The organism is Pseudoxanthomonas sp., assembly GCF_027498035.1.
Taxonomy (GTDB): Bacteria; Pseudomonadota; Gammaproteobacteria; order Xanthomonadales; family Xanthomonadaceae; genus Pseudoxanthomonas_A.
On record NZ_CP114978.1, the window covers coordinates 3,452,251 to 3,509,921 of the forward strand.

Annotated in this window: 47 protein-coding genes and 2 pseudogenes (2 of these 49 only partly in view); 29 read left to right on the forward strand and 20 right to left on the reverse strand. The window is 66.8% G+C overall.

What is annotated here, in order from left to right; translation table 11 throughout:
* The 5 genes from O8I58_RS15095 to O8I58_RS15115 form a co-directional block, all read right to left on the reverse strand.
* A protein-coding gene (locus O8I58_RS15095) for a hypothetical protein (protein ID WP_298317789.1) crosses the window boundary here: on the reverse strand, positions 1-443 show its start. 1,858 nt of this gene lie to the left of the window's left edge; 443 of the gene's 2,301 nt are visible here — the first part of the coding sequence; it begins with the start codon at positions 441-443; its stop codon lies off the left edge, out of view.
* A 191-nt stretch (positions 444-634) separates the two neighbouring features.
* Entirely contained in the window at positions 635-1,588 is a 954-nt protein-coding gene (locus O8I58_RS15100; protein ID WP_298317792.1) for a glycosyltransferase family 2 protein, read from the reverse strand.
* A gap of 47 nt (positions 1,589-1,635) precedes the next feature.
* Positions 1,636-2,574 (reverse strand): hypothetical protein, encoded by a 939-nt coding sequence (locus tag O8I58_RS15105; protein WP_298317795.1) that lies wholly within the window; start codon positions 2,572-2,574, stop codon positions 1,636-1,638.
* Between the two features lie 58 nt (positions 2,575-2,632).
* Entirely contained in the window at positions 2,633-3,574 is a 942-nt protein-coding gene (locus tag O8I58_RS15110) for an electron transfer flavoprotein subunit alpha/FixB family protein (RefSeq protein ID WP_298317797.1), read from the reverse strand.
* Positions 3,574-4,320, reverse strand: coding sequence for an electron transfer flavoprotein subunit beta/FixA family protein (locus O8I58_RS15115; protein WP_298317799.1), 747 nt, complete (start codon positions 4,318-4,320; stop codon positions 3,574-3,576). Before O8I58_RS15115 ends, O8I58_RS15110 begins: the two co-directional genes overlap by 1 nt.
* Positions 4,321-4,626: 306 nt before the next feature.
* Between O8I58_RS15115 and O8I58_RS15120 the strand changes: the two genes are divergently transcribed.
* On the forward strand, positions 4,627-5,793 hold the full coding sequence (locus O8I58_RS15120) for a nucleotide sugar dehydrogenase (protein WP_298317802.1): 1,167 nt from the start codon (positions 4,627-4,629) through the stop codon (positions 5,791-5,793).
* A gap of 75 nt (positions 5,794-5,868) precedes the next feature.
* Here the strand turns inward: O8I58_RS15120 and O8I58_RS15125 are convergent, their stop codons facing one another.
* A complete protein-coding gene (locus O8I58_RS15125) occupies positions 5,869-7,215 on the reverse strand; it encodes a phosphohexomutase domain-containing protein (RefSeq protein WP_298317804.1) in 1,347 nt (448 codons plus the stop codon).
* Between the two features lie 150 nt (positions 7,216-7,365).
* On the opposite strand from O8I58_RS15125, the gene O8I58_RS15130 reads away from it, so the two are divergent.
* The 3 genes from O8I58_RS15130 (at position 7,366) to O8I58_RS15140 (ending at position 9,468) form a co-directional block, all read left to right on the forward strand.
* A complete protein-coding gene (locus O8I58_RS15130) occupies positions 7,366-8,100 on the forward strand; it encodes a CoA transferase subunit A (RefSeq protein ID WP_298317807.1) in 735 nt (244 codons plus the stop codon).
* 139 nt (positions 8,101-8,239) lie between these two features.
* Positions 8,240-8,869, forward strand: a complete 630-nt coding sequence (locus O8I58_RS15135) for a CoA transferase subunit B (protein ID WP_298317809.1) — start codon at positions 8,240-8,242, stop codon at positions 8,867-8,869.
* Between the two features lie 8 nt (positions 8,870-8,877).
* The gene (locus tag O8I58_RS15140) at positions 8,878-9,468 is read left to right on the forward strand and encodes an alpha-ketoglutarate-dependent dioxygenase AlkB family protein (RefSeq protein WP_298317814.1); all 591 of its coding nucleotides are present in this window, start codon (positions 8,878-8,880) and stop codon (positions 9,466-9,468) included.
* Between the two features lie 62 nt (positions 9,469-9,530).
* Here O8I58_RS15140 and O8I58_RS15145 read toward each other — a convergent pair whose 3' ends face one another.
* Genes O8I58_RS15145 through O8I58_RS15165 form a run of 5 tightly spaced genes read right to left on the reverse strand, consistent with a single transcriptional unit; the run spans position 9,531 to position 13,931 of the window.
* Positions 9,531-10,169: an ABC-type transport auxiliary lipoprotein family protein gene (locus O8I58_RS15145; protein WP_298317817.1), complete on the reverse strand. Its 639-nt coding sequence runs from the start codon at positions 10,167-10,169 to the stop codon at positions 9,531-9,533.
* Complete coding sequence (locus O8I58_RS15150; RefSeq protein ID WP_298317820.1) at positions 10,166-11,092, reverse strand: MlaD family protein; 927 nt, start codon at positions 11,090-11,092, stop codon at positions 10,166-10,168. The genes O8I58_RS15145 and O8I58_RS15150 overlap by 4 nt, the downstream gene beginning before the upstream one ends.
* Before the next feature lie 17 nt (positions 11,093-11,109).
* The gene (locus O8I58_RS15155; protein WP_298317822.1) at positions 11,110-11,892 is read right to left on the reverse strand and encodes an ABC transporter ATP-binding protein; all 783 of its coding nucleotides are present in this window, start codon (positions 11,890-11,892) and stop codon (positions 11,110-11,112) included.
* A 33-nt stretch (positions 11,893-11,925) separates the two neighbouring features.
* Positions 11,926-13,041, reverse strand: coding sequence for an ABC transporter permease (locus tag O8I58_RS15160; RefSeq protein WP_298317825.1), 1,116 nt, complete (start codon positions 13,039-13,041; stop codon positions 11,926-11,928).
* Complete coding sequence (locus O8I58_RS15165; protein ID WP_298317827.1) at positions 13,038-13,931, reverse strand: DMT family transporter; 894 nt, start codon at positions 13,929-13,931, stop codon at positions 13,038-13,040. The genes O8I58_RS15160 and O8I58_RS15165 overlap by 4 nt, the downstream gene beginning before the upstream one ends.
* A gap of 115 nt (positions 13,932-14,046) precedes the next feature.
* Here O8I58_RS15165 and O8I58_RS15170 point away from each other — a divergent pair, with 115 nt between their 5' ends.
* Positions 14,047-15,288, forward strand: a complete 1,242-nt coding sequence (locus O8I58_RS15170; RefSeq protein ID WP_298317829.1) for a threonine/serine exporter family protein — start codon at positions 14,047-14,049, stop codon at positions 15,286-15,288.
* Between the two features lie 96 nt (positions 15,289-15,384).
* Here the strand turns inward: O8I58_RS15170 and O8I58_RS15175 are convergent, their stop codons facing one another.
* The 3 genes from O8I58_RS15175 to O8I58_RS15185 form a co-directional block, all read right to left on the reverse strand.
* Positions 15,385-15,771, reverse strand: a complete 387-nt coding sequence (locus O8I58_RS15175; RefSeq protein WP_345781313.1) for an H-NS histone family protein — start codon at positions 15,769-15,771, stop codon at positions 15,385-15,387.
* Positions 15,772-15,929: 158 nt separating this feature from the next.
* On the reverse strand, positions 15,930-17,624 hold the full coding sequence (locus tag O8I58_RS15180; RefSeq protein ID WP_298317832.1) for a proline--tRNA ligase: 1,695 nt from the start codon (positions 17,622-17,624) through the stop codon (positions 15,930-15,932).
* A gap of 159 nt (positions 17,625-17,783) precedes the next feature.
* The gene (locus O8I58_RS15185) at positions 17,784-18,185 is read right to left on the reverse strand and encodes a DUF4124 domain-containing protein (RefSeq protein WP_298317835.1); all 402 of its coding nucleotides are present in this window, start codon (positions 18,183-18,185) and stop codon (positions 17,784-17,786) included.
* A 145-nt stretch (positions 18,186-18,330) separates the two neighbouring features.
* Between O8I58_RS15185 and pssA the strand changes: the two genes are divergently transcribed.
* From pssA to rimI, 3 genes are read left to right on the forward strand one after another with little or no spacing between them, the layout of a single operon-like run.
* A complete protein-coding gene (pssA, locus tag O8I58_RS15190; protein WP_298317838.1) occupies positions 18,331-19,107 on the forward strand; it encodes a CDP-diacylglycerol--serine O-phosphatidyltransferase in 777 nt (258 codons plus the stop codon).
* Positions 19,104-19,550: an alanine acetyltransferase gene (locus O8I58_RS15195; protein ID WP_298317841.1), complete on the forward strand. Its 447-nt coding sequence runs from the start codon at positions 19,104-19,106 to the stop codon at positions 19,548-19,550. Before pssA ends, O8I58_RS15195 begins: the two co-directional genes overlap by 4 nt.
* Complete coding sequence (gene rimI / locus O8I58_RS15200; RefSeq protein WP_298317844.1) at positions 19,547-20,050, forward strand: ribosomal protein S18-alanine N-acetyltransferase; 504 nt, start codon at positions 19,547-19,549, stop codon at positions 20,048-20,050. Before O8I58_RS15195 ends, rimI begins: the two co-directional genes overlap by 4 nt.
* 64 nt (positions 20,051-20,114) lie before the next feature.
* Here rimI and O8I58_RS15205 read toward each other — a convergent pair whose 3' ends face one another.
* From O8I58_RS15205 to O8I58_RS15225, 5 genes are all read right to left on the reverse strand, one after another.
* Positions 20,115-20,942 carry an EamA family transporter gene (locus O8I58_RS15205; protein ID WP_298317847.1) on the reverse strand — a complete coding sequence of 276 codons (828 nt, stop codon included), beginning with the start codon at positions 20,940-20,942 and terminating at the stop codon, positions 20,115-20,117.
* 132 nt (positions 20,943-21,074) lie between these two features.
* Complete coding sequence (locus O8I58_RS15210) at positions 21,075-23,903, reverse strand: valine--tRNA ligase (RefSeq protein ID WP_298317850.1); 2,829 nt, start codon at positions 23,901-23,903, stop codon at positions 21,075-21,077.
* A gap of 42 nt (positions 23,904-23,945) precedes the next feature.
* Positions 23,946-24,143 (reverse strand): YqaE/Pmp3 family membrane protein, encoded by a 198-nt coding sequence (locus O8I58_RS15215; protein WP_298317853.1) that lies wholly within the window; start codon positions 24,141-24,143, stop codon positions 23,946-23,948.
* A gap of 33 nt (positions 24,144-24,176) precedes the next feature.
* Entirely contained in the window at positions 24,177-24,605 is a 429-nt protein-coding gene (locus O8I58_RS15220; RefSeq protein ID WP_298317857.1) for a DNA polymerase III subunit chi, read from the reverse strand.
* Positions 24,606-24,762: 157 nt separating this feature from the next.
* Complete coding sequence (locus O8I58_RS15225; RefSeq protein WP_298317860.1) at positions 24,763-26,241, reverse strand: leucyl aminopeptidase; 1,479 nt, start codon at positions 26,239-26,241, stop codon at positions 24,763-24,765.
* 143 nt (positions 26,242-26,384) lie between these two features.
* On the opposite strand from O8I58_RS15225, the gene lptF reads away from it, so the two are divergent.
* Genes lptF through O8I58_RS15240 form a run of 3 tightly spaced genes read left to right on the forward strand, consistent with a single transcriptional unit; the run spans position 26,385 to position 28,875 of the window.
* Positions 26,385-27,467, forward strand: a complete 1,083-nt coding sequence (lptF, locus tag O8I58_RS15230; RefSeq protein WP_298317863.1) for an LPS export ABC transporter permease LptF — start codon at positions 26,385-26,387, stop codon at positions 27,465-27,467.
* Entirely contained in the window at positions 27,464-28,567 is a 1,104-nt protein-coding gene (lptG, locus tag O8I58_RS15235) for an LPS export ABC transporter permease LptG (RefSeq protein WP_298317866.1), read from the forward strand. Before lptF ends, lptG begins: the two co-directional genes overlap by 4 nt.
* 5 nt (positions 28,568-28,572) lie before the next feature.
* The gene (locus tag O8I58_RS15240; RefSeq protein WP_298323042.1) at positions 28,573-28,875 is read left to right on the forward strand and encodes an antibiotic biosynthesis monooxygenase family protein; all 303 of its coding nucleotides are present in this window, start codon (positions 28,573-28,575) and stop codon (positions 28,873-28,875) included.
* Between the two features lie 61 nt (positions 28,876-28,936).
* Here the strand turns inward: O8I58_RS15240 and O8I58_RS15245 are convergent, their stop codons facing one another.
* Complete coding sequence (locus O8I58_RS15245) at positions 28,937-29,437, reverse strand: RDD family protein (RefSeq protein WP_298317868.1); 501 nt, start codon at positions 29,435-29,437, stop codon at positions 28,937-28,939.
* Between the two features lie 60 nt (positions 29,438-29,497).
* On the opposite strand from O8I58_RS15245, the pseudogene xerD reads away from it, so the two are divergent.
* The 18 genes and pseudogenes from xerD to O8I58_RS15335 form a co-directional block, all read left to right on the forward strand.
* Positions 29,498-30,494, forward strand: a pseudogene (gene xerD, locus O8I58_RS15250) (site-specific tyrosine recombinase XerD).
* A gap of 588 nt (positions 30,495-31,082) precedes the next feature.
* Positions 31,083-35,921 (forward strand): phosphoribosylformylglycinamidine synthase, encoded by a 4,839-nt coding sequence (purL, locus tag O8I58_RS15255; protein WP_298317871.1) that lies wholly within the window; start codon positions 31,083-31,085, stop codon positions 35,919-35,921.
* Between the two features lie 394 nt (positions 35,922-36,315).
* A complete protein-coding gene (locus O8I58_RS15260; RefSeq protein WP_298317874.1) occupies positions 36,316-42,654 on the forward strand; it encodes an ESPR-type extended signal peptide-containing protein in 6,339 nt (2,112 codons plus the stop codon).
* 147 nt (positions 42,655-42,801) lie between these two features.
* Positions 42,802-44,742 (forward strand): S8 family serine peptidase, encoded by a 1,941-nt coding sequence (locus O8I58_RS15265; protein WP_298317877.1) that lies wholly within the window; start codon positions 42,802-42,804, stop codon positions 44,740-44,742.
* A gap of 116 nt (positions 44,743-44,858) precedes the next feature.
* A complete protein-coding gene (gene gspE, locus O8I58_RS15270; protein ID WP_298317880.1) occupies positions 44,859-46,595 on the forward strand; it encodes a type II secretion system ATPase GspE in 1,737 nt (578 codons plus the stop codon).
* A gap of 92 nt (positions 46,596-46,687) precedes the next feature.
* Positions 46,688-47,026: a GIY-YIG nuclease family protein gene (locus O8I58_RS15275; RefSeq protein ID WP_298317883.1), complete on the forward strand. Its 339-nt coding sequence runs from the start codon at positions 46,688-46,690 to the stop codon at positions 47,024-47,026.
* Between the two features lie 42 nt (positions 47,027-47,068).
* Positions 47,069-48,286, forward strand: a complete 1,218-nt coding sequence (locus O8I58_RS15280) for a type II secretion system protein XpsF (protein ID WP_298317886.1) — start codon at positions 47,069-47,071, stop codon at positions 48,284-48,286.
* Between the two features lie 49 nt (positions 48,287-48,335).
* Entirely contained in the window at positions 48,336-48,773 is a 438-nt protein-coding gene (gene gspG, locus O8I58_RS15285; RefSeq protein WP_298317888.1) for a type II secretion system major pseudopilin GspG, read from the forward strand.
* 8 nt (positions 48,774-48,781) lie between these two features.
* The gene (locus O8I58_RS15290) at positions 48,782-49,258 is read left to right on the forward strand and encodes a type II secretion system protein XpsH (protein ID WP_298317889.1); all 477 of its coding nucleotides are present in this window, start codon (positions 48,782-48,784) and stop codon (positions 49,256-49,258) included.
* Positions 49,255-49,683: a type II secretion system protein XpsI gene (locus O8I58_RS15295; protein ID WP_298317892.1), complete on the forward strand. Its 429-nt coding sequence runs from the start codon at positions 49,255-49,257 to the stop codon at positions 49,681-49,683. Before O8I58_RS15290 ends, O8I58_RS15295 begins: the two co-directional genes overlap by 4 nt.
* A complete protein-coding gene (locus O8I58_RS15300; RefSeq protein ID WP_298317895.1) occupies positions 49,680-50,321 on the forward strand; it encodes a prepilin-type N-terminal cleavage/methylation domain-containing protein in 642 nt (213 codons plus the stop codon). Before O8I58_RS15295 ends, O8I58_RS15300 begins: the two co-directional genes overlap by 4 nt.
* Positions 50,318-51,172 (forward strand): type II secretion system minor pseudopilin, encoded by an 855-nt coding sequence (locus tag O8I58_RS15305; protein ID WP_298317898.1) that lies wholly within the window; start codon positions 50,318-50,320, stop codon positions 51,170-51,172. The genes O8I58_RS15300 and O8I58_RS15305 overlap by 4 nt, the downstream gene beginning before the upstream one ends.
* Positions 51,169-52,314, forward strand: a complete 1,146-nt coding sequence (locus O8I58_RS15310) for a PilN domain-containing protein (RefSeq protein WP_298317900.1) — start codon at positions 51,169-51,171, stop codon at positions 52,312-52,314. The genes O8I58_RS15305 and O8I58_RS15310 overlap by 4 nt, the downstream gene beginning before the upstream one ends.
* A pseudogene (gene gspM / locus O8I58_RS15315) lies at positions 52,304-52,906 on the forward strand (type II secretion system protein GspM); the annotation flags it as partial. The gene O8I58_RS15310 and the pseudogene gspM, both read left to right, overlap by 11 nt.
* A 23-nt stretch (positions 52,907-52,929) precedes the next feature.
* Positions 52,930-53,739: a type II secretion system protein, XpsN-like gene (locus tag O8I58_RS15320; RefSeq protein WP_298317903.1), complete on the forward strand. Its 810-nt coding sequence runs from the start codon at positions 52,930-52,932 to the stop codon at positions 53,737-53,739.
* A 9-nt stretch (positions 53,740-53,748) separates the two neighbouring features.
* The gene (gene gspD, locus O8I58_RS15325) at positions 53,749-56,019 is read left to right on the forward strand and encodes a type II secretion system secretin GspD (RefSeq protein WP_298317907.1); all 2,271 of its coding nucleotides are present in this window, start codon (positions 53,749-53,751) and stop codon (positions 56,017-56,019) included.
* Entirely contained in the window at positions 56,016-56,861 is an 846-nt protein-coding gene (locus tag O8I58_RS15330; protein ID WP_298317910.1) for a glycosyltransferase family 2 protein, read from the forward strand. Before gspD ends, O8I58_RS15330 begins: the two co-directional genes overlap by 4 nt.
* Positions 56,845-57,671, forward strand: the 5' portion of a protein-coding gene (locus tag O8I58_RS15335; protein ID WP_298317912.1) for a glycosyltransferase family 2 protein. Its footprint extends 22 nt past the window's final position; only the first 827 of its 849 coding nucleotides appear in the window; its start codon is at positions 56,845-56,847; the stop codon falls past the right edge of the window. Before O8I58_RS15330 ends, O8I58_RS15335 begins: the two co-directional genes overlap by 17 nt.

A 57,671-nucleotide genomic window follows, 5' to 3' on the forward strand; every position in this document is an offset into this window, starting at 1 on the left:
CCAATGAGCGCCGTCCAAAATGGTGCCTCAAGCAGCTTTGCAAGTTTGTAGGCTCCCCACATCGCCAGCGCGAGCCAGAGGTCGATAATCAGCGTATAGGCATCCGCCGGGGAGAAACCGATGGATAGTAGTGCGGCAACCGGCCAGGCACCGGATAGTCCAAAGCTGATTGCCGCAGGCTGGGGGGCGCCGATGGAGGATGCAAAGATGGTCCATAATCCGTCATTTGCAAACGAGCGTGCAAAGCCATCGATCCAAAGGGCTTGGCCGAGTGTCGGGGTCGTGAAAAAGGGGATCGCGCCATGTACAAATATCGCCAGCGTGAACATGGCGATCATGCTTGTTGCGCGCAGGGCTGATGCTCCCTGTGGCCAGATCGATCTCGGAATTTCATGATTCTGATGAATTTCTGTTGTATTCATTGAGCTTTCTTTTGATCTCATGACGCCCTCTCGATGATAGTCACGGGCTGAGCACGTGCTCTCCATGAGCGTGAGATGGGGGGGGATGACGGAATCTTTTGCCCAGGGCTGCAGAATCCGCACACATCCCGTTGTGCCTGTGGTATCCCGCCTTGCGTGCTCTTCCGGCCGTCGTTGGAGCTCGCAAGTGAGGCCTAGCACATACGCAGAATTTACGATTTGAGCTGGTCGTTGATCTGCTGTTCGATGATCCTGAAGTGGATCTTCTCCATCAACTTTCGATTGACCGAGATAATTTCCGAGAGCACGCCGATCAGGGCGATAAGCGCAGCAATGATCAGCAACATTGAAGCGGCGATGAGTGACTGGACGTGTCCGTTCCCCGCGCCACTCAGGAAGAAGTAGGCAAAGCGCGCGCACAGGATAAGACCAGGTAAAGAAGTCAATCCGGCCAGTGAGAAGAATACAAACGTTGGGCGATATACGATGAACACGCGGAAGATGGTTACAAGTGAGCGTCTTACATAGCTGGAAATACTCTTTACCAGCCGAGATGGCCGCAAATCTTCGTTGGTACGGATCGGGACCGACTTGACGCGGAGGTTGCTCAGGCCCGCCTGGATGATGGTTTCAAGCGTGTACGTATAAGGATTGAAAACATTGAGCCTCATCGCTGTCGAGCGAGAGATTGCGCGAAACCCGCTTGGGGCGTCAGTCACGTCGGTTTTACTTGCCATCCTGACGGCCCAGCTTCCGAGATGTTGCAACTTCTTCTTGACCCAGGAGAAATGCTCTGTTTCGCTGATTGGCCTGCCGCCTATCACCATATCGGCCTCACCAGCGAGGATCGGCGAGGTGAGTTTTGGGATGTCGCGGGCGTCGTACTGATTGTCCGCGTCGGTATTGACGATCACGTCCGCGCCCAAGCGCAGGCAGGTGTCCAGGCCGGTCATGAATGCGGTCGCCAAACCGCGATTGACAGGATGGCGAACGACGTGGTCGACGCCCAGTTGCCTGGCCAGGTCGGCGGTGCTGTCAGTGGACCCATCATCGATGACTAGCCACTCGACTTTGTTGAACCCTTCGACCTGTCGCGGCAGCGCATTGACCGCGATGGCAAGCGTGCCGGCTTCGTTCAAGCAGGGGAGCTGGATGATCAATTTCATTGAGATAGCCTTTTGGCGGAGGAGTCGATGCAGGTTTCCTGCATTGACTAATGAGATGGCGCTTCGGAGGGGGCGGTCGATATGCGCTTTCGAAAATACGCACTCGACGCAGATCCAATGAGGAAAGCGAAGAAGTCGCCGATGAGCGTACTCAAGCGAAACAGGACGATCGACGTCAACAGTAGACCGTTAGCGGGACCACCAGAGGATGCCACGCTCAGGATCGCCTCGCGCATGCCTGCTCCGGCAGGGGCGCCCGGCAGGATGAAGCCAGCCAGCCAGGCTAGGCTGCTGCCGGAAATGATCCTGACCACGGGCTGTGCCTGCTCTGTCATGAAGGCCAGGATTCCCAGGAAAAGTCCGCCGAAAATCAGGAAAAATGCCAGGTAGCCGACCAGTGATGCCACCAGCTGCATGAGGCGATAATGGGGCAGCCATTGCATGAACCCAGGGCGGGGAGCCCATGCAATGATCGGGAATGCAAGCAACAATAACAATGCCAGCGCGCCAGGTATGGATGGAAGCGCCGGGAACATTTGCCGGACGAGCGACATGCCGAACAGTCCGATGATTAGGCTCGCCGCACAGACCTGCAGAAATGCTTCCAGCAGGATCGATGCCGCCAGATACTGGTGAGGAACCCCCAGCTGTCGGCCCACTGCATAGCGAGCGACGTACTGGAACACATTGCCTGGCAGGTATTTCGCGAACTGGGTGCGAAGATAGGTTCCAGCCAGCTGCACCCGCGCACGCCGATCTACGGCCACGCTTCTTGACGTGGCCAAGCCCGCCCACACGAATGCAATCAATCCCATGCCGAGCGCATAGATTCCGGCGCAAAGCAGCACGATCCCCGAGATTTTTAGAGCGGACTCGGCGGGAAGTGCCATGCCCTGTTGTAGCAGCTGGCGTATGAAGAACGCTGCGGCGATGAAGCTGATCGCCCATCCGCCGGCGCGGAGTGCGCCTTTAAGTGCCTGCTTCAAATTCGATTGCTCTCACGTCAAGGATGGGGCATCAAGCATGCGGATCGGAATCCGTCGATCATTCCAATGCCGATTCCAACGCCGGCAAAATCGCAAACAGATCCCCCACCAACCCGATGTCCGCGATCTCGAAGATCGGGGCGTCGGCGTCCTTGTTGATGGCCACGATGGTGCCGGCGTCCTTGATGCCGGTCAGGTGCTGGATGGCGCCTGAGATGCCAACGGCCACGTACAGCTCGGGGGCGATGATCTTGCCGGTCTGGCCGACCTGAAGTTCGTTGGGCACATAGCCGGCATCGACCGCGGCACGCGAGGCGCCGACGGCGGCGCCGAGCTTGTCGGCCAGTTTGTAGATGATGTCGAAGTTCTCCTTCGAACCCACGCCGCGGCCGCCGGAGACCACGCGCTTGGCGCTCTGCAGGTCGGGGCGGTCGGACTTGCCGGCGGCCAGGCTGACGAAGCGGGTGTGCGTCGGCAGGCTTGTCTCGACGTTCACGGCTTCGATCGGCGCGCTGCCGCCAGCGGCGGCTTCCGGCCAGGAGGCGGTACGCACGGTGGCGACCACGGTCTGGCTGGCGTCGGTTTCGACGGTGATGATCGCGTTGCCGGCGTAGATCGGGCGGGTGAAGGTGTGTTCGCCCTCAACGGTGATCAGGTCCGAGACCTGGGCCACGCCCAGCAGTGCGGCCACGCACGGCATGAGGTCCTTGCCGAAGGTGGTCGACGGGCCGAACACGTGGGTGTAACCAGCCGCCAGCGCAGCGATCTGCGGTGCCAGCACCTGGCCGATGGCGTGGGCGTTGGCCGGGTTGGACACGGTGAGCACCTTGTTGACGCCGGTGATCTTCGCAGCAGCTTCGGCCACGGCGCCCGGGTCGGCAGCCAGCACGGCGACGTCCAGGCTTTCCGGCTTCAGCGCGGCGGCGGCGCTGACGGTCTTGGCGGTGGACGCGTTGAGCGCGCCGTCCAGGTGTTCGGCGATGACGAGAACCTTGGCCATTACAGCAACCCCTTCTGCTTGAGTGCGGCCACCAGTTCGGCGGCGTCCTTGACCATCACGCCGCGGCTGCGCTTGGGTGGCGCGGCGTAGTGGGTGGTCTTGAGTTCGGCGCCGGCTTCCACGGCCAGATCAGCGAAAGGAATCGTCTCCAGCGGCTTGGACTTGGCCTTCATGATGTCGGGCAGCTTGATGAAGCGCGGTTCGTTCAGGCGCAGGTCGGTGGTGATCACCGCCGGCAGGTCCACTTCCAGCGTTTCCAGGCCGGCATCGACCTCACGGGTCACCGTGGCCTTGCCGTCGGCGATCTCGACCTTGGAAGCGAACGTCGCCTGCGGGCGGCCCCACAGCGTGGCCAGCATCTGGCCGGTCTGGCTGGCGTCATCGTCGATGGCCTGCTTGCCCAGGATCACGATGTCCGGCTGCTCTTTCTCGATCAGCTTGAGCAGGGTGCGGGCGGCGGTCAGCGGCGACACCGGGCCGTCGGCGACCACGTGCAGGGCGCGGTTGGCGCCCATGGCCAGGCCATTGCGCAGGTGCGCGGCGGCATCGGCCGGGGCGATCGTGGCCACGACCACTTCGGTGGCGATGCCCTTGTCGCGCAGGCGCAGGGCCTCTTCCAGCGCGATTTCATCAAACGGATTCGGCGAGAGCTTGACGCCCTCGGTGACCACGCCGGAGTTGTCCGGCTTGACCTGGATGCGCACGTTGTAATCCACCACGCGCTTGTAGGCGACGAGAATCTTCATCGGAATTGCATGTCCTTGGGGAACGTGTCCGGATGGCCCGGCCGCGGCGGCTGGCGCGGGGCAGAGCGTGGATTCTAACGGGCCGGGCGTCACCATGCGACACCGTATGGTGGTTTCGGGCACTCGCGCTGGCTTGATCTACGGATCCGGATGCTGCTGTGGTCCGAGCATCGGCCGTCATTGGGGGCTGTTGGCTCGTGGCGCAAGCGGAACACGCATTGCGCATTGCCTGCACCCCATCAAGAAGCCGTTGCATGACGATGTCGTATCGTAGTGCGGCTTCCATCCCCCATGAGGTTGCGACACATGAAGATTGCGGTGGCCGGTACCGGCTACGTAGGTCTGTCGAACGGCGTCCTGTTGGCCAAGCACCATGAGGTGGTGGCCGTGGATATCGTCGAGGCCAAGGTCAAGATGCTCAACGAGGGCCGTGCGCCCATCGTCGACAAGGAGCTGGAGGCCGCGCTGGCCGAAGGCGGGCTCAATTTCCGCGCGACGCTGGATCCGGTCGATGCCTATACCGGCGCCGAATTCGTGATCATCGCCACGCCGACCGATTACGACCCGGATACCAATTACTTCAACACCCGCTCGATCGAGTCGGTCATCGCCAAGGTGCTGGAGATCAACCCAGCCGCGACGATGGTGATCAAGTCGACCGTTCCGGTGGGTTACACGCAGAAGATCCGCGCGCAGTTCGGGAGTGACAACATCCTGTTCTCGCCCGAGTTCCTGCGCGAAGGCAAGGCGCTGTACGACAACCTGCACCCGTCGCGGATCATCGTCGGTGAGCGCTCCGAGCGGGCGAAGGTGTTTGCCGCGCTGCTGCAGGAAGGCGCGATCAAGCAGGACGTGCCGGTGCTATTCACCGAGCCGACCGAGGCCGAGGCGATCAAGCTGTTCGCCAACACCTACTTGGCCATGCGCGTGTCCTACTTCAACGAACTGGACACCTATGCGGTGACCAACGACCTGGACAGCCGCCAGATCATCGAAGGCATCTGCCTGGATCCGCGCATCGGCAGCCATTACAACAACCCGTCCTTTGGCTATGGCGGCTACTGCCTGCCCAAGGACACCAAGCAGCTGCTGGCCAACTACCAGAGCGTGCCGCAGAACATTATCCGGGCGATCGTCGATTCCAACACCACGCGCAAGGACTTCATCGCCGCCGACGTGTTGCGGCGCAAGCCCAAGATCGTCGGCATCTATCGCCTGATCATGAAGGCGGGCTCGGACAATTTCCGCGCCTCCAGCATCCAGGGCGTGATGAAGCGGCTCAAGGCCAAGGGCGTGGAAGTCATCGTCCACGAGCCCACGCTCGACGAGTCCGAGTTCTTCCGCTCACGGGTCGTCAACGACCTGGAAGCCTTCAAGCGCGAGTCGGACGTGATCATCAGCAACCGCATGGCGCCGCAGCTGGATGACGTTGCCGACAAGGTGTACACGCGCGATCTGTTTGGCGATAACTGAGTCGTCGTGGCGCATCCAGGCGCAAAAAAGGGAGCCGTGAGGCTCCCTTTTTCGTGACGATGTGCTGGCCTGGAATCAGCCCAGAAGCAGCGCCGAGATCTCGTCGGTCTTCTGCTTCAGCAGTGCCGCGTCGCCGCGGGTTTCCACGTTCAGGCGCAGCAGCGGCTCGGTATTGGAACTGCGGATGTTGACGCGCCACTGGCCGAAATCGGCGCTGACACCATCGGTGTAATCCAGCGCCGGATTCAGGTCGGCATAGGTGTCCATGACGCGCTTCACCGCGGCCTTGGCATCGCTGACCTTGAAGTTGATCTCGCCGCTGCACGGGAACTTGGCCACGCGGTCTTCGACCCAGTTGCCCAGCGAACGGCCGGAGGTCGACACCAGTTCGGCGATCAGCAGCCACGGGATCATGCCGGAGTCGGCGAAGGCGAATTCGCGGAAATAGTGATGGGCGCTCATCTCGCCGCCGTACACCGCGTTTTCCGAACGCATCTTCTCCTTGATGAAGGCGTGGCCGCTCTTGCACAGCACCGGCACGCCGCCGGCAGCTTCCACCATCTCGACGGTGTTCCAGGTCAGGCGCGGGTCGTGCACGACCTTGCCGCCCGGCTGCTTGGCAAGGATGGCCTGGGCCAGCAGGCCGACCAGGTAATAGCCCTCGATGAATTCGCCGTTCTCATCGAAGAAGAAGCAGCGGTCGAAGTCGCCATCCCAGGCGATGCCGAAATCGGCGCCATGCTGCTTGACCGCTTCGGCGGTCGCGGCGCGGTTTTCCGGCAGCAGCGGGTTGGGGATGCCGTTGGGGAAGTTGCCATCGGGCTCATGGAACACGCGGATGAATTCCAGCGGCAGGTGCGGCGCCAGTAGGTCGACGATGGCCCCGGCGCCGCCGTTGCCGGCATTCACCACCACTTTCAGCGGCTTCAGGCTCGCCGGCTTGATGTAGCTCAGCAGGTGCTGGATGTAGGCGGCCTTGTCCGGGCGGTGTTCTTCCTTCGCGGTCGGTTCGGTGGCTGGCGCCTTGTCGGCATCGGCCTGGTCGCGGATGTCGAACAGGCCGGTGTCCGAGCTGATCGGGCGGGCCTGTTCGCGCACCAGCTTCATGCCGTTGTAGTCCATCGGGTTATGGCTGGCGGTGACCATCACGCCGCCGGCCGCCTTGAGATGGTCGGTCTGGAAATAGACCTCCTCGGTGCCGCACAGGCCGATGTCGATGACCTCGCGGCCCTGGGCACGCAGCCCGGCCGAGAGTGCGTCCTGCAGGCCGCCGCTGGTCAGGCGCACGTCATGGCCCAGCACGACCGGGCCAGCGTCGAGCATGCCGGCCAGCGCCACGCCGATGCGGCGTGCCAGGTCCTCGTCCAGTTCATCGGGGACGCGGCCACGGATGTCGTAAGCCTTGAAGGCGGGAAGCGGCATGGAGGAAGTCCTTTGTGGGGGAAACGGGGCCAGCGAGTGTAGCCAAGCCGATGACAACCGGACGTTAGGGCGCAGACCAAAGTCCAACAGGCCCTCACCGGGCCCACCGCTAGAATGCGGATCGACGCTTGCAACAATGGAGACGACGCGATGACCCAGACAACGCCAGGCAGCACCTCGCGCGCCGGCAAGGTGTTTCCGGATGCCGCCGCGGCACTGGCCGATATCGCCGCTGACGGTCAGACCCTGGCGGTCGGTGGTTTCGGCCTGTGTGGCATTCCCGAGCAGCTGATCGGCGCGTTGCGCGACACCGGGGTCACGGATCTCACCGTGATTTCCAACAATGCCGGCGTGGACGGCTTCGGCCTGGGCCAGCTGCTGGAGACGCGCCAGATCAGGAAGATGATTTCGTCCTATGTAGGCGAGAACAAGGAGTTCGCGCGCCAGTTCCTGGCCGGTGAGCTGGAATTGGAATTCAATCCCCAGGGCACCCTGGCCGAGCGCCTGCGCGCGGGTGGTGCGGGCATCCCGGCGTTCTTCACCGCGACCGGCTACGGCACGGTGATCGCCGAGGGCAAGGAAACGCGCGAATTCGACGGCAAGCACTACATCCTGGAAACCGCGCTGCACGCCGACATTGCCCTGGTCAAAGCCTGGAAGGCCGACACCGCTGGCAACCTGGTGTTCCGCATGACCGCGCGTAACTTCAATCCGGCCTGCGCGATGGCTGGCAAGCTCTGCGTGGCCGAAGTGGAGGAGATCGTCGAGGTCGGCGCCATCGCTCCGGACCAGGTGCATCTGCCCGGCATCTATGTCGACCGCATCGTCCTGAACGCGCATCCGGAAAAGCGCATTGAACAGCGCACCGTGCGCGAGGGTGCGTAGGCGCGCTCAGCCAATGCCAGCCGGCATTGGCTGAGCCTGCGAACGACCGGCCATGGATGGCCGGGCCGGCGTTTGGCGAAACGACGATGCGTCGCCAAGGATGGCAGCTGGATATCCCAAACCTTAGAGAGAGATCAACATGGCCTGGACCCGCGAACAGATGGCCGCGCGCGCCGCGCAGGAGCTCAACGACGGTGCCTACGTGAACCTGGGCATCGGCCTGCCGACCCTGGTCGCCAATTACATTCCCGACGGCGTGGACGTATGGCTGCAGTCGGAAAACGGCCTGCTTGGCATCGGCCCGTTCCCGACCGAAGAAGAGATCGACGCCGACCTGATCAATGCCGGCAAGCAGACCGTCACCGCGCGCCAGGGCGCCAGCTTCTTCGGCAGCCATGATTCGTTCGCGATGATCCGCGGCGGCCATATCGACCTGGCGATCCTGGGCGCGATGCAGGTCAGCGAAAAGGGCGACCTGGCCAACTGGATGGTGCCCGGCAAGATGGTCAAGGGCATGGGCGGGGCCATGGACCTGGTCGCCGGGGTCAAGCGTGTGGTGGTCATCATGGAACACGTGGCCAAGGATGGCGGCCACAAGATCCTGCCCCGCTGCGACCTGCCGCTGACCGGCGTGGGCGTGGTGGACCGGATCATCACCGACTTGGGTGTGTTCGATATCACGCCGGAGGGATTGAAGCTGGTGGAGCTGGCCGAAGGTGTCGAGCCGTCGGACGTGATCGCGCAGACGGGCGTGAAGCTCGCGTCCTGATCGACGCCATGGGTGATGTCCTGCTGTCACCGGCGTGGCTGGATGCTGCGTGCCATGCCGAACAGTTCACCCGAGTGCATCAATCGATTGACTGGCACACCCACCGCATCCGCATGTTCGGGCGTTGGGTGGATTCGCCGCGGTTGAGTTGCTGGATCGGGGATCCGGGAGCGAGTTACCGGTATTCGGGGCGGACGTTCGCGCCGCATCCCTGGCCGGGGGCGCTGGTGCCGTTGCGGGAACGGCTGCGCGGGGAGCTGGGGGTCGATTTCAACAGCGTGCTGGCCAATCTGTACCGGGATGGGCGCGATGCGATGGGCTGGCACAGCGATGACGAGCCGGAACTGGGGCCTGAGCCGGTAATTGCATCGGTGAGCCTGGGCGCTGCGCGGCGGTTCGTGCTGCGCCGGCGCGACGATCACGCGGTGCGCCGGGAGCTTCTACTGGAGCCGGGTAGCCTGCTGGTGATGCGCGGCAGCAGCCAACGCGACTGGCAGCATGCGCTGGCGCGCACGGCAAAGCCCGTGGGGCCGCGGATCAACCTGACCTTCCGCAGGATCGTCGATCCGGAGGCCCCAAGCGCGGGCGACGGCGAGTAGGGCGGATCTTGACCCGCCGCTTCCGGAGCAACGGGCATGGCAATGGCGGGTCGAGACCCGCCCTACGGTCGCGCAGCCTGGGTTTCCGGCTGCGCCTGCGCGCTGGTTAGGGTCCAGCCGACGATCTGGGTGGTCAGCTGCGACAGGCCCTGGTTGAACGCCTGCACGACCTGCGCGGTTTCGGTGCCGCTGGCTGGTTGGGTCACGCTGAAGGTGCGCGAGGCGGCCACGCCCTGGTCGGCGTTGCGCAGCAGCTTGGCGTTGACTGCCAGGACGGCTGAAGGCGTCGTGCCACCGGCGTAGTCGGCTTCGAAGTGGCGCACGTCCATGACCAGCTTGTAGGTGCCGCGGATGCCCGAATCGGTGGTGCCGGTGCCGGTGGTCTTGCCCGAATCCTCCAGCGTGTTCACCACTGCGCCCTGCAGCATGTCGGTGGCGCTCTGCGCCCAGGCGGCACCACGATAGACCTGCAGTTCATCGGCGGTCGGCCGTACTGCGATGCGCGAGCTGTCCAGCACGCGCGCGGCGCTGGGCTTGGACACCACGATCGAGGCCGGCACCGACGGCCAGCCCGGATCGGCCGTGACCTGCACCTGCGGCGAATAGATCGAGGTCGGCTCGCGGCTGCCGCCCAGCAGCGAGGAGCAGCCAGCCAGGGCGAGCGATGCGCCCAGGGCCAGGAGGAGGACGGGCGTCTTCATTTCGGTTCGAACTCCTTGGGTGCGTCGCGGCCCAGCAGGTAGCGCGCGGGATTGCCTTCCAGCTGATCGCTGACCCGGCGCAGGTCGCGGATCAGGCCGCGCAGTTCATTCAGGGTCGGGCCGAGCTGGGCCAGGCCGTCGTTGGCGAAGCTGTTAATCGCCTGGCGGTTCTCGCCCATGATTGCGTCGGCATTACCGGCGGCCGAATCCAGCTTGGTCAGCGCCGCGTCCAGTTTGGCCAGGGTCTGCGGCAGCTGCTGGACGACGTTCTTGTCCAGGTCGGCCAGCGTGCCGTTGGCGGTGTTCAAGGTGACATCCAGGCTCTTGGCGGCATCGCGCGCGGACACCAGCAGTGCCTGGACGCCCTGTTCGCGGTTGGAGATGTCGCCGCTGATCTTCTGCAGGTTGTCCAGCGTGGCTGAAATGGCGGCCACGTTCTTGTCGCTCAACACCTGGTCCATCTTCTCGACGATGCGGTTGGCGGTGTCGGTGATGTTCTGCAGGGCCGAGGGGCTGGTGCGGATCACCGGCGCGTCGCGCTGGTCAACGTCAGTCAACTTCTGCGAAGACGGCGAGCCACCGCTGAGCTGGATGATCGACGGGCCGGTCAGGCTGGTGATGGCCAGCTTGGCGGTGGTGTCGGTCTTGACCGGGGTGTTGGAATCCAGGCGGATCTGCGCGATCACCTGGCTGGGGTCGTTCGGCGCCAGCGACAGCCGGGTGATCGAGCCGACCGCGATGCCGTTGTACTGCACCGGGCTGCCCACGCTCAGGCCGGTGACGGCCTCGCGGAACACCACCTGGTACTGCTGCCAGCTGCGTTCGGACGAGTACTTGGCCGCCCACAATCCGAACAGCAGCAGGCCGATGCCCACCACGATGGTGAAGGCGCCGATCAGGACGTAATTGGCCTTGGTTTCCAAATGCCGGTTCTCCGCAGTTAGCGCGCGTCGCGCGCGGCCCGGGCGCGCGGTCCGTGGAAATATTCCTGGACCCACGGGTGGTCCAGTTGCTCGATCTCGGGCAGCGGTGCGTTGGCGATGACTTTCTTGTCGGCCAGCACCGCCACCCGGTCGCAGATAGCGTACAGGGTGTCCAGATCGTGGGTGATCAGCAGCACGGTCAGGCCCAGCGCTTCCTGCAGGGTCTTGATCAGGCGGTCGAAGGCGGCCGCGCCGATCGGGTCCAGGCCGGCGGTGGGTTCGTCCAGGAACAGCAGCGGCGGGTCCAGTGCCAGCGCACGGGCCAGGCCGGCGCGCTTGCGCATGCCGCCGGACAGCTGCGAGGGCAGCTTGCTGACGGTGTCGGCCGGCAATCCCGCCAGCTTCACCTTCAACAGCGCCAGTTCGTAGCGGAAGGTGTCGGGCAGCTCGGGGTGGTTTTCCTTGAGCGGCAACTGCACGTTCTCGCCCACGGTCAGTGAGGAGAACAGCGCGCCGTCCTGGAACAGCACCCCGGTGTTGCGCTCGATGTGCTGGCGCGCGGCGCGGTCGCCCCTGCGGGCATCGGCGCCGAGGACTTCGATCTGGCCTGCTTCAGGAATCTGCAGGCCCAGGATGGTGCGCATCAGCACCGACTTGCCGGTGCCAGAACCGCCGACCACGCCGATGATCTCGCCCTTGCGCACGGTCAGGTCCAGGCCGTCGTGCACGGTCTGTTCGCCGAAGCGGTTGACCAGCCCGCGCACGCGGATCACCGCGTCGGGATCGTGCGCATCGTCCACGGCTTGCGGCGATGGCTGGTCCGACGGCGGCGTTCACCAGCCCACCTGCATGAACCACAGCGCGAACATCGCATCCAGGATGATGACCAGCGAAATGCACTGGACCACGCTGGAGGTGGTGCGCTCGCCCACCGACTGCGCGGTGCCCTCCACGCGCAGGCCTTCCAGGCAGCCGATCAGGCCGATCACCAGCGCGAAGACCGGCGCTTTCACCAGGCCGACCAGCATGTGCTTGAGCTGGATGGTGTCGTGCAGGCGCGAAATGTACTGCTGCGGCGGAATGCCAAGGTCGAAGGCACCGACGGTGATGCCGCCGGCCAGGCCGGACATCATCGCCACGAAGGTCAGCATCGGCAGGGTCACCAGCAATGCGATCAGGCGTGGGATCACCAGCAGGTCGATCGGGTCCAGGCCGAGGGTGCGGATGGCATCGACTTCTTCGCGGCTCTTCATCGCACCGATCTGCGCGGTGAAGGCGCTGGCAGTGCGGCCAGCCAGCACGATCGCGGTCAGCAGCACGCCGAATTCGCGCAGGAAGGCGATGGACACCAGTTCCACCACGTAAATCTCCGCGCCGAAGTCGCGCAGGATGGTCGAGCCCAGGAAGGCGATCACCGCGCCGACCAGGTACGACAGCAGCGCCACCAGCGGCAGCGCATCCAGGCCGACCTGCTCCATGTGGTGCACCGTGGAGGTCACCCGCAGGCGCCTGGGCTCGTGGATGATGCGCAGCAGCTTGACCAGGTTCTCGCCGGTGAAGCTGACCAGCGCCATGATTTCGCGGCCGTTGTCGTGCACCTGGTGGCCCAGGCGGCCAAGCGCGGCCAGGAAGCCGAGGTCGCGCTTTTTCCTGGGGCGGTCGTCGACCACGTCTTCGATGCTGGACACCAGCGCCTGGTGGTCCTGGCGGAACAGCAGGTTCTCCAGTGGAATGCTGCGGCGGTTGGCGTGGCGCAGCAGTGCCAGCACGCCGGCCGAGTCGATGCGGCCGATCTCGCTGGCATCCAGGGTCTGGGCGTCTTCGGGGATGCGCTGCAGCTGCTGGCCGACGTCCATCGCGGACGAGAGCGTCCAGTTGCCCAGCAGCCGGGCCCGCGTGGGCTCGGCCGGGTCGATGCGGACCTCGGGCTGTGTCTGGGCGGGCGTCATAGTGGTCTGGCCGCGAGCATACAGGCTATGCCGGTGAAGGTCAGTGCAACGCCTGCCACGGCGCGCTTTCCGAGCGGTTCACGCAGCCACAGCGCGCCCAGGATCACCAGGAAGACCGACGCCGATTCATTGAGGATCGCTGCCACTGCGGCCGGTGCGTACTTGTAGCCACCCAGCCACAGCACCATCGACAGGCCCTGGCCGCACAGTGCGGCGACCACCAGCCGCGGCCAGGGCACGGCCGAAGCCACGAAGTGGAAGTGCCGGCGCATCCGCGGCCAGGCCGCCATCAGCAACAGGCCGGTGACCGCGCCGGCCAAGCGCAGCAAGGTAATCCACAACAGCGGCTGGGCTTCCAGCACATGCTTGAGCATCACGATCGACACCGCCATCAGCGCAATCGACACCAGCCCGATCACCACCCCGCGCAAGGTGTGGGTCGGATGGGTTTGCCACTGCTTCGGCGGGCGTGCCACCAGCAACACGCCGGCGGCCACGAAGGCGAAACCCAGCCACTGCCATGGGCCCAGGCGCTCATCCAGGAACAGGAAGCCCAGCACCAGCACCAATGGACTGTAGAGGTTGCCGACCACACCCATGCGCCCGGCGCCCAGTTCGTTGAGCGCGCGGAAGTAGAGCGTGTCGGCGATGGCGATTCCCATGATTCCGCTGATCAGCGACAGCACCAGCTGCATGGTCGTGAGCGTCGGCAGCTGGCCGTGCGTGCTGAGCAGGGCCAGTGGCGTCAGTGCCGCCAGCACCAGGCCGTTCTTGAACAGGTTCAGTGCCGCCGGTGGCAGGGTGCTGCCCAGTTGTCGCGCCAGGATCACTCCGAACGCCCAGGTCGCTGCACTGCCCAGCGCCATGGCTTCGCCCAGACCGATGTTCATGCGTGAGTTGAAAGCGGCATGCGGCAGATGCGGCGGGCAAGGCGCGCCAGTGTAGGGGAACGGCCGTGTTCAGGAGCGGGGGCGCAAGCCCGCGCACGCGCCCTACACTAGCCCGATGCCTCGTCCGCCAGCTCCCGCCACCTACGCCCAGCGCATTGCCTTCGTCTGCGAGATCGCCGCGCGCCTGCATCGTTACGGCACCACCGCGCAGCGTCTGGAGGGCAGCATCCTGGCGCTGGCGGCGCGGCTGGGGCTGGACTGCGAGCCGTGGTCCAACCCGACCGGCATGATCCTGAGCTTCAGCGATCCCAAGCGTGCGCTGGGCGCCAGCGACACCACCCGGGTGATCCGCCTGGCGCCGGGCGAGAACGACCTGCACAAGCTCAGCGAGGCCGACCGCATCGCCGAGGCAGTCGCCGCCGGACAGATGAGCCTGGCCGAGGGCCATACCGACCTGCGCGCCTTGGACCAGCTGCCCTCGCGCAGCTTCCGCATGAAGCAGATCCTGGCGTTTGGACTGGCCTCCGGGGGCGTGGCAGGCCTGTGGCGCCTGCCGTGGCTGGATATCGCCACGGCGGCCTTGATCGGCCTGTTGATCGGCATCCTGTCGCAACTCAGCGATCGCCGGCCGCAGCTGCGCGAGGCGTCGGACGCCATCGCCTCGCTGGTCGCGGGCATGGTCGCCATCGTGGTCTCCAATGTCGTCGCGCCGCTGAACCTCAATACGGTGATCATCGCCTCGCTGGTGGTGCTGCTGCCGGGCATGACCCTGACCAATGCCTTCAACGAACTGACCAGCCAGCACTGGGTTTCGGGCACGGCGCGTTTTGCCGGCGCGGTGACCACGGTGATCAAGCTCACCGTCGGCAGCATCATCGCGGTGACGTTGGCGCAGATGCTGAACCTGTATCCGGAGGTGCGTGCACTGCGCCCGCAGCAGGACTGGGTGGAGTGGGGCGCACTGGTGATCAGCGCCTACGCCTTCGCCGTGTTGTTCAAGGCGCACCGCAGGGATTATGTGTGGGTGATGGGCGCGGCGATCTGCGGATACCTGATCTCGCGCTATGCGGGCAAGATCTGGGGCAGCCCGGTCGGATTGTTCCTGTCGGCGTTGGTGCTGACGGCGCTGGGCAATCTATTCGCACGCGTTTTCAACCGGCCCGGCGCGCTGATCCGCGTGCCCGGCATCATCATGCTGGTGCCCGGCAGCACCAGCCTGCGCGGCCTGATGAACCTGGTCCAGGGAGGCGCCGCGGGCAGTGATTCGACCCTGCTGGTGGTGCTGCAGATCCTGATGGCGCTGGTGGCAGGCCTGCTGTTCGGCAACCTGCTGGTGTCGGCGCGGAAATCGCTCTGAAATCCAGCGGGATTCCTGCTGCCGCTGCAAAAGAAAAACGCCGGCATTGCCGGCGTTTTGAAAGCGAGGGAGTTTCCTCCTTTCTACCGCTGCCGATTACTTCTTCGGCTGCTTGATCAGGAAGTCTTCCGGCTTCTTGCCCGAGGCCACGTAAGCGGCCAACCAGCGCGGCTGCTTGCCACGGCCGGTCCAGGTTTCCTTGGTGTTGGCCGGATTACGGTATTTCGGTGCGACCTTGCCCAGCTTGCGGCCGGCGGTGGTGGCGGCCTTTTTCGCGACTTTCTTGCCACGGGTCGGGGTGCTGGCGCTGGCCGAGCCGAACAGTTCCTCGATGCTGTAACCCTCGGACTTGGCGAACTTCAGGATGCGGCTGCGGACCTTGGTGATGGGCGTGCGCTTGGCGATCACCGTCTGTCGTTTCTGCGCCTGGGTGATGAGCGAGGCGAGTTCTTTGGGGGACAGGCCGGAAAGATCAATCGACATCGAGTAACTCCGATTTTGGAAGGGGAATGGGGCCGGTCCTTGGCGAAGTGCGGTCGATCCTAATCCAATCCTGTTATCGGATACAAATGCATGGGATTAACTGTCAAACAAGAAAGGCCGGCAATTGCCGGCCTTTCCATTCGAATCCTGCGCGATGTTCAGTCCGCGCGCAGGCGCTGGAACAATTCGGATTTCTCCAGATTCTCCGCTGCGTCGGCCTGGCGGGCGCGATATTCGAAGGTGCCTGCGGCCACGCCGCGCTCGGACACCACGATCCGGTGTGGAATGCCGATCAGCTCGATATCGGCAAACATCTGGCCCGGGCGCAGCCCGCGGTCGTCGAGCACCGCATCGAACCCCGCTGCCTGCAGTTCGGCCAGCAGCGCCTGTGCGGCCTCGATCACCGCCGCGTCCTGCTTCGGGTTGATCATGCACACCGCCACCTGCCACGGCGCCATCGCGTCGGGCCAGATGATGCCGTTGTCATCGTGATTCTGTTCGATGGCAGCGGCGACGATGCGCGACACGCCAATGCCATAACAGCCCATCGACATCACCGCGGCCTTGCCGTTTTCATCCAGCACGGTGGCCTTGAGGGCTTCGGCATATTTACGGCCGAGCTGGAAGATATGGCCAACCTCGATACCGCGGGCGAGTTTGATTTCACCGCCATCGGCAGCACGGTCGCCCTCGACCACATTGCGGATGTCGGCCACGTCCGGCTCGGCCAGGTCACGACCCCAGTTGACGCCGGCAATATGGAAACCGGCTTCGTTGGCACCGACGACAAAATCGGCCATCGCCGCCACGTCGCGGTCGGCGACCACGCGGATCGGCTTGCTGGCATTGAGCGGACCCAGGAAGCCCGGCACGCTGCCCAGGTATTCGAGCAGTTCGGCTTCGGTGGCCATGCGGTAATCGGCCAGGCCGGCGACCTTGGCCAGCTTGATCTCGTTGACCTCGTGGTCGCCGCGCACCAGCGCCAGGACGAAACCGGCCGGTGTCATGACGGCGACCGACTTGACCGTGCGCTGCAGGGCGATGCCCATCAGTTCGGCCACTGCCTCGCAGGTCTTCTGGGTGGGCGTGTCGATCCTGCGCATGGTTTCGGCCGGTGCCGGGCGCGGCGCGGGATCGGCCGCCATGGCCGCTTCCACATTGGCCGCGTAATCCGAACCGGTGGAGAAGGCCAGCGCGTCCTCGCCCGACTTGGCCAGGACGTGGAATTCCTGCGAGGCATCGCCGCCGATGGCGCCGGTATCGGCCAGCACCGCGCGGAATTCCAGGCCCAGGCGGGTGAAGATGCGCGTGTAGGCCGCATGCATGTTGCGGTATTCGCGGGCCAGGTCGTCGTGGGTCAGGTGGAAGGAATAGGCGTCCTTCATCAGGAACTCGCGTGATCGCATCACGCCGAAGCGCGGACGGATCTCGTCGCGGAACTTGGTCTGGATCTGGTAGAAATTCACCGGCAGCTGCTTGTAGCTGGCCAGCTCGTTGCGGGCGAAATCGGTGACCACTTCCTCGGCGGTGGGCGCGTAGCAGAACTCCTGCTCCTTGCGGTCCTTCACCTTGAGCAGCTGCGGGCCGAACTTCTCCCAACGGCCGGTTTCTTCCCACAGCTCGCGCGGCTGGATGGTGGGCATGAGCATTTCGACGGCGCCGGCGCGGTTCATTTCCTCGCGCACGATCGCTTCGACCTTGCGCAGCACGCGCAGGCCCAGCGGCGACCAGGTGTACAGGCCCGAGGCCAGCTTGCGGATCATGCCGGCGCGCAGCATCAGCTGGTGGCTGACCAGCTCGGCGTCGGAGGGGGTTTCCTTGGTGGTACGGAGGTGGAACTGCGACAGGCGCATCGTGGGCATCGCTTGCGGAAAGCGGGCATTTTGCCAGTTGCCGCGGCTCGGCGTTGGATCGGACGGTTTGCCCGGCCGGCTCAGTGGGCCGGTTTCATTGCGTCAGCGGTATCGCGTTGGGCCCGGAGGCGTTCGAACAACGACCGGTGCCGGGGCGTATCAGCTGCGCGGCGTGGTGGCTGCCGGCGTGCAGTAGGCCTTGACCGCGGCTTCGGCCAGATCGCGCTGGCTGGTGCGCTCGCTGTCGCTCAGGACTGCGCCGGGCTTGCCGTCGGCGCCCATCTGCCGCACCGGGGCGGCATTGGCCAGGATCTTCTGGTTGAGTTTGGCGCTGGAGCACTGCGCGTTCTCGGTCGGGGCGGCCTGGGCCGCGGCCGGGGCGCTGCCGCGGGCCAGGGCGTCGGTGGCATTGATCTGCTTGCCTTCCAGGCTGGACTTGGGTGGTGGCACGTCGGAGTAGTGGGTCACGCCCTGGGCGTCCTTCCACTGATACAGGCTCTGGGCGGATGCCAGCGGCGAGGCCAGCAGGGCGGCGAGGATCAGGCAGGTGGATAGACGCATGGACAGGCTCCGCTTGGGGTGACGCATCGGCGCCGATTGCAGCATCCCTGGGGCACCGGAGGCAAGCCGCGATCCGTGCCGGGCCGGTAACACGCCGCTGGGGCTCGCCAAGGCTGCGGCAGGGCGAAACGGCTAAACTGGGCCGATGAATGAGCTTCCCCAGCCCAAGCGGGCCCGCGGCATGTACTTGCTGCCCAACCTGTTCACCACCGCCGGGCTGTTTTCCGGCTTCTACGCGATCATCGCTGCCTCCAATGGCGAATTCGTGTCGGCGGCCATCGCCGTATTCGTTGCCGGCTTGATGGATGGCGTGGACGGGCGCGTGGCGCGCCTGACCGGCACCAGCAGCGAATTCGGCGTGCAGTATGACTCGCTGGCCGACTTGGTCAGCTTCGGCATGGCGCCAGCGCTGGTGATGTACCACTGGTCGCTGTCGTACCTGAAGCTGGATGGCGAGACCATCGGCCGGGTCGGCTGGGCGGTGGCCTTCCTGTATGCGGCCTGCGCGGCGTTGCGCCTGGCCCGTTTCAATACCCAGGTGGGCGTGGTCGACAAGCGCTGGTTCATTGGCCTGGCCAGTCCAGCCGCGGCGGGACTGATGATGTCCTTTGTCTGGGCCTTCGCCGACGGCAAGCTGGACTGGACCGGCGAGCAGCTGCGCTATGTCGCGCTGGGCGTCACCATCGTCGCGGCGTTGCTGATGGTCAGCCGCATCCGCTTCTGGAGCTTCAAGGGCACCGGCAAGGGCGGGGCCAAGGCCGATCGCGTGCCGTTCCTGCTGGTGGTGCTGGTGCCGGTGGTGATCGCGATCCTGGTGATCGACCGCCCGCGGACGCTGCTGGTGGTGGGCGTGCTGTATGCGCTGTCCGGTCCGGTCATGTGGGTCTTGAATCGCCGGGGGCGCAAGGACGCCATCGCATGAGCCTGGACGGCGGCCCGCTGTGGACTGGTGAACAGCACGGCTGGCTGCAGGCGCTGGGTCATACGCTGTGGGTGCCGGGCAGCCTGCCGGTTGCCGAGGCGGCTGCGCCGCCATCACGCGCGCCGGAAGCACGTCAGTCCCGTCCCGCCGCACCACCGCGTGAAGCCGCACCGCCGGTCACGCGTCGTCCGGCCCAGCCGGCGCCGGTTGAGCCGCCGCTGGATGCTCCCCGTCGCACGGCAGCACCAGTGCGACGGGCCGGTGCGCGCCTGCATGACACCCTGCATTTCGAACTGATCCGCGCCTCGGGCCTGAATCCGAATGCGCCGGAAGCCGCCGCGATCATCGCCAGCTGGCCGGCCGCGGCCGAGCTGCGCGGCAATCCAGCCGCCAAGCGCGCGCTGTGGCCCACCCTGCGCGCACTACGCAAGGCGGCGCGGTGAGCGCGCTGCGCTCCGATGCCGGATCTGCCGTCTCGTTGCGGCCGATGCGCGAGTCCGACCTGGACGAGGTCATGGCAATCGAGCTGCGTGCCTATCCGTTCCCGTGGACGCGCGGGATCTTCCGCGATTGCCTGGTCGCCGGCTATCCAGCACTGCTGCTGGTCGAACACGGCCTGCCGATCGGCTATGGCGTGGTCAGCGTGGCGGTGGACGAAGCCCACATCCTCAACGTCTGCGTGGCGCCGGAACGACAGGGCCGCGGCCTGGGTCGTTACCTGATGCGCGCGTTGGTGCAGCAGGCGCGTGAGCGCAGGGCCGAGCGCGTCTTCCTGGAAGTACGCCCGTCCAATCCACACGCCATCACGCTGTACCACAGCGAAGGCTTCAACGAGATCGGCCGGCGTCCGCGCTATTACCCGTCGCATGACGGCCGCGAGGACGCGATCGTCATGGCAATCGAGCTGATCGACGGTGAGATCGACCGGATGCCGCCGCTGTAGGGCGACCTGAGTGCAAAAATGGGGTCAAACTTCACTCTGACCCCGCTTTTGCTCACGACAAGCCTCAAGCCAGTCGCAGCACCACCACGCCCAGCGCGATGATGCTGGCGGCGATCAGTCGCCGCCGCGGTGGTCGCTCCTTCAAGACGAGGGCCGAGATCGCCAGGCCGTACAGGATCGCGCTTTCGCGCAGGGCCGCGACCAGTGCCACCGTTGCCTGGGTCATTGCCCACAGCGCCAGACTGTAGGACAACAGCGTGCCGATGCCGCCGGCCAGGCCGCGTTGCGCATGCTGCCGAAGCTGCGCCACGAAGCGCGCGCGCTGGGCCAGCACCGCCCAGGCAAGCAAGGGCAGGGCGGTCAGCAGGAACAGCCACAGCGTGTAGGACAGCGCATTGCCGGCGCGGCGCGCGCCTGCCGCATCCAGCAGCGTGTAGCTGGCGATGACCACTGCATTGAACAGCGGCAGCGCGACGTGATGCAGGCGTCCGCTGCCCAGCGTCATCGCCAGCACGCCCAGGCAGACCACGCCGATTCCGGCCCAGGCAATCCAGCCCAGGTGTTCGCCCAGGAACAGCACGCCGGCCACGGCCACCAGCAGCGGTGCGGCGCCGCGCATCAGCGGGTAGGCCTGGCTCATGTCGGAGACGTGGTAACAGCGTGCCACCAGGGCGAAATACAGCGCCTGCAGCAGTGGCGAGATCAGCAGGAACGGCCAGGCTGCTGGCGCAGGTGCGGGCAGGAACGGAAGTGCAATCGCAGAAATCAGTGCCGCGAAGCCACTGACCAGCACCGTGGTCATCAGCTTGTCGGGTGCGCCTTTGACGATGGCGTTCCAGCTCGCGTGCATCAACGCGGCGAACAGGACCAGGCAGAAAATGCTGAGCGTCATGGCATGCAAAAACCGGGTCTAAGAACCGGAATAACCGGGGTCAGAAACCGGGGTCAGCGTAAGGTTTTGTGCTGCCTGCCATCGCTGCTACCAATGTGCGGCGAAACCTTACTCTGACCCCGGTTTCTCGACTTACAGCTTGGCGCGCTGCTCCTGCAGGGCGCTCAGCTGGCTGGTCCAGTCGACCAGGCGCGCACGCTCCTGATCGACCACGGCCGCTGGCACCTTGTCGCTGAACTTGGCCAGCTTGGCCTCGCTCTTCTCGCGCTCGCTGGCGACCTTGGTGATTTCCTTGTCCAGGCGGGTGCGCTCGGCATCCAGGTCGACCAGGCCTTCCAGCGGTACCAGCAGGCGCAGCTCGCCGACCACGGCCGCGGCCGAGGCGGGCGCCTCGTTGCCATCGAGCCAGGTGATGGATTCAAGCTTCAGCAGCGACTGCAGCTGCGAAGTGAAGCGCGCCACGCGCGGCTTGTCGTTGTCGCCACCGCCCTGCAGCAGCAACGCGACCGGCTTGCCCGGCGACACGCCCAGCTCGCTGCGCACGCGGCGCAGCGCGCTGACCATCGCCTTGAGCCACTCGACGTCGGCTTCGGACTGCGCGTAGGCGCCGGCATCCAGCGCCTCGGCGGTCGGATAGGCCTGCAGCGAAATGCTTTGTGCGTTCACGCCCACGCGCGGGGCAACCTGCAGCCACAGTTCCTCGGTGACGAACGGGGTCAGCGGATGCAGCAGGCGCAGCAGCTGTTCCAGCACGTAGAGCAGGGTGTGGCGGGTGCTGTCGGCGGCAGCGGCATCGCTGCCATTGAGCGCCGGCTTGGCCAGTTCGACGAACCAGTCGCAGAACTGGTTCCAGGCGAACTCGTACAGCGCCTGCGCGAGCAGGTCGAAGCGGTAGGCGGCGAAATGGGTGGCGGCCTCTTCACCGACGCGCGCCAGCCCGGCCAGGATCCACTTCTCCGCATCGGTCACCGGCGTGGGCGCACCGCTGAAGCGTACGCCGTCGGTGTTCATCAGCACGAAGCGGGTGGCGTTCCACAGCTTGTTGCAGAAATTCTTGTAGCCCTCGGCGCGACTCAGGTCGAACTTGATGTCGCGGCCGTGCGTGGCCAGCGCGGCGATGGTGAAGCGCAGCGCGTCGGCGCCGTGCGCGGCGATGCCGTCCGGGAATTCCTTGCGCGTGGCGCGCTCGATCTTCTCGGCCATCTTGGGCTGCATCAGGCCGCCGGTGCGCTTGGTGACCAGGTCGTCCAGGCCGATGCCGTCGACGATGTCCAGCGGGTCCAGCACGTTGCCCTTGGACTTGGACATCTTCTGGCCCTGCGCATCGCGGATCAGGCCGGTCATGTAGACATCGCGAAACGGGATCTGCCCGGTGAAGCTGTCGGTGGCCATGACCATGCGCGCCACCCAGAAGAAGATGATGTCGAAGCCGGTGACCAGCACATCGGACGGCAGGTAGCGGTCGAAGCCGCGCTCGGCCATGGCGGCTTCATTCGGCCAGCCCAGGGTGGAGAACGGCCACAGCTGCGAGGAGAACCAGGTTTCCAGCACGTCGCTGTCCTGGGTCAGCACCACATCGTCGGCGATGCCGTGCTGGGCGCGTACGGTGGCCTCGTCGCGGCCGACGTAGCACTTGCCGGCTTCGTCGTACCAGGCCGGAATGCGATGGCCCCACCACAGCTGGCGGCTGATGCACCAGTCCTGGATGTTCTCCATCCAGTGGCGATAGGTGTTGATCCAGTTCGGCGGGACGAACTGGATATCGCCGCTTTCGAAGCGTTCCAGGCCGCGCTTGGCCAGGCCATCCATCTTCACGAACCACTGGTCGGTCAGGTACGGCTCGATCACCTGGCCGGTGCGGTCGCCGCGCGGCACCTGCAGCTTGTGCGGTTTGGTTTCGACCAGAAGCTCCAGCGCTTCCAGATCCGCGAGCACTTCTTTCCGCGCCACATAGCGGTCCAGCCCCTGGTACTTGATCGGGGCGTTCTCGTTGATGGTCGCGGTCGGCGTGAACAGGTTGATCATCGGCAGGTCGTGACGCACGCCCACCTGGTAGTCGTTGAAGTCGTGCGCCGGGGTCACCTTGACCACGCCGGTGCCGAACGCACGATCCACGTAGTCGTCGCCGATCACGGGGATCGTGCGCTCGCTCAGCGGCAGTGCCACTGACTTGCCGATCAGCGATGCATAGCGCGGATCTTCCGGATGGACCATCGCGGCGGTATCGCCGAGCATGGTTTCCGGGCGCGTGGTGGCGACCACCAGGTAGTCGCGGACTTCGCGCAGGATCTCGTTACCGTCGGCATCGTGTTCGACGTGTTCGTAGGTCGCGCCATCGGCCAGCGGATAGCGGATCGACCACAGGAAGCCGTCTTCCTCGACGTTTTCCACTTCCAGGTCGGAGATCGCGGTCTTCAGCACCGGATCCCAGTTGACCAGGCGCTGGCCGCGGTAGATCAGGCCCTGCTCGAACCAGCGCAGGAAGGCTTCATTGACCGCTTCGGACGGCTGCGGGTCCATGGTGAAGGTGCTGCGCGACCAGTCGCCCGAGGCGCCCAGGCGGCGCATCTGGCGCTCGATGGTGTCGCCGGACTGCGCCTTCCATTCCCACACCTTGTTGATGAAGCCGTCGCGGCCCAGCGAATCACGGGTTTCGCCCTTGCCCTCGAGCGCCATGTTGCGGGTCACCACCATCTCGGTGGCGATGCCGGCGTGGTCGGTGCCCATCTGCCACAGCGTGTCGTAGCCGCGCATGCGGTGGTAGCGCACCAGCGCATCCATCAGCGTGTGCTGGAACGCATGGCCCATGTGCAGCGTGCCGGTCACGTTCGGCGGCGGCAGCAGGATGGTGTAAGGGGTGCCGGTACCGGTGGGCTTGAACGCGCCGCTGTCCTCCCACTGCGCGTACAGGCGCGCTTCGAAGGATTTCGGGTCGTAGCTGGAGGCGAGCGGTTCGGTCATGGGGTCAGCAATAGTCGGAGTGATGCCGTGTGCGCGTGGGTGTCAGCGCGACAGCTGGCGTTGGAGATGCTTGATCTTCTGGTCGGTCTTGTACTGACTCAGTGCATAGACCGCCCAGATGGTGGCGGGTAGCCAGCCCAGCAAGGTGATCTGCAGCAGCAGGCAGATGACGCCGGAGACGGGCCGACCGATGGTGAAGAAGGTCAGCCAGGGAAGCAGCAGGGCGATCAGCAGGCGCATGGGAGTCCTTTCGTGGGGTGCGGGTTGCGTGGGTTACATGTCGTGCTTGTTGAGCGCGAAACCGCGCGCCTGGTACTGGCGCCAGCGCTCGCGCAGCGGTTCGCGTGCGGAAGGATCGGCCGGGACCACTTCCAGCACCCGCTCGCAGGTGCCGGCATACGCCTCATTGCGCAGGTTGATCACCAGCGGCCGCTGTGGGGTTTCCACGTCGGGGGTGAGGATCAGCACGGGCGTGACTTCGTCCTCGTCCTCGTCGATGCCGGCGATCTGGTGCGGGATGTAGGCATCGTCTTCGAACGCCCACAGCAGCTCGTCCAGTTCTTCGGCCTGCTCCAGGTCGCGGGCCAGGATCACGGCGAACTGGCCGGTGCCGTAGCACTTCTTGGTCAGCTCGCAGACCAGCTTCAGCGGCGCTTCCAGGAAGCGCGGCTTGGCGATCAGGTAGAAGTCGGCACGGGACATCAAGGCGAAATCGGGGTCAGAGTGCAGTTTTGCGAGCACGGGACAATGGAAACAGGGGTCAGAGTGCAGTTTCGCGAACGTGGGGCAGATAGGCGCCGAACTGCATCGGCGCGAAACTGCACTCTGACCCCTGTTTCGGTTTCGACCCCGGTTTCCATCAGGCTGCGCGGTCCAGCAGCCACTGCGCCAGCAGGTTCACCGGGCGGCCGGTGGCCAGGCCGCGCTTGCCTTCGTCGTTGGCCACGCCAGCGATGTCCAGATGCGCCCAGCGCTGGCCTTCGGTGAAACGCGCCAGGAAGCAGCCGGCCGTGATCGCGCCGCCCCAGCGGCCGCCGATGTTGTAGACGTCGGCGAAGGTGGATTCCAGCGAGGCCTGGTATTCGTCCCACAGCGGCAGGCGCCAGGCGCGGTCGTAGACGTGCTCGCCGGCCGAGAGCAATTCGTCGCTCAGGTCGTCGTGCTTGCTCATCAGGCCGGCGGCGTGGCGGCCCAGGGCGACCATGCAGGCGCCGGTGAGCGTGGCCACGTCGACCAGGGCGGCCGGCTTGAAGCGCTCGGCGTAGGTCAGTGCGTCGCACAGGATCAGGCGGCCTTCGGCATCGGTGTTGCCGACTTCGATGGTGCGGCCGGACATGCTGGTGATGACATCGGACGGGCGATAGGCGTTGCCGTCGATGGCGTTTTCCACCGCCGGCACCACCACCACCAGGTTCAGCGGCAATTTGAGGCCCACGGCTGCGACGAAGGTGCCCAGCACCGTGGCGCCGCCGCACATGTCGTACTTCATTTCCTCGATGCCGCCCTGGGTCTTCAGGTTGACGCCGCCGGTATCGAAGGTGATGCCCTTGCCGACCAGGACATACGGTTGGGCGGACGCATCGGCTGCGCCGTTCCACTTCAGCACGATCAGGCGTGGGCGGTTGGCCGAGCCACGGGCCACCGCCAGCAGCGAGCCCATGCCGAGCGCTTCCATCTGTGCGTCTTCCAGGATCTCGGCTTCGGCGCCGTCGTGTGCGGCGGCGAATTCCTGCGCCTGCTCGGCCAGGTAGGCCGGGGTGCAGATGTTCGGCGGCAGGTTGCCCAGCTCGCGGGTGAACTTGACCCCGGCGGCGATGGCGATGCCCTGGGCCAGGGCGTCTTCATCGGTGCCGCTGAAGGCGACCTTGGCCATCGCCCGGGCTTCCAGCTTGCGCTTGCCCAGGGTGGCGCTGTAACGATAGGTGGCGTGGCCGGTGGCAGCCACGGCCTGGCGGATCGCCCAGGCGGTGTCGCGGCCGGGCACGTCCAGCTCGGTCAGGGTGACCAGCGCGCTGGTCGCGGCGCTGTCTTTCAGGGCGCGGGCAGTTTCGGTCAATGCCTTCAGGTAGGTCGGCACGCCGAACTTGGCCACATCGCCCAGCCCGACCACCAGCACGCGCGGGGCGGTGACGCCCGGCAGGTCGTACAACGCGGTGGTGCTACCGCTGCGGCCGGGGGCGTCGCCGCGCTGGACCAGCGCGCCCAGGCGGCCGCCGCTGGCCTGGTCCACGGCCTGGGCCGCGGCGCTGAGGGATTTGTCCGCATACACGCCCACCACCAGGCAATCGACCGCGGCGGCGGTGGGGGTGTCGTGGTTCAGGGTGAATTCCAGGGCCATTGCGCAGATTCCGTGTGGGTCGGTTTCACCAGCAGTACGTACAATCACCGGCTGCCGGGATGCTGGTTGTCCCGGCCAAGCCTCGGTCCGCGCTGTTCGCGCACCGGCACTCGAACCTGTAATTGTAAGGCAACCCCCACCCGATGCCGAAGCTGGACCGCTACCTGTTCACCGAATTCACCCAGAGTTTCCTGGCCGCATTGATGGTGCTGCTGGTGGTCAGCCTGGGGGGCGTGCTGGTGGACGTGCTGGGCGAAGTGGCCGACGGCAAGTTGCCGGCGGGCCTGCTGCTGTCGCAGCTGGGCCTGAGCACGATCGCCTTCCTGCCGTTGATCCTGTCGCTGTCGCTGATGCTGGGGCTGATGCTGGCCATCGCCCGGCTGTACCGCGATTCGGAAATGCCGGTGCTGACCTCGATCGGCGTGGGTCCCCGGCGCATGTTGCGTCCGCTGCTGATGCTGGTGATCCCGATCGTGGTGGCGGTGGGCGTGATTTCGCTGTGGGCCGGGCCGCTGGCCACGCGCACCAGCCAGGCCATGATCGACCAGGCCAACCGCTCGCTGATCGTGGCCGGGCTGGAACCGGGCCGGTTCACCATGCTCAGCAACGGCGGGGTGGTCTACGTGGGCGGGATGTCGCCCGATGGCCGGCATCTGTCCAAGATCTTCACCCAGCGCCAGCAGGGCGATCGGCTGGACGTGGTGACCGCCAAGACCGGCCAGATGTATTTCCAGGGCGAGATTTCGCGGTTCCTGCAGTTGCAGGATGGGTATCGGGTGGAAGGCCCAGCCAGCGAGGGCAAGGACTACCGCTTGCTGCGCTACGCCAGCAATGAAATCGCGCTGCCGGACCGCACTGACAAAAAGGCTGACAACGATCCGGAGCTGTTGCCGACCACGCAGTTGCTGGGCGACAAGCGCATCGAGGCCAACGCCCAGCTGCATTCGCGCATCACGCCGCCGCTGCTGTGCCTGGCGTTTGCCCTGCTGACATTGCCGCTGGCGCGCAGCGCGCCGCGCCAGTCGCGCTACGGCCGGGTGATGCTGGGTTTCCTGGGCTACCTGGTCGCCTTCCTGATGATGATCAACGGCACCCAGTGGCTCACCAACGGCAAGCTGCCGCCCGGGCTGGGCCTGTGGTGGCTGAGCCTGCCGCTGCTGGTGATGGGCGTGTGGGCCTACGCCCGCGACGGGCGTCTGCCGCGCCGCAAGGGAGCGCGCGCATGATTCGCTTCGCGCCGCGCATCCACGATGTCTACGTGGGCAAGGTCGTGCTGGGCACCGTGCTGCTGGTCTGGGCAGTATTGCTGGGCCTGGATGTCACCAATGGCCTGTCCGGCCAGGTCCGCGAGATCGGCCGCGGCAACTTCACCTTCGTCCACGCGGTGGGGTTCGTGGCCTACACGATCCCGCGCCGGGCCTATACGTTGTTCCCCACCGCGGCGGTCATCGGCGCGCTGATGGGGCTGGGCCAGCTGGCGGCCAGTTCGGAATTGACCGCGCTGCGCGCACTGGGCCTGTCACGGCGCCGGTTGAGCCTGTCGGTCGCGGTGACCCTGGCACTGCTGACCGGCGGCATGGTCGTGGTCATGGAAACCGCAGGCGCCTGGGGCCAGACCCAGGCCGACAACCTGAAGGCCAACGCCAAGTACGGCGACGTAGCCCGCGGCCTCTACGCCAGCCTGTGGGCGCGCGAGGGCGATGTATTCCTCAATGCCGCCAATGGCGAGCAGGTGACGGACGGCGACCAGCAGCAGCTGGTGCTGCAGGATGTGCGCCTGTACCAGCTTGACGCTGAGGGCCGGCTGGCTTCGATCACCCATGCCGCCACGGCCACCCACGCCACCGACAGCTGGATCCTGAAGAAGGTGCTGCGCACCACCTTCGGCGATCGCTCGGTGCAGCAGGAGACGGTGGCCCAGGAAACCTGGCCGTCCAAGCTGGACCCGGCCGCGCTGGCGGCCACGCTGGGCCAGCCGCGCTACATGTCCGCGGCCGACCTGAGCCGCAGCATCGAATACCGCAGGCGCAATGCGCTGGATGCGCGCGATTACGAAGAGGTCTACTGGGGTCGCTGGTTCTATCCGCTGAACGTGCTGGCGCTGTGCCTGGCGGCGATCCCGTTCGCCTTCGGCAGCCTGCGCAGCGGTGGCCTGGGCAAGCGTTTGTTCATGGGCATCATGTTCGCACTGGCGTTCTGGCTGCTGCAGCTGCTGTTCGGCCGCATGGGCACGGCCCTGCACCTGGACTATCGCCTGGCGTATACGGCCACGCCGGTGCTGATGCTGGTGATTTCGTGGTGGCTGTTCAAACGACGGAGCAGTTGACCGCGATGGTGCTCGAAACGGCCCCGCTGCACGTGCTGCCCGGTCGCCTGGAGGCGTTCGAGGCTGCCTTCCTGGAGGCGCAGGCCATCATTGCGTCGATGCCGGGCTACCTGTCGCATGAGCTGAGTCGCTGCATCGAGCGGCCAGGCGAATATCTGCTGCTGGTCCGCTGGCAGACCCTGGAAGATCACGAGATTGGCTTTCGCCAGTCTGCCGGGTATCAGGAGTGGAAGCGGCTGCTCCACCACTTCTACGACCCGTTCCCGACGGTTTCGCATTACGCGCCCGTCGCGGGCCTGGCCGGCTGAGCGTCCATCCGGGAGCGGATCCGCAGCGCGCCCCTGTCACGGGGTTGAACCTGGGTGGCGCTCAGCGTGCGGGCCTGGGGTTGCGGATGATCCGGGTACCGCTGGCCCGGTCATGCCAGGTCAGGCGGTCGCGGTCGAACCATGCCCACCAGAAGCCCAGTCCCGCGCACAGCAGTGACAACGTGCCCACTGCGTAGCGCAGCCACAGGGCTTTCCTGCTTGGCTGGTGCTGGCCGTGGACCGAGGTCACCACGATCCGCCACGGCCGCATGCCAAGCGTCTGTCCGCCGCGCCGCCAGCTGACCGTCGCATACAGTCCGGCCACGACCCAGCAGCTCAACCACAGCAGCCATTGCAGCGCACTGAAAGGCGCGATGTTCTGGTGGCTGTCGTGGTGGCCCAGGTAGGTATAGCCCAGGGTGAAGGCGACCGAGATCAGCATCCACAACGCCAGCACCGGCCAGGCATCGTAAAACAGCGCCAGCAAGCGCCAGCCGACGAAGGCATGGCGCGGTGCGGGCAGGGCGAGCGGGGCAGGTGCGGTGTCAGGTTCGGCGGACATGGGCCAAGGATAGTCGCCCGGGACGCAGTCGCCGTTGCGCGCTGCGGCTAAGCTGGTGCGATGTCATCGCCCGCCGAACGCCGCCAGCTCGTCAATGCGCTCCCCGATTGTGGCCCCGCCGACGCGCGCAGCATCGATGCGTTCCTGGACGCGATCTGGGCCGAAGGCGGATTGGCGCGGGCCACGCTGGAAAGCTATCGGCGCGATCTGCAGGGGCTTGCGCGGTGGGCGGTCTGGCGTGCTGGCGCGTCGGGGAGCGCTGCCACGGACAACGTGCTGGCGACAGCCGACCGGACCTTGATCTTCGATTACCTGGCCTGGCGCGCGCGTCAGGGCTATTCGTCACGCAGCAACGCACGCCTGCTGTCGTGCCTGCGCGCCTTCCATGCCCAGCTGGTGCGGCGTGGACAGCGCAGCGATGATCCGACCGCGTTGCTCGATCCGCCCAAGCTGCCGCGCTCACTGCCCAAGGCGCTGTCGGAAAGCCAGATCGACGCGTTGCTGGCCGCACCCGACATCGACACGCCCGTGGGCCTGCGCGATCGCGCCATGCTGGAACTGATGTACGCCTGTGGCCTGCGCGTCAGCGAACTGGTGGACCTGCCGGCCAATGCCGTGAACCTGCGCCAGGGCGTGGTGCGCGTGACCGGCAAGGGCAGCAAGGATCGGCTGGTGCCGCTGGGCGAGGAATCCCAGCACTGGCTGCAGTGCTATCTGGACAGTGCGCGTCCGCAGCTGTCGGCGAACAAGGCGGTGACGGCCATGGCCAATGGCGAGGTGCCGCTGTTCATCGATGCCAGGCGCCAGGCGCTGAGCCGGCAGGTGTTCTGGGGACTGGTGAAGCGCCATGCAGTGGTCGCCGGGATCGACCCGGCCAAGGTGAGTCCACACGGGCTGCGGCACAGCTTCGCCACCCACCTGCTCAACCACGGCGCGGACCTGCGCTCGCTGCAGCTGATGCTGGGCCACAGTTCCGCTGTCGACCACCCAGATCTACACCCTGGTCGCCCGCCAGCACCTGCAGCACCTCCACGCCAAACACCACCCGAGGGGGTGAAGCCCAAACGCGGCATGCCGCGTTTGGGCTTCACGGCCGGCCATGGATGGCCGGACCGGGAATCCATCGAGCGGCATGTCCCGCCATGGATGGCAGCCATAGCTCCAACCCGGGCATGCCGCGTTTGGGCTTCACGGCCGGCCATGGATGGCCGGACCGGGAATCCATCGAGCGGCATGTCCCGCCATGGATGGCAGCCATAGCTCCAACCCGGGCATGCCGCGTTTGGGCTTCACGGCCGGCCATGGATGGCCGGACCGGGAATCCACCGAGCGGGATGTCCCGCCATGGATGGCAGCCATAGCTCCAACCGGAGCATGCCGCGTTTGGACTTCACGGCCGGCCATGGATGGCCGGGTCGGGAATCCATCGAGCGGGGTGTCTCGCCATGGATGGCCGCCGTATCGCCAAGCCGGGCATATCGCGCGTGGCCGAACGCCGTGCCATGAATGGCATCGACGTTCCCGGCGGGTCCGGGCCTTCATGCTGCGTATGCGAGAATCGGACACGATGCCCGGCCATCGCCGGGGCCCCGCGCCGATGGCTGCGTCATGCACCAGCCGTCGCCCCCCGAAACAGGAATCCTCGATGCGTCGTCTCTTCCCCTTTTTCATGCTGGCCGGCCTCAGCCTGACAGCCTGTGCCCAGCAACCGCAGAACGCTGATGCCCAGGCTGCGCCGGCCAAGCCTGCCGCCGCCCCCGCGGTCGCCGATAACGATCCGGTCGATGCCAAGGTGCGTGCCGCGCTCAAGCAGCTCAATCCGCAGGTGGACGTGGACTACATCGGCAAGGCGCCGCTGCCGGGCTTCCGCGAAGTCATCGTCGCCGGCCAGCTGGTCTATGTCAGCGAGGACGGCAAGTACCTGATGCAGGGCAGCCTGGTGGATATCGGCCAGCGCAAGGACCTGATGCAGGGCAGCCCGGCGCTGGCCGGGTATCGGCAGAACCTGCTCAAGTCGGTCAAGGACAGCGACAAGATCGTGTTCGCGCCGGCCAACCCGAAGTACACCGTCAATGTCTTCACCGACATCGAGTGCGGCTACTGCCGCAAGCTGCACAGCCAGATCGCCGATTACAACAAGCAGGGCATCGCCGTGCAGTACCTGGCCTGGCCGCGCATGGGCCTGGGCAGCCAGGACCACAAGGACATGATCTCGGTGTGGTGCGCTGCCGACCGCAAGAAGGCCCTGACCGCGGCCAAGGAGGGTGGCGCGGTGGCCGCGCGTGACTGCACCAACCCGGTGACCATGGAATACGACATCGGCCAGCGCCTGGGCGTCAACGGCACCCCGGCGATCTTTGCCCCGGACGGCAGCCAGATCGGCGGCTACCTGCCCCCGGCCGAGATGCGCGCGGCGCTGGACAAGCTGGCTGCGGCCGATGCCGCCAAGGCCTCGGGCAAGCCGGTTGGCATGCCCGTAACCGGCCTTCTGCCTGCAATTCGCGTTTCACGAAGCCGGCCTTGCGCCGGCTTCGCTACAATAGGCGGCCCCGTTCCCACGGCATCCACGCCACGGTTCCCGGACATGATCGTCCTCGAAGGCCAGCCGGCCTTGTCGCAGTTCCGCCGCGCGCGGCTTGAATCCCGTCTGCAGTCCGTGGCGCCGTCGGTGCGCATCGTGGACACCTGGCAGGTCTTTTTCATCGAACCACAGGCCGGTGCCGCGCCTGACATGGACGCGCTGCGGCGCATCCTGCAGGCCGACGGCGCACCGTCGCAGGCAAGCGAAGGCGCGGTCTCGCGCTTCGTCGTGCCGCGCCTGGGCACGCTGTCGCCCTGGTCGAGCAAGGCCACCGAGCTGGTGCGTGGCGCCGGCCTGGCCATCGCCCGGGTCGAGCGCGGTTCGCGCATTGACCTGACCGGGCTGCCGACCGACGCCGACCGCCTGGCCACATTGGCCAAGCTGCTGCACGACCCGATGACCCAGTCGCTGCTCGATGCGGCCGATGCCGCCCAGGCGCTGTTCATCGCGCCCGCACGTGGCGACCTGGAGCGCGTGGCCCTGGCCGACCTGGAAGGCGCCAACGCGCGCCTGGGCCTGGCCCTGGCCCAGGATGAGATCGACTACCTGCGCAGCCGCTACACCGAGCTGGGCCGCGATCCGTCGGACGTCGAGCTGATGATGTTCGCGCAGGCCAATTCCGAGCATTGCCGGCACAAGATCTTCAATGCCAGCTGGACCATCGACGGCCGCGAGCAGGACCGCTCGCTGTTCAAGATGATCAAGCACACCCACCAGCAGACCCCGCAGCACACGCTGAGTGCCTACAGCGACAACGCCGCGGTGGTGGAAGGGCACCTGGCTTCGCGCTATCGCCCGGACCCGGCCAGCGGCCAGTACCGCAGCGAGCCGGCGGTCGAATCGGCCTTCGCCATCAAGGTGGAAACCCACAACCACCCGACCGCGATCGCGCCGTTTCCCGGCGCCGCCACCGGTGCCGGCGGCGAGATCCGCGACGAAGGCGCGACCGGGCGCGGTGGCAAGCCCAAGGCCGGCCTGACTGGATTCTCGGTGTCGCACCTGCGCATCCCGACCCTGCCGCAGCCGTGGGAAGCGCCGCGCGCGCTGAACCCGCGCATGGCCCCGGCGCTGGACATCATGCTGGACGGCCCGCTGGGCGGTGCCGCGTTCAACAACGAATTCGGCCGGCCCAACCTGCTCGGTTACTTCCGCAGCTTCGAACTGCCGGAAGGCGGCGCGTCCGATGGCAGCGTGCTGACCCGCGCCTACGACAAGCCGATCATGCTGGCCGGCGGCCTGGGCGCCATCGACCGCAACCAGGTCGAGAAGAAGACCCTGCAGCCCGGCGATGCGGTGATCGTGCTGGGTGGCCCGGCGATGCTGATCGGCCTGGGCGGCGGCGCGGCCAGTTCGGTCGCCTCGGGCGACAGCGCCGAGGCGCTGGATTTCGCCAGCGTGCAGCGCGAAAACCCGGAGATGGAGCGCCGCTGCCAGGAAGTGATCGACCGCTGCGTCGCGCTGGGCACCGACAACCCGATCCGCTGGTTCCATGACGTGGGCGCGGGTGGCCTGTCCAACGCCATCCCCGAACTGCTGCACGACTCTGGCGTGGGTGGGGTGATCGACCTGGGCAAGGTGCCCAGCGACGATCCGTCGCTGTCGCCGCTGGAACTGTGGTGCAACGAATCGCAGGAGCGCTACGTGCTCGGCGTGCCGCAGTCGCGCCTGGCCGAATTCGCCGAACTGTGCGCGCGCGAGCGCTGCCCGTTCGCCGCCGTCGGCGTGGCCACGGCCGAGGAACGTCTGGTGGTCGCCTACGGCGCCACGCCGGGCACCATTCCGGATGACGCCCCGATCAACCTGCCGATGGATGTGCTGTTCGGCAAGGCGCCGAAGATGCACCGCGACACCGTGCATCCGGCCGCGCCGCGCTGGCCCGAGCTGAAGACCGCTGGCCTGGACTTGCAGGACGCGGGCCTGCGCGTGCTGGCGCATCCGTCGGTCGCTTCCAAGAGTTTCCTGGTCACCATCGGTGACCGCAGTGTCGGCGGCCTGACCGCACGCGAGCAGATGGTCGGGCCGTGGCAACTGCCGCTGGCCGATTGCGCGATCACCCTGGCCGGCTTCGACACCTTTGCCGGTGAAGCGATGTCGCTGGGCGAACGTGCGCCGCTGGCCTTGCTGGATGCCGCTGCATCGGCGCGTATGGCCGTGGGCGAAGCGATCACCAACCTGTGCGCGGCACCGGTGCAGTCGCTCGATGGCGTCAAGCTTTCGGCCAACTGGATGGCCGCGGCCAACCACAACGGCGAAGACGCGCTGCTGTACGACGCCGTGCGCGCGGTCGGCATGGAGCTGTGCCCGCAACTCGAACTGAGCATCCCGGTCGGCAAGGACTCGCTGTCCATGCAGGCACAGTGGCAGCTCGACGGCACCACCCACAAGTCGGTGTCGCCGGTGTCGCTGGTCATCACCGCATTCGCGCCGGTCGACGACGCGCGCACCCAGCTGACCCCGGTGCTGTCGCGCGAGCCCGACACCGAGCTATGGCTGATCGGCCTGGGCGGTGGCAAGCAGCGCCTGGGCGGTTCGGTGCTGGCACAGGTGTTCGCCAGCGACGAGGCACTGCCCGCGTTCGGCGGCGAAACGCCGGACCTGGACAATCCGGAACTGCTGCGCAGCTTTTTCGAACTCATGCGCGATGCGCGTGCGTCCGGGATGCTGCTGGCGTATCACGACCGCAGCGACGGCGGCGCGTTCGCCGCGCTGTGCGAGATGGCCTTTGCCGCGCACCTGGGCGTGGACATCGCGCTGGATGCCTGGGGCGATGACGCCTTCCGCAGCCTGTTCAACGAAGAGCTCGGCGCGGTCGTGCAGATCGCCTCGGAAGATCGCGCCGCGTTCGCGGACCTGGTCGAACGCCACGCCCTGACCGAATGCGCCCAGCGCATCGCCAAGCCCACCACCGCGCCGGCGGTGCGGGTCACGCTGGAAGGTCGCATCCTGGCTGAATGGCGCTGGGAGCAGCTGTTCGATGCCTGGTGGTCGGTGACCCACGCCATGCAGCGCCTGCGCGACAACCCGGAAAGCGCTGACGACGAGCGCCATACCGCGCGCACCTTCGCCGATCCGGGCCTCAAGCCGAAGCTCAACTTCGACCCGGCCGACGATGTGGCCGCACCGTTCGTCGCCACCGGTGCGCGACCCAAGGTCGCGATCCTGCGCGAGCAGGGTGTCAACGGCCAGATCGAAATGGCCAATGCGTTCGAGCGTGCCGGCTTCGATGCGTTCGATGTGCACATGAGCGACCTGGTCGCTGGCCGCATCACCCTGGATGGGTTCACCGGCCTGGTCGCCTGCGGCGGCTTCAGCTACGGCGACGTGCTTGGCGCCGGTCGCGGTTGGGCGACCTCGATCCTGGAGCGTCCGGCGCTGCGTGCGCAGTTCGCCGCGTTCTTCGCCCGCACCGATACCTTCAGCCTGGGCGTGTGCAACGGCTGCCAGATGTTGAGCCAGCTCAAGGACATCATTCCCGGTGCCGAGCACTGGCCGCGTTTCCTGCGCAACCGCAGCGAGCAGTTCGAGGCCCGTACCTCGCTGCTGGAAGTGGTGGAGTCGCCGTCGGTGTTCTTCCGCGGCATGGCTGGTTCGCGGATTCCCGTTGCCGTCGCGCATGGCGAAGGCCGCGCGGAATTCGATTCGCCGGTCGACCAGGCCACCGCGCGCGTCGCGCTGCGCTTCGTCGATGGCGACGGCAACACGGCCAGCCGCTATCCCGTCAATCCCAACGGTTCGCCCGATGGAATTACCGGCCTGACCAGCACCGATGGCCGCGTCACCATCCTGATGCCGCACCCCGAACGCACCCCGCGCAGCATCAACCTGAGCTGGTCGCCCAGCGAGTGGCCGGATGACTCGCCGTGGCTGCGCATGTTCCGAAACGCGCGGGTGTGGTGCGGCTGATTCAGCGCCCCGTACATTGCAGTGCAACGCAACGCCCATCGCTTCTTGCGATGGGCGTTTTTGTTATGAGACTTCCATTCCGATAATCAACATCCATTGCCAGCACGGGCCTCAACGGTTCACATGCAAGTGCCTGAAAACCCCTTGTTTTATGGGATTTCAAACATGTCAGTTCATTGCATGAACGGCACTTGACGCAATGAAATCTCTTGGATGACTATCAAGTCAAGCGCGTGACCCCCGTCTACGTGCCAGGTCCGCGATAAATCCCCCGCAAGTAGCGGACTTACCCGAAGCACCGAAAAACCTCTCTTCCGCGAACCCCTGCGCGCAAATCCGATTTGCGCGTCGCGGGAGTCTTTTGCCCCAAAAAAATGCCTAAGGAAAGGAACGGATGAATCGCATCTTCTGCAAGTTGTGGAACGCTGATCGTGGCGTCGTCGTGGTCGCCTCTGAATTCGCCAAGGCGAAAGGCAAGGGCAAAGGCGCCCGGTTACTGCAGGCTGCGATCGTCCTGACCGCCGTGGTGGTCGCGCCGACCGTGCTGGCACAGTCGGTGGGAGGTGGGCGATCACCGGGTGATGCGAGCACCGCGATCTCGCCGCAGGCAGCGGCGTGCAACGATGCCGCCAGCCGCGTCGCGCGTGCCACGGGTGATCTTTCCGTTGCGATTGGATGCGGCGCACTGTCTGCCGGGGCCACGTCCACGGCCGTCGGCTTCCAGAGCAATGCCACCGGCGATCAGTCCACCGCGCTTGGCGCCGCGGCGTTGGCCAGCGGTGATGGCAGCAGTGCAACCGGTGCGCTCAGCGAAGCGTCCGCGATCGAAGCCACCGCCTCGGGGTACTACAGCACCGCGTCGGCCGATGGCGCGACTGCGACCGGCGCGGAAAGCACTGCAAGTGGTATCGAATCGACCGCCAATGGATTCCTGACTACAGCATCCGGCCTGGGCGCAACGGCAGTGGGTGCCGAATCGTCTGCCGCTGCTGACTACGCCACCGCTTTGGGATTGGCGGCGCAGGCAAGCGGTGCGAGCAGCACCGCGGTCGGTGAATTCAGCCTGGCCAGCGGTGAAGAAAGCACCGCCGTCGGTGGCAGCGCACTGGGCGGGTACTACCAGACCGAAGCGCAAGGCATCGGCGGTGCGGCCTTCGGCAATGGCGCCTGGGCCAACGGCAACTACAGCACCGCGCTGGGCTATCTCAGCTCGGCCGATGCACAGGGCGCCACAGCCTTGGGCGCGGGCGCGTCGGCGACCGGGGACGATGCAGTCGCACTGGGCTTCGGTGCGAATGCGGCGGCCGCCAACAGCGTGGCCTTGGGCGCGAGTTCGGTGGCTGATCGCGACAACACGGTGTCGGTGGGCGATGTCGGCAGCGAACGCCAGGTCACCAACGTGGCCGCGGGCACCGAGGACACCGATGCGGTGAACAAGGCGCAGCTGGATGCAGTGGCCAACACGGCCGAGAACACCAGCAAGTATTTCCAGGCCAGCGGCAGCGAAGACAGCGATGCCGGCGCCTACGTCGAGGGCGACAACGCGGTGGCCGCGGGCGAAGCGAGCAACGCGATCGGCGCGGGAGCTTCCGCCTACGGTGCCGGCGCGAACGCCTTTGCCGATGGCGCCACCGCGGTGGGTTACAACGCCACGGCGCTGGGCGCCAGCGCCACGGCCAGTGGTGCCAATGCGCAGGCTGCTGGCGAATACGCAACGGCCACGGGTGCCGAGAGCGTGGCCGATGGCGAACAGGCTACCGCGACCGGTGCGGCCAGTAGCGCCAGCGGCGACGGCAGCGTGGCGACGGGTGCCTTGAGTGAGGCTTCCGGGATCGAATCGACCGCGTCGGGTTACTACAGCAGTGCCTCGGGTGATGGCGCGACGGCGACGGGTGCGGAAAGCACCGCGTCAGGCATCGAGTCCACGGCCAATGGCTTCCTTGCTTCTGCACTCGGTAATGGCGCCACGGCGGTCGGCGCCGAGTCGTACGCGGGCGGCAACTACGCGACCGCGCTCGGCCTGGCCGCGGCGGCCGATGGTGAAAGTGCCACGGCGCTGGGCGAATACAGCCAGGCCTCCGGCGCCGAATCCACGGCGGTAGGCGGCAGCACGTTCTTCGGCTTGATCAACACGCGCGCCACCGGCACCGGTGGTTCGGCCTTCGGCAACGGTGCCTGGGCGACCGGCGAATACAGCACCGCGCTGGGCCACAACACCTATGCATCCGGCGATGCCAGTACCGCGGTGGGCGTGAATGCCTACGCCCCTGCAGACAACGCGGTGGCACTGGGTGCGGACTCGGTAGCCGACCGCGACAACACGGTCTCGATGGGCGATGTGGGCAGCGAACGCCAGGTCACCAACGTGGCTGCGGGCACCGAGGACACCGATGCGGTGAACAAGGCGCAGCTGGATGCAGTGGCCAACACGGCCGAGAACACCAGCAAGTACTTCCAGGCCAGCGGCAGCGAAGACAGCGATGCCGGCGCGTATGTGGAAGGCGACAACGCCATCGCCGCGGGCGAAGCGAGCAATGCAATCGGCAATGGCGCCTCTGCCTACGGCAACGGTGCTTCCGCCTATGCCGACAATGCCACGGCGGTCGGATCCAATGCCGTCGCCAGTGGCCAGAACAGCGCGGCCTTCGGCAACAACGCACAGGCGACAGGCCCGGCAAGCGTGGCGATGGGGGGTGTCGCGGTCGACGAAAACGGCGATCCGCTGATCACCGTGGATGGCGTACCCGTCGATACCGGTGCGACCAGCGCCAGCGTTGGCGGCACCGCGGTGGGCGCCAGCGCCGATGCCTCGGGCTTTGCGGCGTCCGCCGTGGGTGTGGGGGCGTATGCAGGTGGCGCGCAATCGACCGCGGTGGGTGCGGTTGCCAATGCGATCGGCGATTACGCCACCGCGGTGGGCACTTCCAGCGCTGCGGTCGGGACCAGTTCTGTTGCGGTAGGTGGCCTGGCGGACCTGGCCCCGGGTTTTGGCTACTTCATCGCGACGCAGGCATCGGGTGAATATGCCGCGGCCTTCGGTTCGGGCGCACTGGCTAACGGTGATTACAGCACGTCGATAGGCACGCTGAGCCAGACCAATGGCTTGCAGAGCACGGCCCTCGGCTACTTCTCCTATGCCGCGTCGGATTACGCGACTGCTCTGGGCGCCAACAGCTGGGCATCCGGATTGGACAGCACTGCGCTTGGCTATTACTCCACGGCCTATGGCGCCAACAGCGTGGCCTTGGGTGCGAGTTCGGTGGCTGATCGCGACAACACGGTGTCGGTGGGTGACGTGGGCAGCGAACGCCAGGTCACCAACGTGGCCGCGGGCACCGAGGACACCGATGCGGTGAACAAGGCGCAGCTGGATGCAGTGGCCAACACGGCCGAGAACACCAGCAAGTATTTCCAGGCCAGCGGCAGCGAAGACAGCGATGCCGGCGCGTATGCGGAAGGCGACAACGCCATCGCCGCGGGCGAAGCGAGCAATGCGATCGGCAATGGCGCAGCGGCGTATGGCAGCGGCGCGACGGCCTCGGGCGTGAACGCCACGGCCAACGGTTTCAACGCCACCGCGACCGGTGATTCGGCGACGGCCGTGGGCGGTGCGCTGTACTACACCGATCCGGATACGGGGGAAGTGGTGCTGGACCAGACCACGCTGGCCAGCGATGCCGGTGCCAGTGCATTCGGCGCCGGTGCGCAGGCCACGGGCGCGTTCAGCACCGCGACCGGTGCGGGCGCCACCGCTGAGGGCCTGCAGGCCACGGCCAGTGGTTTCAGCAGCAGTGCGTCGGGCCTGGCCTCGACGGCGACCGGCGGCTTCAGTGCCGCCGCGGGCGACTTCGGTTCGGCGTTCGGTTACGGCGCCGAAGCCAGCGGCGGTTACACCACGGCATTGGGGGCTGGCGCAGCCGCAGGCGGCGAAAGTGCCACGGCCGTGGGCCAATCCAGCCAGGCCTCCGGCGCCGAATCCACGGCGGTGGGCGGCAGCACGTTCTTCGGCTTGATCAACACGCGTGCCACCGGCACCGGTGGTTCGGCCTTCGGCAACGGTGCCTGGGCGACCGGCGAATACAGCACCGCGCTGGGCCACAACACCTATGCATCCGGCGATGCCAGTACCGCGGTGGGCGTGAATGCCTACGCCCCTGCAGACAACGCGGTGGCACTGGGTGCGGACTCGGTGGCCGACCGCGACAACACGGTCTCGGTCGGTGATGTGGGCAGCGAACGCCAGGTCACCAACGTGGCGGCGGGCACCGAGGACACCGATGCGGTGAACAAGGCGCAGCTGGATGCAGTGGCCAACACGGCCGAGAACACCAGCAAGTACTTCCAGGCCAGTGGCAGCGAAGACAGCGATGCCGGCGCATATGTGGAAGGCGACAACGCGGTGGCGGCGGGCGAAGCGAGCAACGCGATCGGCAATGGCGCAGCGGCGTATGGCAGCGGCGCTGGCGCGGTCGGCGGCAATGCCACCGCCGTCGGCAACAATGCATCCGCCGTCGGCAATGGCAGCGTGGCCGTCGGTGGCATGGGCCAGGCCTACGACGAGTACAACTTCCCGATTGAAGACGCGGACGGTGCGCCCGTGCTCGTCGGTGCCAATGCGGGCGACAACGCGACGGCCGTTGGTGCCGGTGCACAGGCGACGGGCGCCACGGCGTCGGCCTTCGGTTACGGCGCGCAGGCATTGGGCGATCATAGTTACGCCGGTGGTTATACCTCGCGTGCGATTGGCGGCTACAGCGTTGCGCTCGGCGACAGCGCCTGGGCCAGCCAGGACTACGCCACGGCCGTGGGTGCCTATGCCTGGGCGACGGGGGAAGGGGCTTCGGCCTTCGGCGAGGGCGCATGGGCAACGGCGAACAACGCATCGGCCTTCGGTGTCGCCGCCTGGGCCAGCGGAACCGGCTCGACTTCGGTGGGCTACAACAGCTGGGCGCCCGGTGCCAGTGCAACGGCGGTCGGGCGTGGCGCGTTCGGCTATGGCGACTACAGCGTCGCGCTGGGTTACCAGGCGCTGGGTGGCGAGATCAACAGCATCGCCATCGGCACCAACACGCTGGCAGATAACGAGAGTGCCGTGGCGATTGGCGCGGGTAGCGAAGCGACCGGCAACAATGCCGTGGCCCTGGGTGCAGGCGCGGCAGCGGACAGCAATCGCAGCCTTGCCACCGGCGCGGGCGCGACGGCCAGCGGCGTGCGGACCGTCGCGCTGGGTGCCGACAGTACGGCCAGCGGCACTGGCGCGGTCGCCCTGGGCGTGCAGAGCAACGGTGCAGGCGTGAACAGCACCTCGATCGGTCGCCAGACCAACACCCTGGGCGAAAACGCAGTGACCGTCGGCTACAACGCCTTTGTCCGCCAGAGCGGCGAGAACGGCCTGGCACTTGGTGCCAATAGCGGTGTCTCGGCTGCGAACTCGGTGGCGCTTGGTTTCGGTGCGCGCGCCGACGAGGCCAACGTCGTGTCGCTGGGCAGCGGCAGCGGGCGTGGTGGTCCGGCAACCCGGCGCATCGTCAACCTGAGCGATGGCCTGCTTGCCGAAGGCAGTAGCGATGCCGTCACCGGCGGCCAGCTCTACCAGTCGATGCAGTCCTACGCGCGCTACCTCGGTGGCGGCGCCGCCGTCGGCCCGATGGGCGGGATGACCGCGCCGACCTTCGTGATCCAGGGCGACAGCTACTACAGCGTGGGCGATGCGTTGACTGCGCTCGATAACAAGGTCAGCGAACTCGATGCCGGTACAAGCAGCGCCGCAACCTCCAAGGTGGCAACGGCATCGCGCAAGGCGGTGGCTTCATCGGTCAGCAAGGCCAGCGTCGAGTCCGAGCCGGTCCAGGCGGTCGCGGCGGAAGCGAGCACGCTCGCGGCAACGCCTGCTGCCGCGACCGTTCGTACAGCGGCGGTGGCGTCCAGCGCGACCGGGGGTGCTGTTCTCGGTGATGGCGCACAGGCCGATGCTGCCAGCGGTACCGCAGTCGGCGCGGCCGCCTATGCCGCTGGCCCCAACGACACGGCCATCGGCAGCAACGCCAAGGTCAACGCTGATGGCAGCACGGCCGTGGGCGCCAACACCACCATTGCGGCAGAAGCGACCAATGCGGTGGCCGTGGGCGAAGGCAGCAGCGTTAGCAATGCATCCGGCACGGCGGTCGGTCAGGGCAGCAGCGTGACCGCGGACAACGCGGTCGCGCTGGGACAGGGTTCCACCGCGGATCGCGCCGATACCGTTTCGGTGGGCAGCACCGGCAACGAGCGCCAGATCACCAACGTCGCCGCGGGAACCCAGGCGACCGATGCGGCGAACGTGGCGCAGGTGCAGTCCGGCGATGCGCAGACGCTGCAGTCGGCCACCGCTTACGCCGACACCACCGCCACCCAGACGCTCACCAGCGCCAATGCCTACACCGACAGCAAGTTCGCCGCCTGGAACCAGGACCTGGATGGCTACAAGAAGGACGTGGACCGTCGCTTCCAGAACCAGGACCGTCGCATCGATCGCCAGGGCGCGATGAACGCGGCCATGTTGAACATGGCCACCAGCGCGGCAGGCATCCGCACCGACAACCGGGTCGGCGTGGGCGTTGGTTTCCAGGGGGGCGAGAACGCGTTGTCCGTGGGGTACCAGCGGGCCGTCAGTGACCGCGCCACGATCACCATCGGGGGGGCGCTCAGCGGTGACGAACGCTCCGTGGGCTTGGGTGCCGGCTTCGGCTGGTAACCCGACCTGATGCGGGCGCGGCTGATGCCGCGTCCGATTCAAACAACGGAAGCCGACACCCCGGGGTGGCCGTCCGGGAACAGGGTGGGGCGATTCCGTCGTAGGCAGGCCGAGCATCTTCATTTCGCTACTAAGGGACTTCAAGCAATGAAAACCAGACATCTCAGCGCGGCCGTATCCGCCATCGTTCTCGCGATTGCCATCGCGCCTGCGGCACATGCTGCAAAGGCCGGGCTGACCGCCAAGGTGTTGCCGATGGCGCCTGCGGCCCAGGGAGAAGAGGCCAAGGTCGGTCGCTTCATCATCACTTACGCCGATGGCACGACCGCCAAGGCCAGTGCTTCCACGGTGGCGAAGAATGCGTCCGGTGCGCTGTCGCGCGCAGGCCTGTCATCGACCGGCAAGGCCGCGTCGGCCACCTACCTGCGCAAGCTGGCCACCGGTGCCGAACTGGTGAAGACCTCGCGCAAGCTGGATCGCGTTGAAGCCGAGGCCTTCATGCGCCAGATCGCGGCTGATCCCAACGTGGTGAGCGTGCAGGCCGACCAGCTGCGTCGGCCGGTCCGTGACCTGCAGGCGCCGGCCTCGCTGAAGCCGGCCACCTTCACTCCCAGCGATACCTATTACGGCGCCTACCAGTGGCACCTGAAGGCACCGGACGGCACCGCGACCGTGGACGGCGTGGCCAATGTTGGCGGCAGCAACGTCAACAACGCCTGGGACCTGGCCGACGGCACCGGCATCACCATCGCCGTGCTGGATACCGGCATCACCACGCACGTCGACGTCGATACCTCGCTGGGCGATGCCGGTTACGACTTCATCACCGACAGCCTGGTGTCCGGCCGCGCGACCGATGGCCGCGTTGCCGGCGGCTGGGATACCGGTGACTGGACGACCGAGGAGCCCTGGTTGAGCGAATGCACCAATGCCAGCAATCCGCCCGAGGACAGCTCCTGGCACGGCACCCACGTGGCCAGCACCGCCGGCGCGGAGCTGACCAACAACGCACGCGGCATGGCCGGTGTCGCCTATGGCGCCAAGGTGCTGCCGGTGCGCGTGCTCGGACACTGCGGCGGTTACGACAGCGACATCGCCGACGCCATCATCTGGGCGGCCGGCGGCACGGTGGCGGGCGTTCCGGCCAACACCCATCCGGCGCAGGTCATCAACCTGAGCCTGGGTGGTAGTGGCGTGTGCACCGCTTCCAGCGTCACCGGGCTGGCCGTGGCGCAGGCCAACGCGCTGGGTGCGTCGGTGGTGGTGTCGGCCGGCAACAGCAATGCCGACGCGGCCAACTTCTCGCCGGCCAGCTGCCCCGGCGTCATCACCGTGGCCTCCACCGGCATCACCAGCAAGCGGGCGTATTACTCCAACTACGGCACCTCGGTTGAAATCGCCGCGCCTGGCGGCGGTGTCTATGCCAACGATGGTTCTTCCGGCACCGCGGTGGACGATGGGTTCGTCTGGCAGGCGCTGAACTCGGGCGCGACCACGCCGGTGGCCAACGACACCAGCTACAACGGTTATGCCGGTACCTCGCAGGCGGCACCGCACGTGAGCGGCGTGGTCGCGTTGATGCAGGGTGCGCGACTGGATGCGGGCCTGCCGTTGCTGACGCCCACCGAAGTGGTCGCCCTGTTGCAAAGCAGTGCCCACACGCCTGTTGTGCCGCCCACCAGTGGTCGCGAGATCGGTGCAGGCATCGTGGACGCCGGCGCTGCGGTGCAGTCGGCCATCGGCTTCGTGCCGTGCGATCCGGAGACTGAAACCTGCGGCCCGGTTGCCACGCCATTGGCCAACAAGGCCAGTGTCACGGTGTCGGGTGCGGCAGGCTCGGAAACCCTGTACAGCTTCGAGGCCATCGCCGGAAAGACGCTCTCTTTCATCACCCTGGGCGGGACCGGCAACGTGTCGCTGTACGTAAGCCTGGATGAAGAACCCACCAGCACCAGCTTCGACGCAAAATCCACCCGCGCGGGCAACAACGAGACGGTGCGCTTCACCGCGCCCAAGGCGGGTACGTACTACATCAAGCTAGTCGGAACCGCCGCTTATGCCGGCGTCACGCTGACTGCGCGCCAGTAATTGATCCAAGGATGTGATCCAGGCCCCGACCCGCAAGGTCGGGGCTTTTTGTTGGGCGTTGCAGCCCGGCGGCCCCTGCTAAAGTGTCCGGACTTCAGCGCCAATGGATGCCATGCGTGAATGCGGTTTCGCCCTTGATCGACAGTGCGGTGGCAACGTCCGGCGCCGACGAGCGCGTGGTGATGGCGTTGCTGGCCAAGGGCCGCTTGAAGGAGGTCGATCTGGCGCGTGCGCGGCGGCTGCAGGAAGAGACCGGCGGCAGCGTGCTGACCCTGCTGCTGCGGCTGGGGTTGGTGTCCGAACGCGACCACGCTGAAACCAGTGCCCAGGTACTGGGCCTGACGCTGCTGTCGGCCAAGCAGCTGCCTGAAGTGGCGCCGGAACTCCCGGAAGACGTCGCGCTGTCGCTGCGCTTCCTCAAGCAGTTCCATGTCTGCCCGCTGGGCGATGCCGATGGTGCGCTGAACCTGTGGGTGGCCGAGCCCTGCGATCCCTATGCAACCGATGCGGTGCAGATGGCGATCGGCCGTCCGGTACGCGCACTGGTCGGGCTGCGCTCGGAGATCGACGACATCATCGAACGCTGGCACGGCCAGGGCCGCAGCGCGATGGGCGCCATCGTCGAGAACGCCGATGGCGACACCAGTGGCGACCTGGACGATGTCGAACACCTGCGCGACCTGGCCTCCGAGGCGCCGGTCATCCGGCTGGTGAACCTGGTGATCCAGCGGGCGGTGGAACTGCGTTCCTCCGACATCCACATCGAGCCTTTCGAAAGCCGGTTGAAGGTGCGTTATCGCGTCGATGGCGTGCTGGAAGAAGGCGAAAGCCCGCCGGCCAACCTGACCGCCGCGGTGATCAGCCGCATCAAGATCATGGCCCGGCTGAACATCGCCGAGCGTCGCCTGCCGCAGGACGGCCGCATCCAGCTGCGCGTGCAGGGCAAGGAGCTGGACCTGCGCGTGAGCACCGTGCCGACCGCGCATGGCGAAAGCGTGGTGATGCGATTGCTGGACCGCGAAACCGTGGTGTTCGATTTCCAGCGCCTCGGCTTCACCGATGAATTCCTGCCGCAGTTCCTCAAAGTCCTTGAGCAGCCGCACGGCATCCTGCTGGTCACCGGCCCGACCGGTTCGGGCAAGACCACCACGCTGTACACCGCGCTAAGCCAGCTCAACACCGCCGACGTCAAGATCATCACCGTCGAGGACCCGGTCGAATACCAGATCGAAGGCCTCAACCAGATCCATGTGAAGCCACAGATCGGCCTGGATTTCGCCAGCGCGCTGCGCAGCATCGTGCGCCAGGACCCGGACATCATCATGATCGGCGAAATGCGCGACCTGGAAACCGCGCGCATCGCGATCCAGTCCGCGCTCACCGGCCACCTGGTGCTGTCCACGCTGCACACCAACAACGCGGCCGGCGGCATCACCCGCATGCTCGACATGGGCGTGGAGGACTACCTGCTGACCTCCACCATCAACGGCATCCTGGCCCAGCGCCTGGTCCGCCGGCTGGAGCCCACGCATGCCGAACGCTATCCGGCCACGCCGGAGGAAATCGCGAGGTTCAACCTGCGCCGCTTCCAGCCCGAAGGCGAGATCCTGTTGTATCGCTCGCGCGGTTCGGCGATCGCGCCGACCGGCTACCTGGGCCGCACCACCATCACCGAATTCCTGGTGATGGACGACGAACTGCGTCGCGCGGTGATGCGCCACGCCGGCATGGGCGAGATCGAAGACCTGGCCCGCAAGGCCGGCATGCGCACCATGTACGAAGACGGCATCGCCAAGGCCCTGGCCGGCATGACCACCATCGAGGAAGTGCTGCGGGTGACGGAGGATGCGTGATCTTCCTGCTCTGCAGTTGAAGTGCCCACGCATGAAGTCAGGTTTCGTCATTCCCGCGTACGCGGGAATCCATGGACGTTCAAGGAAGAACGATGGCCAAACAGTCTTGCGTCTATCTGCTGGCCAGCAGTCGCAACGGCACGCTCTATGTGGGCGTGACAAGCAACTTGGTCGGCCGCACTTGGCAGCATCGGGAGCATGCTGTCCAAGGGTTCACGCATCGGCACGAGGTGGCGCGGCTGGTTTGGTACGAGATGCACGACACGATGGAATCGGCGATTGTTCGCGAGAAGCGAATCAAGAAGTGGCGACGCGACTGGAAGCTTCAGCTGATCGATGCATTCAATCCTTCCTGGAGGGATCTGTGGCCGGATATCGTCGGAGAAGTGCCAAGGGCGTACGTCCTTGGATTCCCGCGTTCGCGGGAATGACGGATCGATGTTGAGCGACGTCCGCATGCCGAGGTTCCGGTAATGCCCCTCTACCGCTACAAAGCCCTCAACGCGCGTGGCGATGTGCTGGAGGCGCAGATGGAAGCGGCCAGCGAGGCCGAGGTGGTCGCGCGCCTGCAGGAGCAGGGTCATCTGCCGATGGAAGCCAGGCTGGCGTCCGAAGGCGGTGGGCTGGGGTCGTTCAAGTCGCTGCTGCAGCCCAATGCGTTCGGTGGGCAGCGGCTGGTGTTGTTCACGCAGCAGCTGGCGACGCTGCTCGGTGCAGGACAGCCGCTGGATCGCGCGTTGACGATCCTGCTGGAGCTGCCGGACGAGGACAAGGCGCGCAACATCGTGGCCGATATCCGCGAAGCCGTGCGCGGTGGCGCACCGCTGTCCACCGCATTGGAGCGCCAGCACGGTACCTTCTCGCGGCTGTACATCAACATGGTGCGCGCGGGCGAAGCCGGCGGCAGCCTGCACGACACCTTGCAGCGGCTGGCCGATTACCTGGAACGCAGCCGCGCGCTGCAAGGCCGCATCGTCAATGCGCTGATCTATCCGGCGATCCTGCTGGTGGTGGTCGGCCTGGCGATGCTGTTCCTGCTGGGTTATGTCGTGCCGCAGTTTTCGCAGATGTATGAAAGCCTGGACGTGGCGCTGCCGTGGTTCACCCGGATCGTGTTGGCCATTGGCCAGTTCGTCGCCGGCTGGTGGTTGCTGCTGCTCGCGATTCCCGCGGTGCTGGCGCTGTGGGCCGACCGCAAGCGGCGCGACATCGCATTCCGCGACCGTTTCGATGCGTGGGTCCTGCAGCGCAAGCTGGTCGGTTCGCTGATCGCGCGCATGGAAACCGCGCGGCTCGCACGCACGCTGGGCACGCTGCTGCGCAACGGCGTGCCGCTGCTGGGTGCGCTGGGCATCGCCCGAAACGTGCTGGGCAATCGTGCGCTGGCGGCCGATGTCGATAGCGCCGCCGAGGCCGTCAAGAACGGCCGCGCGCTGTCCACCTCGCTCGGCGCCGGCAAGCGCTTCCCGCGGCTGGCGCTGCAGATGATGCAGGTGGGCGAGGAGTCCGGCGCGCTGGACGCGATGCTGCTCAAGACCGCCGATACGTTCGAAGCACAGACCGCGCAGGCGCTGGACCGCATGCTGGCGGCGCTGGTCCCGGCGGTGACGCTGGTGCTGGCGGCCGTCGTGGGCGCGGTCATCATCGCGGTGCTGGTGCCGCTGTACGATCTGGCTGGCGCCATCAACTAGTTTGTTGAACCTTTCCCCCGCACACGCTTTACGTAACGGAAGACCGCACATGCACAACCGACGCTCCCTGTCCCGCCTGCCCACCCGTGCCCACCAGGCCGGTTTCACCTTGATGGAAATCATCGTGGTGGTGATCCTGATCGGCGGCATCGTCGCCTTCGCCGCGACCCGCATCCTGGGCAACGCCGACCGTGCCAAGGTCAACCTGGCGCGCGCGCAGGTGCAGACGGTGGCCGAGAAGATCCAGCAGTTCGAGATGGACACCGGCCGCCTGCCGGGCTCGCTGGGTGAACTGGTCACCGCGCCGGGCGATGCCACTGGCTGGCTGGGCCCGTACGCGAAAGAGACCGAACTGAAGGACCCCTGGAACCATCAGTACCAGTACGCCGTGCCAGGCCAGGACGGCCCGTTCGACCTGATCAGCCTGGGCAAGGATGGCCAGCCCGGCGGCGACAGCGTCAACGCCGATATTCCGTACCAGAACTGAGCCGCTCCATGCGCCACCGCGCGCCCGGTGCCCGCGGTCCCGTCCGGGGCTTCACGCTGATCGAAGTGCTGATGGTGATCGCGTTGATCGCGCTCATCGGCAGCATGACGGCCGTGGCGATGAGTGGCGGGCTGCAGGGCATCCGCCTGCGCGCGGCGTCCAAGGACATCGCCTCGCAGCTGCGCTATACCCGCGCCCAGGCCATCGCCAGCGGCCAGCCGCAGCGCTTCGTGATCAATCCGTCCGGGCATGTGTATGCGTCGCCGGGCAAGCGCAACGGCCGCATTCCCGAACAGATCGGCATCCGCTTCTACGGGGCGCGCCAGGCCAGTGCGCAGGCGGGCGAGGGCGCGATCATCTTCTATCCCGATGGCGCGTCCACCGGCGGCAGCGTGGAGCTGTCGGCCAAGCAAGCCGTGCGCAAGGTCAGCGTGGCCTGGCTCACCGGCGAAGTTCGGCTGGAAACCCCGGGGGCGCCGCCGTGATCGCTGCGCGTCGCCAACGCGGCTTCACGCTGATCGAAGTGGTGGTCGCCTTCGGCCTGCTGGCGTTGGCGCTGACCTTGCTGCTGGGCGCGTTGTCGGGCGCGGCGCGACAGATCCACCAGGCCGGCATGTCCGGCCGGGCGGCCTTGCATGCACAGACGATCCTGGCCCAGGTCGGCGCCGGCGCTGGGCTGGAACCAGGACATGACGAAGGCGATCTGGAGCAGGGTCGCTATCACTGGCGCCTGGACATCGCGCCATGGACCGACCCGCGCCTGCCCACTGATGGCCTGGTCAACACCGGCGCGGCGCGGTTGCTGGAAGTGCAGCTGACCGTGGCCTGGGGCGCGCGCCCCGGCGAGCAGATGCAATGGCGCAGCCTGCGCCTGGCCCAGGCCGAAGGCACGGTTGGGGCCTCGCCATGAGCCGCCGCGCGCAACAGGGCTTCACCTTGATGGAAATCCTGCTGGCCACGCTGCTGCTGGCAGCCGGGCTGGCGGTGGGGTTCGCCACGCTGCGCGCGGCCACCGCGATGGTCCACCGTGGCGAAGTCACCGCGGCCCGCAACGAGCGCATCCGCGCGGTGCAGGGATTCCTGCGCAGTCACCTGGCCTCGGCGCAGGTGATTGCCTATGCGCTGGATGACCAGAACGGTGTCGCCAGCCGGTTTTCCGGCACGCCCACGCAGATGCGGTTCGTGGCCGATATCCCCGACTACCTGGGCCGCGGTGGTCCGTACCTGCACGAGGTCGAGGCGGTCGATGACGGCACCCGCCTGCAGGTCGGGCTGGTGATGGTGCAGGCCGGTCAGACCATCGCCGAGCCGGGCACGCCGCGCCCACCGGAACTGCTGGCCGACCAGCTGAAATCGGTGCGCTTCCGCTACCGCGGCCTGGCTGAAGATGGCAACGGCCTGGGCGACTGGCAGGACGGCTGGAGCCAGGTCGAAACCCTGCCGGTGCAGGTCTCGATCGACATCGAAGCCGCCGACGGCACGCGCTGGCCGGACATGGTCGTCACCCTGGCCCAGGGCAGCGGTGCCAGTCACGAGGTCACCCCATGAGCTGCTCGCGCCAGCGCGGTGTCGCGCTGCTGCTGGTGGTGTGGTTGATCGCGCTGCTGACCGCATTGATCGGCGCTTTCGCCATCACCGCGCGGGTCGAATCGCTGCAGGGCCGCGTGCTGGCGCAGGGCAGCGTGGCCCAGGAAATCGCCCGGGCTGGCCTGGAATATGCGCTGCAGCGCGTGGCCGACACCGACGCGCGTACCCGCTGGGTGCCCGATGGCCGTCCTTATGCCTGGAACTACGCCGGCAGCCAGCTGCAGGTGCAGCTGGTGGATGAAACCGGCAAGGTCGACCTGAACCAGGCCGACGCCCAGACCCTGGCCAGCCTGCTGCGCGCGGTCGGCGTGGACGAGGCGCAGGCCCAGCAGCCGGCTGGCGCGGTGGTGGACTGGCGTGACAGCGATTCGCTCATCCAGGTCACCGGCGGTGCCGAAGACCCGCAATACGCCGAGGCCGGGCTGCCCTATGGCGCCAAGGACGCGCCGTTCGAAACCGTGGGCGAGGTCGAACAGGTCCTGGGCTGGACCCCGGCGATCTACGCCAGGGTGCGCCCGTACCTGACGATTTATGCAGGCCGCAGCCGGCCTGATCCCACTTATGCGCAGGGACCGGTGCTGACGGCATTGGGCATGGATCCCAATCTGGTGCTTGCCCAGCGCCAGGGCGCCGCCGGACAGCCGGTCGGGCTCGTGGGTCAGGGAACCGGCACGTATAGTGTCGAGAGCCGCGCACGGCTCCCCGATGGCCGCCAAGCGGTGCTGCGGGCGGTGGTGCGCGTGGGGGGCGGTCCGACGCCGGGCGCCATGTACACGACGTTGCGTTGGGAGGAAGGTTGGGAACCCCGATGAAGACACCCCGCGCAGGGACGTCGGTGCTGCCGGGCCTGGGGCGCTCGATGGGCGCCGCCAGTCGCTTTTTCACCTGGTGGCGCGATGCGCTGGCCAGCTGGCTTCCGGCCCGCTGGCGGACGCTGTTTGGCCTGGCGGCCGAACGCCTGTTGCTGGTGCCGCAGGATGGCGAAGCACGGCTGCTCAAGACCGGTCATGCCGGCATGGAGCCACTGACGGCGCTGCCTTTGCCACTGGCCGCGGCCGAACTCGATGCGGTGCTGTCGCCGCGCCTGGCCAGCCTGCCGCGCTGGAGCCTGCTGCCCGCCGTGCAGGTGCTGCGCCGTCCCCTGTTGTTGCCGGCTGCCGCGGCCGAGCGCCTGCGCGAGGTGGTCGGCTTCGAGATCGACCGGCAGACCCCGTTTTCCGCAGACGCGGTGTATTTCGATGCGTGCATCATCGGCCGTCGCGCCGATGGCCAGATCGAGGCCGAACTGGTCGTGGTCCGTCGCCAGGGCGTGGACCGCGCGCTGGAGGCGCTGGGTCCGGTCGCGCAAGGCCTGGCCGGCCTGGATGTCGCCGATGCCGGTGGCCAGCCGCTTGGCGTCAACCTGCTGCCGCCGTCGCTGCGCGTGCGCCAGGTCAGCCCGGCCCGCACCTGGAACCTGATCGCGGTCGTGGTCGCGCTGCTGGCTCTGGTCTTCGCTGGCTGGCAGGTGCTGTCCAACCGCCGTGCCGCCGCCGATGCCTTCGCTGTGCAGGTCGAACGCAGCGCCGCCCAGGCCCGTGGCGTGGCCGCGCAGCGCCAGCAGCTGGTCAATCTGGTGGAAGGTGCGAAATTCCTGCAGGCCCAACGCGCCGCGCGCCCGACCACGGTCGAGATCCTGGATGAACTCACCCGCCTGCTGCCCGACAACACCTACCTGGAAAAGGTCTCGATCGAAGGCGACCGCCTCCTGCTGATCGGCCTGAGCCCGGAAGCGCCGGGCCTGGTCAAGCTGCTGGAAGGCTCGAAGCTGTGGACTTCGCCCGCATTGACCGGCGCGCTGCAGATGGATCGCCGCACCCGCCTGGACCGCTTCAGCATGACCGCCCAGCTGGCCGGTCCCAAGCCGCCGTCGAACACTGCACCGGCTGCCGGCAGGAGCGCCCATGGCCGCTAGGACCGCACAACAGGATCGCTGGCTGGCGCTGGGCCTGCTGCTGGCTGCGCTGGCGCTGAGCTACCTGGTGCTGGTGCATCCGTGGTGGACGGTGCCGATGCGCGAGGTTGGCGCGCGTATCGAAGAATCGCAGTCACGCGAACTGCGCGTGCGCACCCAGCTGCAGCAGCGTCCGCAGGTCGAACGCCAGCTGGCTGCGGCGCAGGCAGCGCTGGGCAATCGCCCCGGCTTCCTGTCCGAACCTTCCGCCGAACTGGCCACCGCGGCGCTGACCCAGCGCCTGGAAACCGTGGTCGGCCAGGCCAGCCCCGGTAACCGCAGCTGCGCGATCACCAACCGCTCGCCGTTCCCGGCCGGCGCCAGCGGACGCTTCCCGCGCGTGGTGGTGCAGGTGACCCTGCGCTGCGGCGTGCCGGAAACCGCCGCGGTCCTGCATGCGCTGGAATCGGGCAGCCCGCGCCTGTTCGTGGACAACCTCAACATCCTGGCGCAGAGCTTCAACTTCCGCACGCCCAATGCCGAAGACCAGAGCGGCGGCCTCAACGTCAGCTTCGATCTGTCCGGCTACCTGAAGCCAACGGCTGCCGCACCGGCGCCCTGCGCGTGGAGGTGCCCGTGCGCAGTGAAGCCATCGGTCCGCGCACCTGGCTGCTGCTGGCCGTTGCCGGCTGGGCCGTGCTGGCCTGGCTGCTGGCGCTGGCCGGCATGGGCAGCCGCATCGTGTCGTTGCCGGATGACCCCAGCCTGGTGCAGGCGTTGCCGGCGTTGCCGGCGCCGGCGCCGGAACGACTGGGGCCGCTTGAGCAGTATTCGGAGATCGGCGGCCGCCCGGTGTTCGCCTCCGACCGGCAGCCGCACCCGTTCTTCCTGGAAGGCCAGGGCGGCGAGCAGGTCGACAAGGGATTCGACTACGTGCTGACCAGCGTGCTGATCACCCCACGCGTGCGCCTGGCCATCGTGCAGTCGCCCGGTGATGGTGGTCCTGCGTCGGCCGTGCGGGTGAAAGTGGGCGAAGCCCTGGCCTCGTCCCCCGCCTGGCGCCTGGCCGAACTGGAGCCGCGTCGGGCCGTGTTCGAAGGTCCCGAAGGCCAGCGCACGCTGGAACTGCGCGTGTTCGATGGCCAGGGCGGCGAAGCGCCGACCCAACTGGCATCGGCGCAGCCGAACACCGCGCGGCCCCGCCCCCCCGCCGGACCTTCACCGCCACCGCGTCCAGCCAACACGCCGCCATCCGAGCGACCGTCACCCTCCGACACCCAGGGCCGCGGTGCACCGCCGTCGGCCGATGCCGCCGATCCAGCACCGCCCGCGCCTGCCCCGCAGACCACCGAGCAGCAGATGCAGGCCATCCGCGAGCGCATCGAAGCGCGCCGCCGGCAGATGCGCGAACAACAGAATTCCGGTACGCCGGGAACGACCAAGTAGAGTGAAGACATGACGTCACGCACCGCCTTTCTTTTCAGTGTCCTGCTGGGTCTGTTGGCCGGCTGCGCCACCGCGCCGGTCCCCACCGTGCAGCGCCAGGGCAACACCGCCAATCCGGAAGCCACCGCCGGTGCGACCGCGCAGACCTCGCCACTGACATCGGCCGAGCCACCGGAAGCCGGTCCGCAGGCGCAGATCCACCGTGGCACCGGCCAGGTGATCAACCGCAGCGCCGCCGCGGCCGCGCCGCCGGCGTTGTCCGGCGCCACCAGCGGCAGCGCGACCTTCAACTTCGAAGGCGAATCGCTGCCGGCCGTGGTCAAGGCGATCCTGGGCGACATGCTGGGACAGAACTACGTCATCGCCCCGGGCGTGCAGGGCACGGTCACCCTGGCCACGCCGCATCCGGTCTCCCCGGCGCAGGCGCTGTCGCTGCTGGAGCAGGTCCTGAGCTGGAACAACGCGCGCATGGTCTATGCCGACGGCCGCTACAACATCGTGCCGGCCGACCAGGCGTTGCAGGGCACGGTGGCGCCGCGTTCGGGCGATGCGGGCAACGCCCGTGGCTATGAAGTGCGCGTGGTGCCACTGCGCTTCATCGCCGCCAACGAGATGAAGAAGATCCTGGAGCCCTACGCGCGCAGCAACGCGGTCATCGGCACCGATCCCACCCGCAACATCATCACCATCAGCGGCTCACGCAGCGAGCTGGAAAACTACCTGCGCACCATCCAGATCTTCGACGTCGACTGGCTGTCGGGCATGTCGGTGGGCGTGTTCCCGCTGGAAACCGGGCAGGCCACCAAGGTCGTGGCCGACCTGGAGAAGGTCTTCGGCGAAAGCAGCAAGACGCCCAGCGCCGGCATGTTCCGCTTCATGCCGCTGGAAGGCTCCAACGCGGTGATGGTGATCACCCCGCAGGCGTCCTACCTGGACCAGATCCGCGACTGGCTGGACCGGATCGACAGCGCCGGCGACACCCCGCGGCTGTTCTCGTACGAGTTGAAGTACATCAAGGCGCGGGACCTGGCGCAGCGTTTGTCAGAGGTCTTTGGCACGGGCAGCGGGCGTGGTTCGCAGTCTTCGGAATCCTCGCTGGTGCCGGGCAGCGTGGCCGGCGCGCTGAGTTCCGATCCATTTTCCAGCAGCCAGAACGGGACGCGCGACAGCAGCTCGGGGAGCAGTTCCTCGTTCGATTCGAGCAGCGGGCTGTCCTCGGGCAGCAGCGACGCCTCCGGTGGTGGCCTGGGCAGCAGCGGCTCCAGCCTGCAACTGGGCCAGCGCCAGGAAGGCAACGGCGCGGTCACCCTGGAAGTGGAAGGCAGCAAGGTCGGCGTGGCCGCGGTCGAGGAAACCAACTCGCTGCTTGTGCGTGCCAGCGGAACCGCATGGCGCTCGATCCGCGATGTCATCGACAAGCTGGACGTCATGCCGATGCAGGTCCACATCGAGGCCCAGGTGGCCGAGGTTAACCTGACCGGCGATTTGAGCTATGGCGTGAACTGGTACTTTGAGCAGGCGGTCAATGCACCGATCGATTCGGGCGCGGTGACTAGCGTGATCGGAACCGGTGCCGGATTGACCAGTGCCGCCGGCCGTAACATCTGGGGCGATATCGCTGGCACCGTGGGTAGCGGCGGCCTGGGTTGGACGTTCCTGGGCAAGAACGCCGCCGCGGTGATCAGTGCGCTGGACAAGGTCACCAACGTGCGCATCCTGCAGAGCCCGTCGGTGTTCGTGCGCAACAACGCACTGGCCCAGCTCAAGGTGGGCCAACAGATCCCGATCAACACCTATTCGGTCAACACCAGCACCAGCAGCGACAACACCTACAGCTCGGTCCAGTACAAGGACACCGGCGTGATCCTCAACGTGCGTCCGCGGGTGACCAAGGACGGCACGGTGTTCATGGAGATCGCCCAGGAAGTCAGCACGCCCGGCGCCTCGACCTGCAGCGCCGATTCGACCAGCTGCAACGTGCCGATCAACACGCGCTTCGTGAAGACCGAGGCGGCGGTCCAGAGTGGCGACACGATCCTGCTGGCTGGCCTGATCAACGACAAGGTCGAGAACGGCAGCAACGGAGTGCCATTCCTGAGCAAGCTGCCGGTGGTCGGGGCGCTGTTCGGGCAGAAAACGCAGGGCACCTCGCGCAACGAAGTCATCGTGTTGATCACCCCGACCATCGTGCGCAATCCGCAGGAAGCGCGGAACCTCACCGACGAATACAGCCAGCGGTTCCGCGCGATGGAACCGTTGAACCCGCCGAAGGGCAAGTGAGTCTAACTTCCGCTGCTGCATTGCCGGTCATCCTGCTGCCCGTCGGCGTGGACGACGAGGCGCTGGATGCCTGCCTGGCCGCGCTCGATGCGGGGACGCCGGCGGGTACCCAGGTCTGGCTGGCCGACGATGCGCAGAGCGGCCCGCGTGGCGCGGCGCTGATCCGGCGCTGGCTGGCCAATACGCGATTGAAGGCCGATTACACGCGTCGGTCGCAGCCGTTGGGCGAGGTCGCGCACCTGGATGAAATGCTCACCGCCTGCGCCGGCATGGACGTGGTGGTGCTGGCCCCCGATGCACAGCCGCTGCCGGGTTGGTTGACGCACCTGGCGGCGTGCTTGGCCAGCGATGCCTCCATCGCCACCGCCACGCCCTGGTGCAACGCTGGCGAATCGGCTGCATGGCCGCGCCTGGGCGAGGTCTCGCCACCGCCAGCTGATCCGCAGCGCACCGCGCAGGCTTGCGCGGCGATGGCGGCGACCTATCCGGAATTGCCGGCGGCCGTGAGCCATGCGGTCGCCTTGCGTGGCCGTGCCCGCGCACGCGCAGGTGGGCTGGACCCGCATAGCTACCAGAGCGGGTATGCGGCCTTGATCGACCTGTCGCTGCGTCTGTCCGGCCTGGGCTGGCGCAACGTGTTGTGCGAGACCGCGTTCGTTGCCCGTGGCAGTGAAGGTGGCCCGGCCGACGGCGACATGGATGCGCTGGCAACGCGCTGGCCGGACTGGAATGCGCGGCTGGCGCGGTTCCTCATGAACGATCCCCTGCACGAGGTCCGCGCGCGCCTGGACGCGTGCCACGCGCAGGTGGGAACGGAGTTGCAGCGTGAACTCTTCGGCTGACGCGGGCGGCATCGCCGCGGTGGTGGTCACCCACCAGAGTGCCTCGACCATCGACGCCTGCCTGACCCGGCTGCGCGCCGCGCGTGACGTGGTCCAGATCCGAGTGGTCGACAACGCCTCGAACGATGGCACGCTGGAACTGGTCCAGCGCCATGCGGCGCGCGATCCGCGCGTGCACTTCATCGGCAATCCGGACAACCCTGGTTTCTCGGTGGGCTGCAACCAGGGCGCTGCCGATTCGAACGCGCCATGGCTGGCCTTCGTCAATCCGGACCTGATGGTCGAGGCCGATTCGCTGGTGCGCCTGCGGGCCCATGCACAGGGCGCGCAGCTGTGGCTGCTGGGCGTGGACCTGGTCGACGAAGCCGGCCAGCGCGATGCCGCCGCACGCCGTCGTGACCCCGATTTCGGCGCGATGCTGCGCACGGCCGGTCGCGCCGGCCAGCTCGGCGTGCCGGCGGACGACAGCCGCGTCGTGCAGGATGTGGATGCGGCTTCGGGTGCCTTGATGTTCATGGCGCGCGGTCTGTTCGAGCGGCTGGGCGGCTTCGACACCGGTTATCGCCTGCATGCCGAAGACCTGGACCTGTGCCGTCGCGCGCGCCTGGCCGGTGCGCGCGTGGCGGTGGCCAACGACGTGCGCGTGTTGCACATCCGCGGCGTCTCCAGTCGCGCGCGCCCGCTGTTCGTCGAATGGCACAAGCATCGCGGACTGTGGCGCTACTTCCAGAAGTTCGAAGCATCGCGCCGTGCGCCGCCCATCCGGATCGGCGTGTGGGGCGTGATCTGGGCGCATTTCGCCATCGCCGC

Bases quoted from the DNA above. Each gene is read 5' to 3' on its own strand.
- O8I58_RS15225 (WP_298317860.1), bottom strand. From the start codon at position 26,241: ATGGCCCTGGAATTCACCCTGAACCACGACACCCCCACCGCCGCCGCG.
- O8I58_RS15180 (WP_298317832.1), bottom strand. From the start codon at position 17,624: ATGCGCCTGTCGCAGTTCCACCTCCGTACCACCAAGGAAACCCCCTCC.
- O8I58_RS15145 (WP_298317817.1), bottom strand. From the start codon at position 10,169: ATGAAGACGCCCGTCCTCCTCCTGGCCCTGGGCGCATCGCTCGCCCTG.
- O8I58_RS15240 (WP_298323042.1), top strand. From the start codon at position 28,573: ATGGTGCTCGAAACGGCCCCGCTGCACGTGCTGCCCGGTCGCCTGGAG.
- gspD (WP_298317907.1), top strand. From the start codon at position 53,749: ATGACGTCACGCACCGCCTTTCTTTTCAGTGTCCTGCTGGGTCTGTTG.
- O8I58_RS15275 (WP_298317883.1), top strand. From the start codon at position 46,688: ATGGCCAAACAGTCTTGCGTCTATCTGCTGGCCAGCAGTCGCAACGGC.
- O8I58_RS15265 (WP_298317877.1), top strand. From the start codon at position 42,802: ATGAAAACCAGACATCTCAGCGCGGCCGTATCCGCCATCGTTCTCGCG.
- O8I58_RS15170 (WP_298317829.1), top strand. From the start codon at position 14,047: ATGCCTCGTCCGCCAGCTCCCGCCACCTACGCCCAGCGCATTGCCTTC.
- O8I58_RS15115 (WP_298317799.1), bottom strand. From the start codon at position 4,320: ATGAAGATTCTCGTCGCCTACAAGCGCGTGGTGGATTACAACGTGCGC.
- O8I58_RS15205 (WP_298317847.1), bottom strand. From the start codon at position 20,942: ATGACGCTCAGCATTTTCTGCCTGGTCCTGTTCGCCGCGTTGATGCAC.
- gspG (WP_298317888.1), top strand. From the start codon at position 48,336: ATGCACAACCGACGCTCCCTGTCCCGCCTGCCCACCCGTGCCCACCAG.
- pssA (WP_298317838.1), top strand. From the start codon at position 18,331: ATGAATGAGCTTCCCCAGCCCAAGCGGGCCCGCGGCATGTACTTGCTG.
- O8I58_RS15210 (WP_298317850.1), bottom strand. From the start codon at position 23,903: ATGACCGAACCGCTCGCCTCCAGCTACGACCCGAAATCCTTCGAAGCG.
- O8I58_RS15260 (WP_298317874.1), top strand. From the start codon at position 36,316: ATGAATCGCATCTTCTGCAAGTTGTGGAACGCTGATCGTGGCGTCGTC.
- O8I58_RS15185 (WP_298317835.1), bottom strand. From the start codon at position 18,185: ATGCGTCTATCCACCTGCCTGATCCTCGCCGCCCTGCTGGCCTCGCCG.
- O8I58_RS15215 (WP_298317853.1), bottom strand. From the start codon at position 24,143: ATGCGCCTGCTGATCGCCCTGCTGCTTCCCTGGCTGACCTTCTTCACC.
- O8I58_RS15135 (WP_298317809.1), top strand. From the start codon at position 8,240: ATGGCCTGGACCCGCGAACAGATGGCCGCGCGCGCCGCGCAGGAGCTC.
- O8I58_RS15280 (WP_298317886.1), top strand. From the start codon at position 47,069: ATGCCCCTCTACCGCTACAAAGCCCTCAACGCGCGTGGCGATGTGCTG.
- O8I58_RS15195 (WP_298317841.1), top strand. From the start codon at position 19,104: ATGAGCCTGGACGGCGGCCCGCTGTGGACTGGTGAACAGCACGGCTGG.
- O8I58_RS15220 (WP_298317857.1), bottom strand. From the start codon at position 24,605: ATGTCCCGTGCCGACTTCTACCTGATCGCCAAGCCGCGCTTCCTGGAA.
- O8I58_RS15130 (WP_298317807.1), top strand. From the start codon at position 7,366: ATGACCCAGACAACGCCAGGCAGCACCTCGCGCGCCGGCAAGGTGTTT.
- O8I58_RS15175 (WP_345781313.1), bottom strand. From the start codon at position 15,771: ATGTCGATTGATCTTTCCGGCCTGTCCCCCAAAGAACTCGCCTCGCTC.
- O8I58_RS15245 (WP_298317868.1), bottom strand. From the start codon at position 29,437: ATGTCCGCCGAACCTGACACCGCACCTGCCCCGCTCGCCCTGCCCGCA.
- O8I58_RS15165 (WP_298317827.1), bottom strand. From the start codon at position 13,931: ATGAACATCGGTCTGGGCGAAGCCATGGCGCTGGGCAGTGCAGCGACC.
- O8I58_RS15110 (WP_298317797.1), bottom strand. From the start codon at position 3,574: ATGGCCAAGGTTCTCGTCATCGCCGAACACCTGGACGGCGCGCTCAAC.
- O8I58_RS15120 (WP_298317802.1), top strand. From the start codon at position 4,627: ATGAAGATTGCGGTGGCCGGTACCGGCTACGTAGGTCTGTCGAACGGC.
- O8I58_RS15140 (WP_298317814.1), top strand. From the start codon at position 8,878: ATGGGTGATGTCCTGCTGTCACCGGCGTGGCTGGATGCTGCGTGCCAT.
- O8I58_RS15305 (WP_298317898.1), top strand. From the start codon at position 50,318: ATGAGCTGCTCGCGCCAGCGCGGTGTCGCGCTGCTGCTGGTGGTGTGG.
- lptF (WP_298317863.1), top strand. From the start codon at position 26,385: ATGCCGAAGCTGGACCGCTACCTGTTCACCGAATTCACCCAGAGTTTC.
- O8I58_RS15310 (WP_298317900.1), top strand. From the start codon at position 51,169: ATGAAGACACCCCGCGCAGGGACGTCGGTGCTGCCGGGCCTGGGGCGC.
- O8I58_RS15290 (WP_298317889.1), top strand. From the start codon at position 48,782: ATGCGCCACCGCGCGCCCGGTGCCCGCGGTCCCGTCCGGGGCTTCACG.
- O8I58_RS15100 (WP_298317792.1), bottom strand. From the start codon at position 1,588: ATGAAATTGATCATCCAGCTCCCCTGCTTGAACGAAGCCGGCACGCTT.
- O8I58_RS15125 (WP_298317804.1), bottom strand. From the start codon at position 7,215: ATGCCGCTTCCCGCCTTCAAGGCTTACGACATCCGTGGCCGCGTCCCC.
- O8I58_RS15300 (WP_298317895.1), top strand. From the start codon at position 49,680: ATGAGCCGCCGCGCGCAACAGGGCTTCACCTTGATGGAAATCCTGCTG.
- lptG (WP_298317866.1), top strand. From the start codon at position 27,464: ATGATTCGCTTCGCGCCGCGCATCCACGATGTCTACGTGGGCAAGGTC.
- O8I58_RS15160 (WP_298317825.1), bottom strand. From the start codon at position 13,041: ATGACGCCCGCCCAGACACAGCCCGAGGTCCGCATCGACCCGGCCGAG.
- purL (WP_298317871.1), top strand. From the start codon at position 31,083: ATGCGTCGTCTCTTCCCCTTTTTCATGCTGGCCGGCCTCAGCCTGACA.